At 62.3% G+C, this 57,068-nt stretch carries 53 protein-coding genes, 1 tRNA gene and 2 rRNA genes (2 of these 56 cut by a window edge); 21 read left to right on the plus strand and 35 right to left on the minus strand.

Features of this window, described 5'->3' with window-relative positions; translation table 11 throughout:
- Positions 1-1,498, plus strand: the 3' portion of a protein-coding gene (locus LAC81_RS14120) for a VOC family protein (RefSeq protein WP_223725305.1). The gene continues 59 nt to the left of window position 1, outside the view; 1,498 of the gene's 1,557 nt are visible here — the last part of the coding sequence; its start codon lies off the left edge, out of view; the stop codon is at positions 1,496-1,498.
- A gap of 73 nt (positions 1,499-1,571) precedes the next feature.
- On the opposite strand, the gene LAC81_RS14125 is transcribed toward LAC81_RS14120, so the two are convergent.
- From LAC81_RS14125 to speB, 11 genes are all read right to left on the minus strand, one after another.
- Positions 1,572-2,135: an NADPH-dependent FMN reductase gene (locus tag LAC81_RS14125; protein WP_223725306.1), complete on the minus strand. Its 564-nt coding sequence runs from the start codon at positions 2,133-2,135 to the stop codon at positions 1,572-1,574.
- A 191-nt stretch (positions 2,136-2,326) separates the two neighbouring features.
- A complete protein-coding gene (locus LAC81_RS14130) occupies positions 2,327-3,280 on the minus strand; it encodes a ring-cleaving dioxygenase (RefSeq protein WP_223725307.1) in 954 nt (317 codons plus the stop codon).
- Between the two features lie 182 nt (positions 3,281-3,462).
- Positions 3,463-4,242, minus strand: coding sequence for a carbon-nitrogen hydrolase family protein (locus LAC81_RS14135; protein ID WP_223725308.1), 780 nt, complete (start codon positions 4,240-4,242; stop codon positions 3,463-3,465).
- Positions 4,239-5,039: an ABC transporter permease gene (locus tag LAC81_RS14140; RefSeq protein WP_223725309.1), complete on the minus strand. Its 801-nt coding sequence runs from the start codon at positions 5,037-5,039 to the stop codon at positions 4,239-4,241. Before LAC81_RS14140 ends, LAC81_RS14135 begins: the two co-directional genes overlap by 4 nt.
- A complete protein-coding gene (locus LAC81_RS14145) occupies positions 5,036-5,890 on the minus strand; it encodes an ABC transporter permease (RefSeq protein WP_113539210.1) in 855 nt (284 codons plus the stop codon). Before LAC81_RS14145 ends, LAC81_RS14140 begins: the two co-directional genes overlap by 4 nt.
- Positions 5,887-6,924 (minus strand): ABC transporter ATP-binding protein, encoded by a 1,038-nt coding sequence (locus tag LAC81_RS14150; RefSeq protein WP_223725310.1) that lies wholly within the window; start codon positions 6,922-6,924, stop codon positions 5,887-5,889. Before LAC81_RS14150 ends, LAC81_RS14145 begins: the two co-directional genes overlap by 4 nt.
- Positions 6,925-7,047: 123 nt before the next feature.
- Positions 7,048-8,127, minus strand: a complete 1,080-nt coding sequence (locus LAC81_RS14155) for an ABC transporter substrate-binding protein (RefSeq protein WP_113539234.1) — start codon at positions 8,125-8,127, stop codon at positions 7,048-7,050.
- A gap of 72 nt (positions 8,128-8,199) precedes the next feature.
- Complete coding sequence (locus tag LAC81_RS14160) at positions 8,200-8,847, minus strand: amino acid ABC transporter permease (RefSeq protein ID WP_113539208.1); 648 nt, start codon at positions 8,845-8,847, stop codon at positions 8,200-8,202.
- On the minus strand, positions 8,844-9,512 hold the full coding sequence (locus tag LAC81_RS14165; protein WP_223725311.1) for an amino acid ABC transporter permease: 669 nt from the start codon (positions 9,510-9,512) through the stop codon (positions 8,844-8,846). Before LAC81_RS14165 ends, LAC81_RS14160 begins: the two co-directional genes overlap by 4 nt.
- A gap of 60 nt (positions 9,513-9,572) precedes the next feature.
- Complete coding sequence (locus tag LAC81_RS14170) at positions 9,573-10,367, minus strand: transporter substrate-binding domain-containing protein (RefSeq protein ID WP_223725312.1); 795 nt, start codon at positions 10,365-10,367, stop codon at positions 9,573-9,575.
- A gap of 92 nt (positions 10,368-10,459) precedes the next feature.
- On the minus strand, positions 10,460-11,521 hold the full coding sequence (gene speB, locus LAC81_RS14175; RefSeq protein ID WP_223725313.1) for an agmatinase: 1,062 nt from the start codon (positions 11,519-11,521) through the stop codon (positions 10,460-10,462).
- Positions 11,522-11,744: 223 nt separating this feature from the next.
- Between speB and LAC81_RS14180 the strand changes: the two genes are divergently transcribed.
- The gene (locus tag LAC81_RS14180; protein WP_223725314.1) at positions 11,745-12,791 is read left to right on the plus strand and encodes a LysR substrate-binding domain-containing protein; all 1,047 of its coding nucleotides are present in this window, start codon (positions 11,745-11,747) and stop codon (positions 12,789-12,791) included.
- A gap of 74 nt (positions 12,792-12,865) precedes the next feature.
- The gene (locus LAC81_RS14185; protein WP_223725315.1) at positions 12,866-14,044 is read left to right on the plus strand and encodes an aminotransferase; all 1,179 of its coding nucleotides are present in this window, start codon (positions 12,866-12,868) and stop codon (positions 14,042-14,044) included.
- A gap of 95 nt (positions 14,045-14,139) precedes the next feature.
- Here the strand turns inward: LAC81_RS14185 and LAC81_RS14190 are convergent, their stop codons facing one another.
- The 6 genes from LAC81_RS14190 to LAC81_RS14215 form a co-directional block, all read right to left on the minus strand.
- Positions 14,140-14,985 carry a DMT family transporter gene (locus tag LAC81_RS14190; protein ID WP_223727826.1) on the minus strand — a complete coding sequence of 282 codons (846 nt, stop codon included), beginning with the start codon at positions 14,983-14,985 and terminating at the stop codon, positions 14,140-14,142.
- Positions 14,986-15,182: 197 nt separating this feature from the next.
- The gene (locus tag LAC81_RS14195; RefSeq protein WP_223725316.1) at positions 15,183-16,616 is read right to left on the minus strand and encodes an aldehyde dehydrogenase family protein; all 1,434 of its coding nucleotides are present in this window, start codon (positions 16,614-16,616) and stop codon (positions 15,183-15,185) included.
- Between the two features lie 16 nt (positions 16,617-16,632).
- Positions 16,633-17,367, minus strand: coding sequence for an MBL fold metallo-hydrolase (locus tag LAC81_RS14200; RefSeq protein WP_223725317.1), 735 nt, complete (start codon positions 17,365-17,367; stop codon positions 16,633-16,635).
- Positions 17,368-17,371: 4 nt separating this feature from the next.
- On the minus strand, positions 17,372-17,956 hold the full coding sequence (locus LAC81_RS14205) for an ABC transporter ATP-binding protein (RefSeq protein ID WP_273700178.1): 585 nt from the start codon (positions 17,954-17,956) through the stop codon (positions 17,372-17,374).
- 115 nt (positions 17,957-18,071) lie between these two features.
- Positions 18,072-18,953: an ABC transporter permease gene (locus LAC81_RS14210; protein ID WP_223725318.1), complete on the minus strand. Its 882-nt coding sequence runs from the start codon at positions 18,951-18,953 to the stop codon at positions 18,072-18,074.
- A 76-nt stretch (positions 18,954-19,029) separates the two neighbouring features.
- Positions 19,030-20,124, minus strand: a complete 1,095-nt coding sequence (locus LAC81_RS14215; protein WP_419195828.1) for an ABC transporter substrate-binding protein — start codon at positions 20,122-20,124, stop codon at positions 19,030-19,032.
- Positions 20,125-20,243: 119 nt separating this feature from the next.
- On the opposite strand from LAC81_RS14215, the gene LAC81_RS14220 reads away from it, so the two are divergent.
- Both LAC81_RS14220 and LAC81_RS14225 read left to right on the plus strand, forming a co-directional pair.
- A complete protein-coding gene (locus LAC81_RS14220) occupies positions 20,244-20,861 on the plus strand; it encodes a TetR/AcrR family transcriptional regulator (protein ID WP_223725320.1) in 618 nt (205 codons plus the stop codon).
- 44 nt (positions 20,862-20,905) lie between these two features.
- Entirely contained in the window at positions 20,906-21,298 is a 393-nt protein-coding gene (locus LAC81_RS14225; RefSeq protein ID WP_223725321.1) for a YybH family protein, read from the plus strand.
- Positions 21,299-21,306: 8 nt separating this feature from the next.
- Here the strand turns inward: LAC81_RS14225 and LAC81_RS14230 are convergent, their stop codons facing one another.
- The 4 genes from LAC81_RS14230 to LAC81_RS14245 form a co-directional block, all read right to left on the minus strand.
- Complete coding sequence (locus LAC81_RS14230) at positions 21,307-21,456, minus strand: hypothetical protein (protein ID WP_223725322.1); 150 nt, start codon at positions 21,454-21,456, stop codon at positions 21,307-21,309.
- Between the two features lie 135 nt (positions 21,457-21,591).
- Positions 21,592-22,506 (minus strand): transglutaminase-like domain-containing protein, encoded by a 915-nt coding sequence (locus tag LAC81_RS14235; RefSeq protein WP_223725323.1) that lies wholly within the window; start codon positions 22,504-22,506, stop codon positions 21,592-21,594.
- A gap of 278 nt (positions 22,507-22,784) precedes the next feature.
- On the minus strand, positions 22,785-24,098 hold the full coding sequence (locus LAC81_RS14240; RefSeq protein ID WP_223727827.1) for an NAD(P)/FAD-dependent oxidoreductase: 1,314 nt from the start codon (positions 24,096-24,098) through the stop codon (positions 22,785-22,787).
- Positions 24,095-25,462: a glutamine synthetase family protein gene (locus tag LAC81_RS14245; RefSeq protein ID WP_223725324.1), complete on the minus strand. Its 1,368-nt coding sequence runs from the start codon at positions 25,460-25,462 to the stop codon at positions 24,095-24,097. Before LAC81_RS14245 ends, LAC81_RS14240 begins: the two co-directional genes overlap by 4 nt.
- A gap of 221 nt (positions 25,463-25,683) precedes the next feature.
- Between LAC81_RS14245 and LAC81_RS14250 the strand changes: the two genes are divergently transcribed.
- Both LAC81_RS14250 and LAC81_RS14255 read left to right on the plus strand, forming a co-directional pair.
- Positions 25,684-26,376 carry a GntR family transcriptional regulator gene (locus LAC81_RS14250; protein ID WP_223725325.1) on the plus strand — a complete coding sequence of 231 codons (693 nt, stop codon included), beginning with the start codon at positions 25,684-25,686 and terminating at the stop codon, positions 26,374-26,376.
- A gap of 336 nt (positions 26,377-26,712) precedes the next feature.
- Entirely contained in the window at positions 26,713-27,816 is a 1,104-nt protein-coding gene (locus LAC81_RS14255; RefSeq protein WP_223725326.1) for a M24 family metallopeptidase, read from the plus strand.
- Between the two features lie 62 nt (positions 27,817-27,878).
- On the opposite strand, the gene LAC81_RS14260 is transcribed toward LAC81_RS14255, so the two are convergent.
- Entirely contained in the window at positions 27,879-28,136 is a 258-nt protein-coding gene (locus tag LAC81_RS14260) for a hypothetical protein (protein ID WP_223725327.1), read from the minus strand.
- A 145-nt stretch (positions 28,137-28,281) separates the two neighbouring features.
- On the opposite strand from LAC81_RS14260, the gene LAC81_RS14265 reads away from it, so the two are divergent.
- The 12 genes from LAC81_RS14265 (at position 28,282) to LAC81_RS14320 (ending at position 39,909) form a co-directional block, all read left to right on the plus strand.
- Positions 28,282-28,998, plus strand: coding sequence for a FadR/GntR family transcriptional regulator (locus LAC81_RS14265; RefSeq protein WP_113539189.1), 717 nt, complete (start codon positions 28,282-28,284; stop codon positions 28,996-28,998).
- Entirely contained in the window at positions 28,995-30,167 is a 1,173-nt protein-coding gene (locus LAC81_RS14270) for a PLP-dependent transferase (RefSeq protein ID WP_223725328.1), read from the plus strand. Before LAC81_RS14265 ends, LAC81_RS14270 begins: the two co-directional genes overlap by 4 nt.
- Positions 30,168-30,235: 68 nt before the next feature.
- Positions 30,236-31,498 carry an ABC transporter substrate-binding protein gene (locus LAC81_RS14275; RefSeq protein ID WP_223725329.1) on the plus strand — a complete coding sequence of 421 codons (1,263 nt, stop codon included), beginning with the start codon at positions 30,236-30,238 and terminating at the stop codon, positions 31,496-31,498.
- A 96-nt stretch (positions 31,499-31,594) separates the two neighbouring features.
- Positions 31,595-32,530, plus strand: coding sequence for a carbohydrate ABC transporter permease (locus tag LAC81_RS14280; RefSeq protein WP_223725330.1), 936 nt, complete (start codon positions 31,595-31,597; stop codon positions 32,528-32,530).
- A gap of 4 nt (positions 32,531-32,534) precedes the next feature.
- Positions 32,535-33,368: a carbohydrate ABC transporter permease gene (locus LAC81_RS14285; RefSeq protein ID WP_223725331.1), complete on the plus strand. Its 834-nt coding sequence runs from the start codon at positions 32,535-32,537 to the stop codon at positions 33,366-33,368.
- A gap of 10 nt (positions 33,369-33,378) precedes the next feature.
- Positions 33,379-34,446 carry an ABC transporter ATP-binding protein gene (locus LAC81_RS14290; RefSeq protein ID WP_223725332.1) on the plus strand — a complete coding sequence of 356 codons (1,068 nt, stop codon included), beginning with the start codon at positions 33,379-33,381 and terminating at the stop codon, positions 34,444-34,446.
- Positions 34,447-34,687: 241 nt separating this feature from the next.
- Positions 34,688-35,074, plus strand: a complete 387-nt coding sequence (locus LAC81_RS14295; RefSeq protein ID WP_223725333.1) for a c-type cytochrome — start codon at positions 34,688-34,690, stop codon at positions 35,072-35,074.
- 243 nt (positions 35,075-35,317) lie between these two features.
- Positions 35,318-36,160, plus strand: coding sequence for a cytochrome c oxidase subunit II (locus LAC81_RS14300; protein ID WP_223725334.1), 843 nt, complete (start codon positions 35,318-35,320; stop codon positions 36,158-36,160).
- A 144-nt stretch (positions 36,161-36,304) separates the two neighbouring features.
- A complete protein-coding gene (gene ctaD / locus LAC81_RS14305) occupies positions 36,305-38,083 on the plus strand; it encodes a cytochrome c oxidase subunit I (RefSeq protein ID WP_223725335.1) in 1,779 nt (592 codons plus the stop codon).
- Positions 38,080-38,784, plus strand: a complete 705-nt coding sequence (locus LAC81_RS14310) for a cytochrome c oxidase subunit 3 (protein ID WP_223725336.1) — start codon at positions 38,080-38,082, stop codon at positions 38,782-38,784. The genes ctaD and LAC81_RS14310 overlap by 4 nt, the downstream gene beginning before the upstream one ends.
- Positions 38,785-38,796: 12 nt before the next feature.
- Positions 38,797-39,519, plus strand: coding sequence for a heme-copper oxidase subunit III family protein (locus LAC81_RS14315; RefSeq protein ID WP_113539179.1), 723 nt, complete (start codon positions 38,797-38,799; stop codon positions 39,517-39,519).
- Positions 39,520-39,528: 9 nt separating this feature from the next.
- Positions 39,529-39,909 carry a cytochrome C oxidase subunit IV family protein gene (locus LAC81_RS14320; RefSeq protein ID WP_113539178.1) on the plus strand — a complete coding sequence of 127 codons (381 nt, stop codon included), beginning with the start codon at positions 39,529-39,531 and terminating at the stop codon, positions 39,907-39,909.
- 90 nt (positions 39,910-39,999) lie between these two features.
- Here the strand turns inward: LAC81_RS14320 and LAC81_RS14325 are convergent, their stop codons facing one another.
- The 7 genes from LAC81_RS14325 to LAC81_RS14355 all read right to left on the minus strand — a co-directional run bounded on the left by LAC81_RS14325 (position 40,000) and on the right by LAC81_RS14355 (position 47,789).
- Positions 40,000-40,758 carry an ATP-binding cassette domain-containing protein gene (locus LAC81_RS14325; RefSeq protein WP_223725337.1) on the minus strand — a complete coding sequence of 253 codons (759 nt, stop codon included), beginning with the start codon at positions 40,756-40,758 and terminating at the stop codon, positions 40,000-40,002.
- A gap of 11 nt (positions 40,759-40,769) precedes the next feature.
- Complete coding sequence (locus LAC81_RS14330) at positions 40,770-41,969, minus strand: alanine racemase (protein WP_223725338.1); 1,200 nt, start codon at positions 41,967-41,969, stop codon at positions 40,770-40,772.
- A gap of 11 nt (positions 41,970-41,980) precedes the next feature.
- Positions 41,981-42,958 (minus strand): ABC transporter permease, encoded by a 978-nt coding sequence (locus tag LAC81_RS14335; RefSeq protein WP_223725339.1) that lies wholly within the window; start codon positions 42,956-42,958, stop codon positions 41,981-41,983.
- 149 nt (positions 42,959-43,107) lie between these two features.
- Positions 43,108-44,172 (minus strand): substrate-binding domain-containing protein, encoded by a 1,065-nt coding sequence (locus LAC81_RS14340; protein WP_223725340.1) that lies wholly within the window; start codon positions 44,170-44,172, stop codon positions 43,108-43,110.
- Positions 44,173-44,230: 58 nt separating this feature from the next.
- Positions 44,231-45,292 (minus strand): substrate-binding domain-containing protein, encoded by a 1,062-nt coding sequence (locus LAC81_RS14345; protein WP_223725341.1) that lies wholly within the window; start codon positions 45,290-45,292, stop codon positions 44,231-44,233.
- A gap of 26 nt (positions 45,293-45,318) precedes the next feature.
- Entirely contained in the window at positions 45,319-46,578 is a 1,260-nt protein-coding gene (locus LAC81_RS14350) for a M20 family metallopeptidase (protein WP_223725342.1), read from the minus strand.
- A complete protein-coding gene (locus LAC81_RS14355; RefSeq protein ID WP_223725343.1) occupies positions 46,578-47,789 on the minus strand; it encodes an ROK family transcriptional regulator in 1,212 nt (403 codons plus the stop codon). Before LAC81_RS14355 ends, LAC81_RS14350 begins: the two co-directional genes overlap by 1 nt.
- Before the next feature lie 358 nt (positions 47,790-48,147).
- Here LAC81_RS14355 and LAC81_RS14360 point away from each other — a divergent pair, with 358 nt between their 5' ends.
- A complete protein-coding gene (locus LAC81_RS14360; RefSeq protein WP_223725344.1) occupies positions 48,148-50,709 on the plus strand; it encodes a GcvT family protein in 2,562 nt (853 codons plus the stop codon).
- Positions 50,710-50,789: 80 nt separating this feature from the next.
- Here LAC81_RS14360 and LAC81_RS14365 read toward each other — a convergent pair whose 3' ends face one another.
- Together LAC81_RS14365 and LAC81_RS14370 are read right to left on the minus strand one after the other, a co-directional pair.
- On the minus strand, positions 50,790-51,719 hold the full coding sequence (locus LAC81_RS14365; RefSeq protein ID WP_223725345.1) for an aldo/keto reductase: 930 nt from the start codon (positions 51,717-51,719) through the stop codon (positions 50,790-50,792).
- A gap of 255 nt (positions 51,720-51,974) precedes the next feature.
- The gene (locus tag LAC81_RS14370; RefSeq protein ID WP_223725346.1) at positions 51,975-52,763 is read right to left on the minus strand and encodes an SDR family NAD(P)-dependent oxidoreductase; all 789 of its coding nucleotides are present in this window, start codon (positions 52,761-52,763) and stop codon (positions 51,975-51,977) included.
- A 96-nt stretch (positions 52,764-52,859) separates the two neighbouring features.
- Here LAC81_RS14370 and LAC81_RS14375 point away from each other — a divergent pair, with 96 nt between their 5' ends.
- On the plus strand, positions 52,860-53,420 hold the full coding sequence (locus LAC81_RS14375) for a TetR/AcrR family transcriptional regulator (RefSeq protein ID WP_223725347.1): 561 nt from the start codon (positions 52,860-52,862) through the stop codon (positions 53,418-53,420).
- 251 nt (positions 53,421-53,671) lie between these two features.
- On the opposite strand, the gene LAC81_RS14380 is transcribed toward LAC81_RS14375, so the two are convergent.
- The 4 genes from LAC81_RS14380 to LAC81_RS14395 form a co-directional block, all read right to left on the minus strand.
- Positions 53,672-54,861 (minus strand): IS3 family transposase gene (locus LAC81_RS14380; RefSeq protein WP_223725348.1). Its coding sequence is split into 2 segments (ribosomal slippage): positions 53,672-54,609 and positions 54,609-54,861, totalling 1,191 coding nucleotides; the frame shifts between segments, so codons are not numbered across the junction.
- Positions 54,862-55,049: 188 nt separating this feature from the next.
- Positions 55,050-55,126 (minus strand) — tRNA-Met (locus tag LAC81_RS14385).
- 298 nt (positions 55,127-55,424) lie between these two features.
- Positions 55,425-55,539, minus strand: a 5S ribosomal RNA gene (rrf, locus tag LAC81_RS14390).
- Between the two features lie 121 nt (positions 55,540-55,660).
- A 23S ribosomal RNA gene (locus tag LAC81_RS14395) occupies positions 55,661-57,068 on the minus strand; it runs 1,389 nt beyond the window's last position.

Raw genomic sequence — 57,068 nt, forward strand, 5'->3', positions numbered from 1 at the left:
CTTCTATGTCGGTTTCCTGGGCTTGCGCCTCGTCAAGCGGACCGGCGGCTACGAGGACGCCAACCAGTTGCACCTCTTCTACGGCGACGCGGAGGGTTCGCCCGGCTCGCTCGTTACCTTCCTGATGTGGGAAGACGGCGGTCGCGGCCGTGTCGGCCACAGCCAGCCGAGCGAGATCGCCTTCGCCATCCGGCCGGAGAGCATCGGCTTCTGGCTGACCCGCGCGCTGCAATTCAATATCGCGACGTCAGGGCCGGCGCAGGAGTTCGGCGAACCGGTGTTGCGGCTCAAGGACCCGGACGGCGTCATCGTCAAGCTCGTCGGCACGGATGCGGTTTCCGCCGCGGCCCCCTGGAGCACGCGCGGCATTCCGGAAGAAGACGCGATCCGGCGCCTGCGCGGCGCCACAATCCTCACCGAAAAACCGGAAGACTCGGTTCGCTTCCTGAAAACGCATTTCGGCTACAACGAAACGGCCTCCGGCGACACGATCCGTCGCCTCACCTCCACCTCGGGCGACATCATCGACGTGCGCGATGCGACCGGCTTTTGGACGTCGGCGCCCGGAACCGGAACCATCGATCATATCGCCTTCCGCGCTCCGGACCGAGTCGCCGTGGAGCGGGTGCACGCGGACCTGCAACGCGATGGCGCAGGTGCGATCAATGCGCATGACCGCAAATATTTCTATTCGCTCTACGTACGCGAACCCGGCGGCTCGCTCTACGAACTGGCCAGCGACGTGCCCGGCTTCACGGCCGACGAACCCAAGGAAACGCTCGGCACGGAGCTCTTCGTCCCCGCCCATTTCAGCGCCGCGAGAGAAGAAATGCTGCTCGCCATGCCGCAGTTTGCGCTGCCGGGCGAGCCTCGGCTGACGGAGCGCGACCTGCCCTTCGTGCACCGCTTCTATCATCCCGAAACGCTGGATGACCGCACCTTCATGCTGCTGCACGGCAGCGGCGCCAACGAGACGCAGCTTCTCCACCTCGCCCACCAGGTCGACAGGCAGGCGACACTGGTCGGCATTCGTGGCCGGTCGAACGAGGAGGGAACGCCGCGCTGGTTCCGCCGCTATTCTCCGACGACCTTCGACCAGAAGGACGTGCGTGCGGAGGCCGAGGCCTTCGCTGCCTTCGTCGAAGGCGCTCGGGAAGGCTACCGTATCGATCTCGATAAGACCGTGTTCATCGGCTACTCCAACGGCGCCAATCTGCTGGTTGCGCTGATGCTGCTGCATCCGAGCCTGATCCGAAATGTCGTGCTGATGCGCTCGATGCTCGTCATCGACGACGTACCGCCACCGGATCTCACCGGTACGAAGGTGCTGCTCCTGACAGGCAAGCACGACAGCTATGGCGATTTCGCTCCTCGCCTCAAGGAAGAGCTTTCCCGCACCGGGGCCGATCTGACGACGGTCGAACTCGACATGGGCCACGAAATCGGTGCGCCGGATATTGCGGCTATCCAGCAATGGCTGGCGGACAAAGAGCTGTGATAAGCTGACGATGTAAAGCGTGGGCCCGGGCTATTCCGCACCGGGCCACGTGGTCAGCTGCTTCACATTTGCCTCAAGCCGACTTCTCAGCCGCTGCAAAATCCGCAAACGCCTTGACGAAGGCCGCCAGCCGGTCGCGGGCATCGGCATCCGTCAACGTCCCCTCGGCATCGAACAGTGTATCCGCCTTGGGCAACATCAGCCGTTTGCCCGACCAGAGTTCAGCACCGAGCGTGCGCATGACGGACAGCCAGGCGTTCTGGCTGAGGATGGTGCCGAAATTGCCGGGCGAGGCGCCGGCAAGCGCGAACGGCCGGTTGCGAAACACTTTGGCAATGTCGGCGGATGGCCTGCTCAGCCAGTCGATCCCGTTCTTGAACACACCGGGAATGGAGTTGTTGTATTCGGGCGTGAACAGGATGACGCCGTCGGCGGCCATCACCTGTTGCTTGAGAGCCGTCACCGCCGGCGGAATGCCACTCTCCTTTTCGACATCGCCGTCATAGAGCGGTATCCCGTGCAGCGTCGCCGTGTCGAATTCGACGCCATCGGGCAGATTTGCCGCGGCCGCCCGCATCAGCCCGGTGTTGAACGACGCCTTGCGCAGGCTCCCGGATATCCCGAGGATTTTCGTCATGAGATTTGGTCCTTCCTACCCCACAGGGTCGTGCAGACGCGCCCCGAAAAGCGAGGGCGGAATGCAGTTGCCGGTCTATAACGCAGCCGCCATCATGATGGGTCCGCGGCAAGGCGAAGTCCAACAGGATCAGAGGGATAGAGACAAAAAAGCCGGGGACGAATCCCCGGCTTTGCGTTTGGACCAGACTGTTAGACCAGCGGCTTCAGCCGTGCTTCGATCTGGGCGCGCTTCGGCTCCAGGAACGGCGGCAGAGACAGGCTTTCACCAAGCGTCTCCATCGGCTCGTCGACGGCGAAACCGGGACCATCGGTCGCGATCTCGAAGAGAACGCCATTCGGCTCGCGGAAATAGAGCGAACGGAAGTAATAGCGTTCGACTTCGCCGCTCGACGGCAGGCGGAAGCCGTTGAGGCGTTCCGTCCACTCCGTCAGCGCCGCATTATCCGGCGCCCGGAAGGCGACGTGATGCACGGCACCGGCGCCCTGCCGGGCAATCGGCAGACCCGGCTGAACCGCGACATGCAGTTCGGCCGCAGGACCACCCTCACCCATGGTGAAGACGTTGACTTCCCCCTCGCCGTCCGGCGACGGATAGGTGCGGGCCTTGCTCATGTTCATCACATGCGTGAGGACGAGCTCGGTGTTGGTGATATCCGGAACGCTGATGGTGATCGGTCCGAGACCCTTGATCTGATGCTCGGCCGGAACCGGGCTCTTTTCCCAGGGGTGCGAGGGCTGAAGCCCGCCATCGTCGACCAGTCGGAAGCGCTGGCCTTCACCGTCCTCGAAGTCAAGCGAGACACGGCCATCGATCTCGGTGACGTCTCCGCTTAAGACCTTGAGTTCGTCGAAGCGGCGCTTCCACCACTGAACGCTCTCGGCGCCGCCGACCCGGAGGCCCGTGCGCGAAATGCTGTGCGTGCCGCGCCCTTCGGGCCCGACCGGCCAGTCGAAGAAGGTCAGGTCGGTCCCGGGCGTTGCGCGCCCGTCGGCATAGAAGAGGTGGTAGGCGGTGGTGTCATCCTGGTTGACGGTCTTCTTGACCAGCCGCAGACCGAGCACCTGCGTGTAGAAGCGCAGGTTCTCCGGCGCGTTTGCGGTGATCGCCGTCAGGTGATGGATCCCAGTCAGTTGCAAGCTCATGATTGCCTCCAATGCGTGGCATTACTGTTGAGCACAATATGGGATGACGTATCGTTTCCGACAGTAGATCAATAAAGAACGGAACGTTCCTGTCGAGTGAACAATCGCCGGACGGTTTTGTTCCTCGGCTTGTCTTTCTCTTGCGGTTGCCGCGACCGATCACAGGCGGTAACCGGCACGGGTCAGCGCCGGTAGAGGTCGCCAAGATAGGTGTTTTCGAGACGGGAGATCGCATAGGTCTGCGGATCGATATCCGCGACCAGCAGGGTCTCCCGCGCGGCATCGGCCTTGGCAAGAAGCTGGCCGTCGGGTGCCGCGATGCGCGACAGCCCGGCGAAGGAGAACAGCGGATCCGAGCCGTGATGATTGATATAGGCGACGAACACCTGGTTCTCGAAGGCCCGCGTCTGGATCATGTGCTCTGCGATGAAGGAGCCGGACCAGCCCGCCGGCAACGCCGTCGGCACCAGCACAGCCTCGGCGCCCGCCAGCGCCAGCCGCCGGACGTTCTCCGGGAACTCGACGTCGTAGCAGATCAGCATGCCGCAGGTAACGCCGCGATGCACGAACAGCTTTGTCTCGGGACCGGGCGCCTTGAAAATCGAGCGCTCATAATCGCCGTAGAGATGAGACTTGCGGTAGACGACCGGCGCCGCATCGCCATCGACATAGACGGCGCTGTTGTAGACATCGTTGCCGTCGCGCTCGGCAAAGCCGGCGATGAGCGCAATGCCGGTCTCAGACGAGATCGCCTTCAGACGCTGAACGATCGTCCCATCCGGCGCTTCAGCGAGTGTGGCCAACGCCTCGCCGGCGCCGTAACCGGTGATGCCGAGTTCGGGCGTCAGGAGCAGTGTCGCCCCTTGGGCGGCAGCTTCCGCCGCGGCACGCGTGATCCGGTCGAGATTGGCGGCAACGTCGCCCGCCGCCGATTGCATCTGGAGGGCTGCGAGCTTCATCATTTACCATCCGACGACATGGCGCCAAGCAGCTTCGGCAGGTCACCGAAGCGGGCGACGAGACCGAAGATCACCGCAGCGGTCGTGACGAAGAGGATCGTCACCGAAGCCATGGTCGGCGTGTAGCCGTAACGCAGCGCGTTGAAGATCTTGATCGGCAGCGTTTCCACCGTGAAGCCAACGGTCATGTAGGCAACGATATATTCGTTGAGCGACAGCACGAACGCGAAGGCATAGCCGGAAACGATATAGGGCAGGATCAGCGGCAGCACGACGGTGCGGAAGATCGTGCGCTCGTCGGCGCCCATGGTCGAGGCCGCTTCGACAAGAGATCGGTCGATCGAGGTAAAGCCGAGCGAAAGCGTCACCAGCGGTAGCGTCACGAAGAAGATCGCGTGGCTGACCACTGCCGTCCAGGGTTGCCCATAAAAGCCGACCGTCGCCCAGAAGGTGAGCATGCCGAGCGCGGTGATGACAGGCGGCAGCGTGAAGGGTGCGACACCGAGAAGCTGGAAGATGTTCGCCCAGGGCGCGATGCGCCGCCACAGGAACCAGGAGAGCGGCAACGCGATCGCAACCGCAAGCGCTGCCGAAAGCACGGCCAGTGTCACCGAGGCAAAGAGGGCGTTGCGCCATTCCGGATTGAGGAAGATTTCGCCGTACCAGGAAAGCGAAAAGCCCTGTGGCGGAAAGGCAAGCGTCTGCTTCTCGTTGACGGAAACGCCGGCAACGACGATCAGCGGCAGCGCCAGGAACAGGCCGATCAGGAAGAAATAGGCCCTGCGGAACATCGAGATCATGCCGCTTCTCCCTTGCGTCCGGCAATCACGGTGAGCGCGACGAGGCCGAGCGTCACCAGCACGAGGAAGACGGCCATGGCGGCGGCGAACGGCATGTTCGACTGGTAGATCGCCTGATCGGTGATCAGCACCGAGAGCGTCCAATGCTGCGGCCGGCCGAGAAGCTGCGGCAACAGATAGGAGCCGAGCGCGAAGATGAAGACCATGATCAGCGTGGCGGTGATGGTGTTGCGAAGCGCTGGCACGACCACGGTGAAGAAGGCCTTCAGCGGCGATGCGCCGAGTGTGCGCGCCGCCTCCGTCAGCGTTGGATCGAGACGGACGAGTGCCGGGAAAAGCACCAGGACCGTATAGGGAAAGGCCTGGTAGACCATGCCGGTCAAAACCGCGCCGAAGCTCGGCGTCAACGCCTTCGCCTCCGCCATGATATCGAGAGCGACGAGAATGTTGGTGATGCCAGCGGTGCGCGAAAACAGCGTCGACCAGGCAAAGCCGATGATGACTTCCGAGAGCGACAGGATCGACAGAAGCGCCACCAGCCAGACCACCTGCACCTTCCGCGCCATGCGTGTCAGCATGTAGGTGAAGGGCAAGGCGAGCACGACGCAGCAGATCGCCACCGTGATCGCCAGCAGCAGCGAAAAGCCGAGCACACCGCCGAAGAAGACCGAAAGGAAGCGGGCGTAATTGTCGAAGACGAAGGCCGGCGTATAGAAGCCGCCCTGCTGGCGTTGGAAAAAGCTGACGGCGATCATCGTGCCAAAGGGCACGACGAAGAAGATGGTGAGCATCGCCGCGGGAAAGAGGAGCGGCGCGTAGTCGCCAAGGGTCTGAGGTGGTTCGCGTCTCATTTCTTCAGCACCACGCAGACATCCGGGGTGAGCGCGATGCCGACCTCCTGGCCGACAGTGACGTCGGGTCGGGCCCGCGGTGTGGAGACGGCGACGATCTGGTGTCCGGCGATATCGACGAAAGTTTCGATCGTGCCGCCGAGGTCACGCACGAAGGTGACCTTGCCGGCGAGTGCGCCAGCGCCGGGCGCCGTCAGATGCACGTCTTCCGGGCGGACCGACAGCGTGCCCTTGGCGGCACCGGCCGGCAGCGCGAGGCCGGGGATCGCCTGGCCGAGCACCACGGCACGGCCGGAACTGTCGCCCTGAACGTCGAGCAGGTTCGTCTGGCCGATGAAGTCGGCAACGAAGCTGTCGGCCGGGCGGCGATAGATTTCGATCGGCGACGCGGCCTGGCGAATCTCGCCGCCGCTCATGACGACGACGGTATCGGCCATGGTCATCGCTTCGCGCTGGTCATGGGTGACGACGATGGTGGTGATGCCGAGCTGCTGCTGAAGCTGGCGCAATTCCACCTGCATCGCTTCGCGCAGCTTGGCGTCAAGCGCCGACAGCGGCTCGTCGAGCAGGAACAGTTTTGGTGAGATCGACAGTGCACGTGCGATCGCCACCCGCTGGCGCTGGCCGCCGGAAAGCTTGGCAACGGGACGGTCGGCGTAGCCGGAGAGATGGATCATCGCCAGCAGCTCGTCGACGCGCTTCTTCTGGTCTTCCTTTGCCGCACCGCGAATGCGCAAGGGGTAGGCGATGTTCTCGCCGACGGTCAGATGCGGAAACAGCGCCAGCGACTGGAACACCATGCCGAGATTGCGCTTATGCGTCGGCACGCGGGTGATGTCCTCGCCGTCGAGCCGGATCGCCCCGCCGGTCGGCAGATCGAGGCCGGCGATCATCCGCAGCAATGTGGTCTTGCCGCAACCGGAGGGGCCGAGCATGCAGACGAAGGTGCCGTGCGGCACGGTCAGGTCGACATTGTTGACGGCCCTGAAGGCTCCGAATTCCTTGACGACGTTTTGAAGGGCAAGTCCGGACATTGTTTCTCCGCGGAATGGTCCCCTCCTCCTCATGGGAAGGGTTCAGGCGGGGAGCGCCGAAAGGCCCTCCCCGTCGTTAAGTCCAGTTCTTCCTCGAAGGTCGAGGAAGGTCGTCGATCAGGCTCAGCCGACGATCAGCTCGGTCCACTTCTGGTTCAGCCAATCCGACTTCGTCTGGTAGAGGTCGTAGCGCGGAATGATCGGCTCGATGTCGGACGAGACGGCTGCGAACTCCTTGTCGGTGAGATCCGTGACTTCGCGCTTGACGGTCGGCGACGTCCCGACCTTACGCGACAGCGTCGCCTGGATCGAGGGCTGGCACATGTAGTCGATGAAGATATGGGCCTCTTCCGACTTCTGCGAGGCGCGCGACAGCGCCCAGCAACCGGAATCCTGGATGCCGCCTTCCTTCGGGAAGGTGGAGCGGACAGGATGACCGTCGGCCGCCGCAAGGCCGGTCACGTCGTGATAGTACTGGCCCATCGGGATTTCGCCCGACTTCAGCGACTGCTCGAACTGCGCTTCGTCGCGGTACCAGAGGCGGACGTTCGGCTTGACCTCGGCCAGCTTGTCGAAGGCCTTCAACAAGCCCTCTTCCGTGTCGAGCGCATTGGTGCCGCCCATGAAGGTCTTGGCCGTCACTTCGAGCAGGAACGAGTTGGAAACGAGCGCCAGCAGGCCGAGCTTGTCAGCGTTCGCCGGATCCCAGAAGGCAGACCAGGAGGTCGGTGCTTCCTTGTAGACGTCGGTGTTGGTCACCAGCGTGATGTACCAGGAGACGGCGCCGATGCCGGCGATGCGGCCATCCGGATACTTGTTGACGAAGCGGTCGAGCAGGTTCGACGCGTTCTTGATCTTCGCCGTATCGAGCGGCGTCCAAAGATCGGTCGACTGACCTTTCAGCATCGCCACCTGCGACATCATCGAAACGTCGGCCGGGGCCTGGCCGGCGCGGGCGGCCTGCTCGAGCTGGACGAGCCAGGCTTCACCGGTCGGCTCTGCGATCGATTCGACGGCAATGCCCGTCGCCTTGGTGAATTCCGGGAAGATGTTCTTGTCGAACGAGGTTTTGAAATAGCCGCCGTAGACGCCGACCTTCAGCGATTTGTCCTGCGCTCTCAGGATCGACGGCATCGCCAGCATGGAAGCGCCGGCGAGGCCGGCACCGAGCAGCGTCCGTCGCTTGATGGAAGTGGTGATCATCATCTGTCTCCTTTGTTCCGGCGGTGATCCGCCTGTTCCCTGTTCTGTTTGATTTCTTGCATATTTTCAGTCTCAGTGCGCGGGTGATTTGCGCTCCAACATCCGTGCATATTGTGTCAGCGGATAACACAGCACGAAGAAGATGACTGCCACCAGCCCATAGACTGTGAAAGGTTCGAAGGTGGCATTATTGATCGCATTCGCGGTTCTGAGAAGCTCTTCGAAACCGATGATCGAGGTGAGCGCCGTGCTCTTGATGAGCTGCACGAGAAAGCCGACGGCCGCCGGCCGGGTGATAGCGAAGGCCTGCGGCAGGATGACGAGCCGCAGTTCCTGCAGGCGATGAAGCCCCAGGCTCGCCCCGGCATCCCATTGGCCGCGCGGCAATGCCTCAACGCCGCTGCGCCAGATCTCGGCAAGATAGGCGCTGGCATAGAAGGTGAGCCCGAGGGCCGCCGCCGTCCACGGCTCGATCCGGAAGCCTAGCATCGGCAGACCGAAGAACATCAAGAACAGCTGCATCAAAAGCGGCGTGCCCTGGAAGAGCGCGATGTAACCGGAACCGAGGCGGCGTGGCCAGCGGCGCTCGGAGATGCGCGCAGCCAGGATCATCAGTCCTACTGCAGCCCCACCGGCAAAAGCGACAACCGACAGGAGGATCGTCCACCGCGTGGCGAAGATCAGGTTGCGCAGGATGTCCCAAAAGGTGAATTCGATCATGACACGTCTGCTCCAAGCGCCCGCCTGCCACCGGCAACGAAGAGCCGCCGGATCGCCATCGACAGGGCGAGATAGATCAGCGTGACGACGAAGTAAGTCTCGAATGAGCGGAAGGTCCGGGCCTGAAGCAAGTCCGCCTCGTGCGCCAGCTCCCGCACCGCGATCTGCGAGACAACGGCTGATTCCAGCATCATGATGATCACCTGGCTGGTGAGCGCCGGAAAGATCACCTTCAGCGCCTGCGGCAGGATGATCTTGACGAAGACCTGACGGGGCTTGAGCCCAAGCGCAAAGGCCGCCTCGCTCTGCCCCTTCGGTACGGCGTCAAGACCTGCGCCGACGATCTCGGTCGTATAGGCGGCCATGTTGAGCGTCATCGCCAGAATGGCCGCGACGATCGGGTCTAGCCGGATGCCGAGGCTCGGCAGTCCGAAATAGATGAAGAACAGCTGCACCAGAAACGGCGTGTTCCTGGCGACTTCGACATAGACGGCCACGGCCTTGCGCAGCACCGAGTAGCGGCTGCGACGGGCGGCGGCAAAGAGAATGCTGATCAGGATGCCTAGCACGGTCGTGCAGGCGATCAGGAACACGGTCATGGCCGCGCCATGGGCGATCGCGCCCGCGGCGTCCTTGAGCCAACCGAAGCTGAGGCCGTAGCCCATCGTCGCGCCTCCCCAGAGGTCCGCGAGAAGCTCAGGCTCCTCGCGGCCGTCAGGCTCTTGTTAGTCCTTGAGGTTCTCGGGGTTGAGCGGCGTCTTCAGCCAGGCTTCGGAGCTCGCGTTCAACTTGCCGTCCGAGAGCATTTTGGCGACGGAGTCATTGACCGCCTTTTTCAGGCCTTCCTCGCTCTTGTTGAGACCGATATGCGACGGTGAGGTCAGAAGCTGGAATTTCTGTTCCGGCTTCAGCGCCTCCTGGCGAGCCAGCACCTGTGCGCCGACGTCGTTGCCGACGACCATCAGTTGCGTCTGGCCGGAAATGAAGGCCTGGATCACCGCATTGTAGTTGTCGAAGCGCTGGATGTCGGCATTGGCCGGCGCTGCCTCGGTGAGCGAGGTGTCTTCCAAGGTGCCACGGTTGACGGCGATGGTCTTTTCCGCAAGGTCTTCCTTGCCGGCGACCTTCAGTTCCGCCGGGCCGATGACGGCAATGTAGTAAGGCGCATAGGCAGCAGCGAAATCGATCACCTCGGCGCGCTCCTTGGAGAAGCCGACGCTCATCAGGATATCGACGCGCTTGTCGTTGAGATAGGGAATGCGGTTCTGGCCGGTGACGCTGACGAGGTTCAGCTTGACGCCGAGGTCATCGGCGATCTGCTGGGCCACGTCGACATCGTAGCCCTTGATGCTCATGTCGGCGCTGGCAGACGAGAAGGGCGGGAAGTCGGAGAAAATGCCGACATTGATCTGGCCGGCGGACTTGATATCGGCGAGCGCATCGGCCTTGGCGATGCCGGCGGCTGCACCGAGCATCAGGGCAGCGGCGAATGCTGTCTTCAGTTTGGTATGGATCGTCATGGTAATTCCCCTACCCGGAAGCTTTGTGATTGTGCAGTCTCGTGGTCGGCCACCGGTTCCGGTCCGGCAGCCGACAAACATTTTTCCGGGCGTCAGGCAGACTTGCCTGTGATCGCCGGGCTGAAGACCATGAGGCTCAGGATTTCGAAGAGCACCTGTGCGCCGGCATGGGCCGTATTGGTTGTCGAGTCGTATTGCGGCGCCACTTCCACGACGTCGCCGCCGACCAGATTGACTCCCTTGAAGCCGCGGATCAATTCCAGCACTTCGCGGGTCGTTAGGCCACCCACTTCCGGCGTCCCGGTGCCGGGTGCGAAGGACGGATCGAGGCTGTCGATATCGAAGGAGAGATAGGTCGGGCCATCGCCGACGATCTTCTTCGCCTTCTCGATAATCGCGGGAATGCCGAGACCGGTCACTTCTTCGGCGTGGATGACGGTCATGCCGGACTCATAGGAGAACTCCCAGAGATATTCGGCCGAGCCGCGAATGCCGATCTGCACCACACGGGTCGGGTCGAGCACGCCGTCGAGCACCGCGTTGCGGAACGGACCGCCGTGGTGGAACTTGGTGAGGTCGTAGGCGCCGCCGGTGTCGCAGTGGGCGTCGATGTGGATCATGCCGACGGGGCGCTTCTTGCCGACTGCCTTGAGGATCGGATGGGTGATCGAGTGATCACCGCCGACCGACAGCGGCAGCACGCCGGCTTCGACGATCTGGTTGATGCGCTTCTCGATATCCTCATGGCTGAGTTCCAGCCGGTAGCGGCTCTGGAACGGCACGTCGCCGATATCGGCGACCCGCAGTTCCTGCACCGGCGTGCAGCCGAGCACGTGGTTGTAGGGGCCGATACGCTCGATCGAACGCAGCGCCCGCGGTCCGAAGCGCGAGCCCGGACGGTTGGTAACGCCGAGATCCATCGGAATTCCGACGATCGCCACCTGCAGATTGCCGAAATCCGGGTTCTCCGCATCGACCGGCATATGCGGCGCGGTCAGGAAGGTCGGGATGCCCGAATAGGGCGCAAGCCGCGTGCCGCTCTTGTTGAAGATCTTGTCGGCGACCTTGCGGAAGGTCGGATCGAACAGTTCGCCGCCGTGGCTTTCGCCGTACTTCGCCTTCAATTCGGCAAGCTTGTTGTTGTCCCAGGCCATCCGTTCAATCCTCCGTCATGAATAGCCCGGGGCATGCGCGTGAAGCGCCACAGATATCTGTCTGCGGATGGGGCCGGCTCGTCCGGCGCGATCATGTTCCCCAGGCGTTTTCGCCTTTGTTGATGAACATTAGGCGGTAATTCCACTAGAAAATCAATTGACATTGTTATAGCGTTTCGTGTGAGAAAAATTCACATAACAACTACCACCGGAACGCCCAGATTTGTCCAGCCGCCTGCCCCCGCTCAACCCCTTGCGTGCCTTCGAAGCGACGGCGCGGCGGGGCTCCGTATCGGCTGCGGCACGCGAGCTCAACGTCACCCACGGTGCGATCAGTCACCAGATCCGGGCACTCGAACTCTCGGTCAAGGCGGCGCTGTTCGAGCGCGGCGGCAAGCGGCTGAAACTGACGCCGCAGGGCGCATTGCTCTTGCCGGCGGTCACCCACGCCTTTGCCGAGATCGCCGCGGCCACTGCGGCGATGACGCGTCCGACGACGAGCGGCGAACTCCGCATCACCTGCGTCCCGGCGCTGCTTTCCTTCTGGCTGATTCCGCGGCTGCACCTCTTCACCGAGCAATATCCGGACGTGCGCCTGACGCTGATCGCCTCCAACGACGAAGCCTACCTGCATTCGCCCGATGTCGACGTCTGCCTGATCTACGGCGACGGCAACTGGTCCGGTGCCTGGGCCAAGCTCTGGAGCCGTCTCGAACTCTTCCCGGTCGTAAGTCCGACGCTCGTCAACATGCGGCCCTTACGGTCCGTCCGGGATCTGCGCGACCATGTGATGCTGCATGGCGACGATGGCCGCGAGTGGAACACCTGGCTCGCAGCGGCTGATGCTAGCGACCTGCAGCGCGGCCAGCAGCATTTCATGAGCGACGCGCGGCTCTCGACCGAAGCGGCGCTGCACAACCAAGGCGTCGCGCTCGGCGACACCATCACTGCCGGCAGTCTCATCGCGCGCGGCGAACTGATCGCCCCCTTCGACCTGACGGTGCCCGCCAACGACGCCTTCTTCGTCGCGTGCCGCAACGAAGTGCTGGCAGCACCGATCGTGCGCATCTTCATCGACTGGATGTTCGCAACGCTCGAAAGCGATCCGATGCCGGAGCTCCAGACCTCGGCGCGCACGATTATTCGCAGCCGGACCTCGAAATCCGAGCCAACTGATCGTAAATCGAAGCCGGACGGCTTTCAGCCGGTCTCGGCGCCAAGCCGTGATCGCCGCTCAGATCGCCCGCAGAAACGTAAAGCCAAGGCCTGAAGCGCGATGAGGAAAAGTGTATACGGCTTTCGCCCGCATCTCGCTTGAAACTATCTAACGCAGGAACTCCCGCCATGCCGCATTTCAACCCGCTCGTCGAAAAGCTCTCGCCGCCGCCCGTGCCTTCGGTGCTGGCCTGGGCGAAATCCTACGACGGCTCCCGTGGCCCGCTGATCGATCTGTCGCAGGCGGTGCCCGGCTATCCCGCCCATCCGGACATGCTGGCCTGGCTCGGCGAAGCTGCTGCCTCCACCGCCTATACCGGCTATGGCGCGATCGAGGGCGAAGCGGTGCTGCGTGACGCCTATGCGGCCCATGTCGCCGGGCTATACGGTGCCGTGATCACGGCCGACAACATCCATATCACCTCGGGCTGCAACCAGGCCTTCATCTGCACGGCGATGGCCATTGCCGGCGCGGGCGACACGATCCTGATGACCAACCCCTACTACTTCAACCAGGAAACGACGCTTTCGATGCTCGGCATCCATGTCGAGCTCGTGCCCTGCGACGCCGGCGCCGGCTTCCTGCCGGAGGTCGACGCGATCGCTGCTGCCCTTCGCCCCGGCATCCGTGCACTCGCGCTCGTCTCGCCCAACAACCCGACCGGCGCCGTCTATCCGCCGGAGTTGCTTGGCCGCATTTACGAGGCTTGCCGCGCCAAGGGCGTCTGGCTGATCCTCGACGAGACCTACCGCGACTTCCTGCCCGACGCGTCTGCCGCCCCGCATGGCCTGCTCGCAACCGAAGGCTGGCAGGAGAGCTTCATCGGCCTATACAGCTTCTCGAAATCCTTCTGCATTCCCGGTCATCGCCTGGGCGCGATCACCGCCGGCCCTGCCGTCATCGAGCAGGTGACGAAGATCATGGACAACCTGCAGATCTGCGCGCCGCGCTCGGCCCAGGCCGCGGTCGCGAAGGCAATCCCGGCTCTTGCCGACTGGCGTCAGACGAACCGCGCCGAAATCGCGGCACGAGCCGATGCGCTGCGCGACGTCATGAGCCGCCTGCCGAAGTGGAAGCTGCAGGCGGTCGGCGCCTATTTCGCCTATGTCCGCCACCCCTTCCCGGATATCGACTCGCAGTTCATCGCAGAGAAGCTGGCCAAGCTCGCCGGCGTCGTCTGCCTGCCCGGCGACTATTTCGGCGAAGGCCAGGAGAACTATCTGCGCTTTGCCTTCGCCAATGCGGATGCCGCAACGATCCGCAAGCTTGAAGAGCGGCTGGCGAACTTCACGCCGCCCGGCCTTTGAGACTTGAAGTGACGCAGTTCCGGACGGGAAACCGTTTCACACTATTCGTGGAATTGGTCTGAGGCCCGGAACTGCTCTGAGGAAAGCGCGCAGCGTTACCCGCGCCGCGCGATCAGGATGCCGACAAGCACGATGACGCCGCCGATCGCCTGCATCATGCCCACCGGCTCGGCAAGCAGGATCCAGGCGAGAATTGCCGCCACGACCGGCTGCAACAGCAAAGTCAGCGAGGAAAAGGCGGGCGGCAGATAGGCAAGCGCATAGGTGATCGCCACCTGCCCGCCGGCATGGCTGACAAAGGCGAGACCGAAAAGCATCGCCCACCCGAACGTCGTCGCCGGAAAGAGCGTCGGCTCGAACAGGACTGCCATCGGCAGCATGCAGATTGCTGCAGACGCCGTACTCCAGATCATGATGCGCACGGTGCTGAACAAGCTGCGCAGCCGCCCGATCGCCAGGATGTAGCCGGCATAGAACATGGCGGCGATGACAGCGATGCCGTCCCCCAGCAGATTGCCCTCACCGAGCGCCATCGGTCCACCCTTGAGGATCACCACGCCCGCAACCGCCGTGATGAGGCCTATGGCGAAGATGACGCTGACGCGCGAGCGAAACAAAAGCCAGCTCGTGAGCGTCACGAAAACGGGCGCCAGATTGGCAAGCAGCGTGGCGTTGGCGACCGAGGTCTTGGTGAGCGCGTAGTGCCAGGCGCCGAGATCGATGGCGAGAAACACGCCGGGCAGGATGAGCAACGCATATTCCGAGAGCTTTTCCGGTCGCCGCCCGCCGGCGCCCTCGGGGCGGAACCAGGTCCAGGCAAGAAGCGGAATCAATGCCAGAGCCACGCGCCAGAAGGCGGTCGCCATCGGCCCGACTTCCGACAGTCGCACGAAGATCGGCGAGCCGCCGATCGCAGCGCCGCCGATGAGAAGTGCTGCCATGGCAACGCGATTGTGGGCCGAGGAATGATGTGGGTGGGTCACGGGAGGCATCCGGAAGGGAGCAGTGGTCTGCTGCAGATCGTTGACGAGCTATCAGATGCCGGCTGCCGGTGACAGTCCTTGCGCGCCCAAGCCTGAAAGAAAAACGGCCGCCACAAGATTGCGGCGGCCGTCCTTCAGAGGATGTTGCGCTTTGCTCAGGCGGCGTCGGGAACGTGGACAGTCTTCACTTCCAGGAAGTCCTCAAGGCCGAACATGCCACCTTCGCGACCGTTGCCGGACTGCTTGTAGCCGCCGAATGGGCTGCCGTAGCGATGTGGCCCACCATTGATGTGCACCATGCCGGCGCGCAGGCGACCGGCAACACGCTCGGCCCGCTTGGGGTCACCCGTCTGCACGTAAGCCGCGAGACCGTAGTTAGTGTCGTTGGCGATCGCGATCGCTTCCTCCTCGGTATCGAAGGGAATGATGGCGAGTACCGGGCCGAAGACCTCCTCGCGGGCGATGCGCATCTCATTGTTGACATCGGCAAAGATCGTCGGCTTGACGAAGTAGCCGGTTTCGAAGCCCTCCGGCTTGCCGGCGCCGCCGACGAGCAGACGCGCGCCTTCGGCAATGCCTGCCTCGATCAGCGCCTGCACCCGGCCGAACTGGATGTGGCTGACGAGCGGACCGATGTGGCCGCCTTCCTGGGTGGGGTCGCCGACCTTGGCCTCGCGGCCGACATGCTTGGCGATCTCGACCACCTGGTCGTAAACGCTGCGCTCCACCAGCATTCGGGTCGGCGCGTCGCAGGACTGGCCGGAATTGTTGAAGCATTCCAGCACGCTGCCGGTGACGCGGTCTTCGAGATCGGCATCGGCAAAGACGATGTTCGGCGACTTGCCACCGAGTTCCAGCGTCACGCGCTTGACGGTCTCGGCCGCATCCTTGCTGACGGCGATGCCGGCGCGGGTCGAGCCGGTGAACGACATCATGTCGATGTCGCGATGCTTGGAAAGGGCAGCACCGGCATTGATGCCGTCGCCGTTGACAAGGTTGAAGACGCCGGCCGGGAAGCCCGCCTCGTCGATCATCTCGGCGTAGAGCATGGCGTTCAGTGGCGTGAACTCGCTCGGCTTCAGGATGCAGGTCGAGCCGGTTGCCAGCGCCGGCACCACCTTCAGCGCGATCTGGTTGATCGGCCAGTTCCACGGCGTGATCAGACCGCACACACCGATCGGCTCGCGCAGGATGACGTCGCCGTTCGGCAGCCGGTCGCGGCTCTTCAGCCGCTTCAGCGCGTCGATGAAGCCCTGGAGGTGGCCGACGCCGACATCGGCCTGCTGCTCGCGGGTCATGGTCTTCGGTGCACCAAGCTCCATGGTGATGGTATCGACCATCTCGTCATAGCGGCGCTTGTAGACGGCAAGCAGCTTTTCGAGCAGCGCCAGCCGTTCCTCGACGCTGGTCTGGCTGTAGGTGGCAAAGGCCTTCTTGGCGGCGGCAACCGCCCGGTCGATGTCTGCGGCGGTGCCCATGGAGATCACCGCAATCGGCTTTTCCGTCGCCGGGTTCAGCACCTCGAGATCGTTTGCGACGATGGGATCCACCCAGGCGCCATTGATGTAAAACTTGCGTTTGTCGAGCATTCGCTCCTCCTTCCCGTCAGTTTGTCTTTTGCTTCTCCGCGAGCCAGTTCCGGATCAGCATGCGATAGCGCTCGCCGGAAAAGCTCGGAAAATGTCCGCCATGAACGATACGCGCGGGGATCGCGAGCAACCGTTCCATCGACGCCAGGTAGTCGTCGGCATTGGAATGATAGGTGTCCTCGATCAGCGGCCCGTCATAGAGAATGTCGCCCGAGAAGAGCACGCCGGTTTTCGCCTCCCAAAGCGCAATCCCGCCGGGCGAATGGCCGGGCGTATGGATCACCTCGAAGACCCGGTCGCCGAGATCGATATGGTCGCCGTCTTCCAAGAGCCGCGTCGCCGGCGCCGCCCTCACCGCATAGGTGGTGGAGGCGTAGGGTTCGGGCGGCAATGCGTCGAAGATCTCGTCGGCGACATAGGGATCGGCAAGCGTGTTCTTGCGGGTCGGATGCGCCAGCAGCTCGGCCTCGGCGGAATGCACGCAGCGGCACTCGAACTCGTGATGGCAGCCGATATGGTCGAAATGGGTGTGGCTGGCGACGGCATCCAAAGCGCGTTCGGTGACGAGCGGCACCCATTGCCTGAGCGACACGACGCCCATGCCGCTATCGACGAGCATGTCGCGGTCGCGGCCGCGCACATGCCAGATGTTGCAGCGGTAGAATTCCTGGATATAGGGCTCGTCGATGATCGTGACGCCATCGTCGAGCCGTCTCACCCGGTACCAGTCCTTGGGGGCAATTCTCTGCATCGTGTTACGCGTGTCCACCTGTGGCGGGCAAAGCTACGACGTCGGCTGCGCGCACGGCAAGCGGCACAATCTCGCCCTCGCGCACGGTTGCCGATTGCGGCAGATGTGCCACCAGCGCCCTCGTATCCGCAGCACAGGGCTGCAGGTGGCAGCGATAGTGCGTGCCGAAGAAAGCGCTGCCGGCAACCCGCGCCTCTCCGAGCGCCACGGTCGGTCCCTCTGCCTTGTCGTCGGCGCGGAAATGTTCCGGCCGGATGGTCAGCGTGATCCGGTCGCCGGCCTTCGGCGACGATGCGGTGAAATTGCCCGCCGGCAACGCCAGGCTGCCAAGTGACGTTTCGACATGGGCGGAGCTTGCATCCGCCGCCGCGACACGACCGGAAACAAAATTGACCTCGCCCATGAACCCCGCCGAAAACAGCGAGCGCGGGCGCATATATATCTCCGACGGCGGGCCGAAATCCTCGATCCGCCCCTGGTTCATCACCACGATTCGGTCGGCGATCGCCATCGCCTCCTCCTGGTCGTGGGTGACGTGCACGAAGGTGGTGCCGACCCGTTTCTGGATCGCCTTCAGCTCGTCCTGCATCTGGCGGCGAAGTTTCAGAAGAGCACCAGCACGGCGACCGGCAGGAAGATGAAGGCATAGACGAGGACGAGATAGGTCCAGGAGAGCACGCTTGCGGAGATCTGGCGCAGCATCGTCAGGCCCTCTCGATCTTCAGCCAGCGAGCGCAGGCGAGATAGGCGACGGTGACGGCGAGCATCAGCACGATCGACAGCGCCGCTGCCATCGGGAAATCCGCCCGGCGCCCGAGCTGCAGCATGATGATCTGCGGCAGCACCAGCTCGTTGTTGCCGCCGAGGATCTGCGGCGTGACATAGTCGCCGATACAGAGCACGAAGGTAAGGAAGGCGCCGGTCATGATACCGGGCAGCGTCAAGGGCAGCACCACATGCCAGAAGGTCTGGAAGGCATTGGCGCCGAGGTCTGATGCCGCGCGGCGGTAGTTTGGCGAAAGCTGGATCAGGTTGGAATAGATCGTCAGCGTCAAAAGCATGACGAAGAAGTGCACGAAACCGATGACCGTCGCCGTGCGCGTGCTCGCCAGCTCCAGCGGCTCGGAGATAAGGCCGATGCTCATGAATGTCTGGTTGATCACGCCGTTCTTCGACAGCACCAACAGCCAGGAATAGGAGCGCACCACATAGGAGGTCCAGAACGGCAGGATCGCCAGGATGAGCGCCATGCGCTGCAGCCGCTTCGGCACGCGCTCGGCGATGATCCAGGCGAGCGGATAGGCGAGCAGCACCGAGATCACCGTGACGATGACGGTGATTTCGAGCGAGTTGACGAGCCCCCGGAACAGCGCGTTTTCGGAGAAGAAGCGGACGTAGTTGTCGAAGTTCCAGGCATGGACGATGTCCCGCCCTTCTCGCTTCCAGAGGCTCATCGCCGCCATGAAGGCGAAGGGCACGACGAAGAAGGCGATGGTCCATAGAAGCGCCGGAGCAACGAAGCCCCAGGCCTTGCGCCGGTCGGCGTCTTCGAGCGCTGTCGCTGATGTCAAAGCGGTGTCGGCCATTACCGTTCCAGATCAAAGGATTTCGGCGAGCGAAGAAGAAGGGCGAGCGCGACACGCATCGCGCCCGCTGCTTTCATTACTGCTGCAGCATTTCCGTCCAGGCGTCCTGGAACTGCTGGTCGAGTTCGGACGACGGGATCGGGTAAAGCTGGGTCTTCTTCAGGTATTCCGCCTGCTGGTCGAAGCGCAGCGCCGCCTTCTGCTGGTCGGTCAGATGCTCGCCCGCCTTGGCATTGGCCGGCATCGCCCAGTAGCAGGACGACGTCGCAAGCCGCGCCTGCCCCTCCGGGCTGACGATGTACTGCACGAACTTCAGCGCCAGGTCCTGCTTGGTCGAATCCTTCATGACGCCGATCGATTGTGCCCAGCGCACGGCGCCCTGCTCGGGGATGGTCCAGTCGAGGTTCGGCTTGTCGGCCGAGAGAACCGCGGTGATCCATTCACCGCCGCCGACGAGAATGTCGACTTCGCCGGTGGCAAGTGCGGTCTGCGAGGAGACGACGTCGCTCACCTGCTTGGAGACCGCGCGCATCGCCGCAAGCTTTTCCTTGATCGCCGGCATGTCGGTTTCGCTGAGCTCGGCAGTCTTCTTGCCGAGGCCAAGCCCGACGAGGCCGATCATCGGCAGGTAATAGTCATAGAGCGCGATGCGGCCCTTGTACTTGTCCGACCAGATGATCGACAGGTCCTGCATGTCCTTCGGGTCGACCTTGGTCTTGTCGTAGGAGATCGTGTTGTAACCAAACTTCTCGGTGACGGCGTAGATCTTGCCGTCCTTGGTGTTGTTCGCCTCCATGCGCACTTCCGGGAAGATGTCGGCGGTCGGCAATGCGTCGGCCGGCATTTCGGCGAGGAGATCGAGATCGATCGCCCGGTGCACGTCGACACCGTCGATGACGAGTACGTCCCAGTCTCCCGGCTGCGACTGGTCGAGGATCGAGAGCCCGGCCCCGGTGCCCTCATAGACCTTGACGTTCACCTTCACGTCGTTGGCCTTCTCGAACGGTTCGAGAAGCGCCGGATCGGTGTGGTCGCACCAGACGAGCGCATTGAGCTCCTCCTGCGCAAAGACGGGCGCCGGTGCGGCAACCGTCGACAGCGCAGCAATCGCGATTGCGGCCGTGGAAGAGAAAAAACGGCGCAGGCGCGCACCGTCACGAACTGACTGCATCATGCTGTTGCCCTCTTGTTTTGACGCTCGTTTCGGCGTCTTCAAAAAAAGATTGAATGAATTCATTTTTTAAGTCAATCTCAATTTTGAACCAATTCATAATTCGGGGAAACACTGGAATGACGGGACTGCGCGCACGGCAAAAGGCCGATCGCAACAGGCGAATTCTCGACGCCGCCGCCGCGCTCTTTCGCGAAGTCGGCTATGACAGCGCGCGCATCGAGGACATCGCCGAGCGCGCCGAGATTTCGGTCGGAACCTTCTACAATTACTATGAAAACAAGGGCGACATCCTGCTCGCGACCGTCTCGATGGAAGTCGAAGAGGTGCTCGCGGGCGGCGGATCGATCGTCGACAACCCACCGGCATCCGTGATGGGCGCCCTGGATGCCCTGATCGGCGAATATTACGACCACTCGCTCTACTATCTCAGCAAGGAAATGTGGCGGACAGCGATGGCGATCGCCATCCAGCAGCCGGAGAGCCCTTTCAGCAAGCGCTACACGGACCTTGATCGCCGGCTCTGCGCGCAGGTTTCAACGCTGATCCGCAAGCTGCAGGCCAAGAGAGTCGTCGCGCTTGATGTCGATGCAGAGGCGGTCGGCGAGATGTTCTTCAACAATCTCAACATGATGTTCACCGAGTTCGCCAAGCGCGAAACCATGACGCTCGACGATCTCAAGGCCCGGGTCTCACGCCAGAACCGCCCGCTTGCGACGTTGATCGCAGCACGCTGACCATCACCAAAAATAAGCCGCGTTCGGCAAAAAGAGGGAACCCGATGTCAGATCTCGAACAGGCGGTGCTTGTAGCCGCCGACCGGCTTGTCGCCGCCTTTGCCCGGCACGATCGCGCCGCCTACTTCTCGGCCTTTGCGCCCAATGCCACCTTCATCTTCCATACGCTCGACCGGCCGCTGAAGAGCCGGGCCGAGTACGAGGCGGAGTGGTCGCTTTGGGAAGAACGGGACGGTTTTCGCGTGCACGCCTGCCGTTCGAGCGAGCGGAATGTTCAAAGGATGGGTGATATCGCCGTCTTCACCCACCGCGTCGAAACCGAACTGGAGTTCAACGGAGAGCCGACGATCGCGGACGAGCGGGAAACGATCGTGTTCGAGCGGACATCGTCGGGAGAGTGGCTCGCCGTGCACGAGCATCTGTCACGGCAGAGCTGAGGCTGGCCTCAGAAGGCGCCGACAACGACGGCGCTGACGAAGGAAAAGGCGGCAACGATGGCGATTGCGTGCGGGACCAGATGAACGTGTGAGCGGCGTTGCGGTGCCGTCCCGTAGATTGAATAGCGGGACTGGATCATCGGTTTCGCAGCGTTCATCGCGTCTCTCCGTTCCTGCGAGGGGCATCAGCCCATCGACTATCCTGTTCTCCTATATTCTCCATTGAGTTTGTAGATATTATTTTCCGCAAATTGCACAGATCGTAAAAAAATCAGTTCAGCGGGCGGACGCCATCAATGCCGGTTGCGGTTGCGCTCCTTCAGATGCTTCGACCAGCTCTCGCTGAACCACGGCGTCAGCAGCGAAACGTCGGATGCGCGGTGCGAGCGCGTCAACGCGCTGTCCGCTTCGACGCAGGTCCAGACCGTAAACGCGGTCAGCTCATGCTTGCCGAACGTCTGAATCAGCGGAATGTCTGCCGCATCGCGACCCCGGGCAACGGCGATGCGGCCAGCCCGCCGTTGGTTGTTCTTGGCGTCGAAGGTGTGCCACCGGTCGCCGAGGAAGACTTCGAACCAGGCGTTGAAATCCATCGGCGCCGGATTTTCGCTTTTCGGAACGTCGGCCATGTAGCCGTTCACATAGCGCGCCGGCATGTTCATGCAGCGGCAGAAGGTTATGGCGAGATGGGCATAGTCGCGGCTGACGCCGACGCGATCCTCATGAGCCTCGAGCGCCGTGCGCATCGCCTGGGCATAGCCATAGCTGAAGACCAGTCGCTCGTGCACATAGTCCGAGATTGCCTGAACGCGATCCCATCCGGCCGGCACATCGCCGAAGAGCCGCCAGGCGAGCGCGCCCAGCCGGTCCGTTTCGCAGTAACGGCTGGCGGCAAGGTAGGGTAGCCACGCTGCCGGCAGATTTTCGACAGGGACCGCTCCCGCCAGGGGATCGGAGGCATCGAGCTTGCCGTCGTCCTCGATAACGGCATCGTAGGAGAGCTTGAAGTCGCCTTCCGGCGCCGTCATCCGCAGGCAGGTGTTGCCGTGCGGATCGGTGATCTGTTCCATCCTCACCAGCGGCATGGACAGCGGGCCATGCTCGCGACAAAGCGCACCCCGTCGCTCCGGCACGACGGAAAGGTAGGTCATCATCGGAGTCGGCTGCGGACAACGAATGCCGATTTCATAGCCAAAACGCACGAACATCTCAGACCTCCAAGATCGATGGGGAACGGTCGGCTCCCCCTCTGCCCTGCCCGCCCAGAAAACGCAGGCCTTCCTTGGTATCCGTATGCGAAGGGAACCGCGCAGGCGGCCCTCAGATGCAAGCAAATGCATGCAGGCTGCGCCCTTCGGCGGGCGCGCCGATGTTGATGGGCCGATACTAGCGCATCAGGCAACTGGACGGTATCGCGTCAGGCGCGAAAACGACGCTCTGCCCACGCGCGACACGGTCCTTGCGGCAGACGATAGTGGCCGACCGCCTATAGCCCGACGGCATCCTTGAACTGGTACCACCAGGAGCCGATCGTCGAATATTGCGCACGGAACATGCGCCCGCCCGGGAACGGATACCAGGGCAGTTTCTCGAAGACGTCGTAACGCGTGGTGTCACCATCGATCGCCTCGGCGAGCGTGCGGCCGAAGAGATGCGAGCCGGTGACGCCGTGGCCGCTGTAGCCGTGGGCAAAATAGGTATTGGAGCCGATGCGGCCCATCTGCGGCACGCGGGTGAAGGAGAGCGCAAAATTGCCGCTCCAGGCATAGTCTATCTTCACGCCCTTGAGTTCTGGGAACACCTTTTCGAGATTGGGCTTGAGCTTGGCGACCACATCGGCCGGGTCGGTACCGCCATAAACGGTGCCGCCGCCGAAGATCATGCGCTTGTCGGCGGACAGGCGGAAATAATCGAGGATGTAGCGCACGTCCTCAACGCACATGTCGCTGGGGATCAGCGATTGGGCAAGTTCTTCGCCAAGCGGCGCCGTGGTGATCATCTGAGTCGAGACCGGCATGACGCGCGAAACGAGCTTCGGCACCGCGTCGCCGAGATAGGCATTGCCGCAGAGCACGACGATGCGCGCCGAGACTTCGCCACCTTCGGTGTAGACCGTCGGCCGCGCCGCTTCGTGGTCGACCCGTGTCACCGGCGACTGTTCGTAGATCGTGCCGCCGATGCTTTCGAAAGCGCGCGCCTCGCCCAGCACCAGATTGAGCGGATGCATGTGGCCGCCGGTCGTATCGAGCATGCCACCGCAATAGGCGTCCGACTTGACGAGCTTGCCGAGCGCGTCGCGGTCGAGAAGCTGGTGATCGTCCATGCCATATTTGCGCCAGAGCGCCTGCTTGGCTTCGAGCTCCTTCATATGCGCCGGGGTATAGGCGGCGTAGATATTGCCCGGCTTCAGGTCGCACTCGATCTGGTACTGGCTGACGAGGCGACGAATGATCTTGCCGCCTTCCTGCACCAGCCCGCCGACGAAACGCGCCGCGTCCTCGCCGTAGCGGCGCTGGATCGTCGCGAGACTGGCGTTGAGGCCGTTGACGACCTGGCCGCCATTGCGGCCCGAAGCGCCCCAGCCGACCTGAGCCCCTTCGATGACGACGACCTTGTAGCCTTTTTCCGCAAGGTGGATCGCCGTCGACAGGCCGGAATAGCCGGCACCGACGACGCAGATATCGGTCTCGACCCGGCCCTGAAGCCGGACCGGCGTGCGGACGATGTTGCGGGACGCGGCATAGTAGCTGGTCGGGTAGCTGCCGTCGCCGGCATAGGATTTCTGTTTCGTAAGCATCAGACGATTTCCAGATAGGCGCTGAATTCGTAGTCCGTGACCTGCTCGGCAAAGCCTGCGATTTCCTGGCGTTTGCAGGCGATCAGCATCGAGCGCAGTACGGGATCGAAAATCTCGGCGGCAATCGGTCCGGCCTCGAAGGTATCGACCGCTTGCCCCCAATCCGAGGGAATTTTGGGCAATTTCTCCGCTGCATAGGCCCGCCCAGAAACCGGCGCCGGCGGCTTCCACTTGTTGCGGATGCCGACGAGTGCTGCGCCAAGGATCGCGGCGACGACGAGATAGGGATTGGCATCTGCGCCTGCGACACGATGCTCGATGCGGCGCGCATTGGGGTTGCCGCCGGGGATACGGATTGCCGAGGTGCGGTTCTCATAACCCCAGCAGACGGCGGTCGGCGCGTGCGTATCGGGACGCAGCCGCCGGTAGGAATTGAAATGCGGGGCAAAGAGCAGCGTCGTCTCGGCCATGCCGCGGAGCAGTCCGGCGACAGCGTTCTTCAGGATAGGCGATCCTTCGTCACTGCCATCGTTGAAGACGTTGTTGCCCTCTTCGTCGAGCAGGCTGAAATGGATGTGCAGGCCATTGCCAGAGCGGGTGCCATAGGGCTTCGCCATGAAGGTCGCGGCAAGGCCATGCTTGCGCGCCACGCCCTTGACGATGCGCTTGAAGAAGATCGCGTCATCGGCCGCTTTCAGCGGATCGTCGGTGTGCAAGAGGTTTATCTCGAACTGGCCGATGCCGTTTTCGGCAATTGCCGCATCCGCCGGCACGTTCTGCCGGGCGCATTCCTTGTAGACGTCGGAGAAGAACTCACCGAAATCGTCGAGCTCGTCGATGGACAGGATCGCATCGGAATCGAGCCGCTTGCCGGTATAGGGTGAGATCGGCGGCACCGCGCTGTCAGGCTCCGGATCGATCAGGTAGAACTCCAGCTCCGTCGCGACGACGGGGCGAAGGCCGAGCTCCTTGTACTCACGCACGATGGCTGCCAGCGCCTGGCGCGGATCGGCGAGGAACGGCTTACCGTCTTCGAGCTGCAGCCAGAGCGGCACCAGCGCGCTCGGCCGCGAGGTCCAGTTGACCGGCAATGCGCCGCGGCCGGTGACGCCGCAGATGCCGTCACGGTCGCCGCTCGCAAATACCTGCTCGCTGTTGATGATATCCTCGCCCCACACGTCGACGCCGACGATGGACAACGGCATGCGGATGCCACCGCCGAGCACCTTTGCGGCCTGTTCCACCGGCACGCGTTTCCCCCGCATGATGCCATTGAGGTCGCAGACCACGGCCTGAATGCTTTCGATCGGCCCGTTCTGCTCGAGCCATGCCTTGAATGCGCTGGGATCTTCCGCGTCGAGCGACATATCGCAAATCTCTTTTTGTGATCACATTTTCAGATTGTTGACATAATTCAGGAATTGGAGTCAAGCATGAGCGATGCTATCAGGCGTTTGACGTAGAGCGGCATGCAGGAAAGTGAATGCGGGTCTCCGCCCGCATCGCACTCGTAACGATAAGTAAGGATCGCAATGACCAGGGCCGAACAGACCCAGGATCATCGCAACGGGCAGAAGGACAGGCGCTCTTGAAACCCCTTGTTTTGCCGCCACTTGCGCGACCCGACGGCATGACCACCCATGACTATGCATTCCACCGTCTGCGACAGGCGATCATGGTCGGCGCGTTCCGCCCCGGCACCTCGGTCACTATCCGCGGCCTGGCCGAAGCGCTCGAAAGCAGCCCGACACCGGTGCGCGAGGCCCTGCGCCAACTGACCTCCATCGGCGCGCTGCAATTTCTGGAAAACCGCCGCATCGTCGTGCCGCACATCACGCCTGCCCGTTTCGAGGAACTGATCTCGCTGCGCATCGCACTCGAAAGCCATGCCGCGCGCCGCGCCGTCGCCCATCTTTCCGAGCGCCAGATTGAAAAGATCACGGCGATCGATGACAGCATCGAGACGGAGATCCGTGGAGGTGACAAGGTGGCGGCGTTGATCGCCAACCAGGCGTTCCACCGCATGATCTATACGGCCAACCCCGATCCGGTCGCCATGCCGCTGATCGAGAGCGTCTGGTTGCAACTCGGGCCTATTCTCGGCATCGCCATGGAACATGTCACCGAGCTCTATGTGGTGGATCGCCACCGCGAGGCGATCGAGGCACTGAGACGGCGCGATGAGCAGGCCGCCGCCGATGCGATCGCCGCCGACATCCGGGAAGGCATCGGCGGCTTCGACCAGCAGGCGGTGGCGCGGCTGCTACGATTGGCCGCCTGAGCCACCCACATCATGCCGCATAGGCACAAATTTTAGTGTGACTAAAATTCCATATTGACAACGCCAGAGTCCGACACCAAAGTCGTGCAAATACAAACGCATAGTGACGGGAAGCGCGCAGCCTTCCGGACTATGCTCGTGCATTCGAGGGGGAGGAGTCCGCTTGAAGAGCCAAAGAGCCACATCCCGGGGCAGCACCTGCACCGATCCCAGGCATTCCCCGTAACCGCCCCTTCGCGCTGAAACGTCCAGCGCCTCTGTTTCGTCCGTCGATGAGCGCACTGTTGCGTCAACGGCGTGCGCATCTCATTTCCTCAAACCAGAATTGGACCCCCCATGAACGAACTCACCAAGACCCGTTTTGCCGCGCTCCGCCGCAAGATGGCCGAAGGCAATGTCGGCCTGATCGCGCTCGCGCCGGGATCGCATATGGATTGGCTGATCGGCTACCATCCGCATCCGGACGAGCGGCCCTGCCTGCTTTTGATCGGTCCGGAAAAGGAAGCCTTCCTGATGCCGGCGCTCAACGCCGAGGGCACGCGTGAGCACACCGACATCGCCTTCCACAACTGGGCAGATGACCTTGGCCCGGCCGCTGCCCTTTCCGCCGCGCTCGCCGATGTCGGCGCCGAAAAGCCCGGCCGGGTCGTGCTCGACGAAACCATGCGCGCCGATTTCGCGCTACTGCTCATCGATGCGCTGCCTGCGGATACCGCCCGCGAATTCACGCCGGCAACGCTCGGCAGCCTGCGCATGCGCAAGGATAAAAGTGAATACGCCCTGCTGAAGATGAATGCCGGCATCGCCGATCGCGCCATGCAGGCGGCGTTTTCCAAGATCCGCCCGGGCATGACCGAGAAGGAGCTGGCTGCCGAAATCCGCGGACACTTCGCCTCGGAAGGCGCGGCACCGGCCTTCTGGATCGTCGGCGCCGGCGGCAATGGCGCTTTCCCGCATCACTCGGCCAGCGAGCGGGTGATCGAGGAAGGCGATGCCGTGGTCATCGACATCGGCGGCCGCAAGCAGGGTTTCCCGAGCGACATCACCCGCATGGCGATCGTCGGCCGCGCGCCCGAGGGATACGGGCAGATCCACACCATCGTTGAAAAGGCCGTACAAGCGGCGATGAAGGCAGCACGCCCGGGCGTCCTCGCCAAGGAAGTCGACGCCGCCGCCCGCAAGGTGATCAGCGATGCCGGCTACGGCGAATACTTCGTGCACCGCACCGGCCACGGCATGGGCATCGACGGCCACGAGCCGCCTTACATCACCGCGACTTCGGAAACCGTTCTTGAAGAAGGCATGGTCTTCTCGATCGAGCCCGGCATCTACCTACCCGGCCGCTTCGGCATCCGGCTTGAGGATATCGTGATCCTGCGCGAGGACGGGCCGGAGGTTCTTTCCTCCCTGCCTCGCGACGTTCACGTCGCCCGGGTCTGATCAAAGTTGCGGCGCCTTCGGGCGCCGCTTCTCTTTGCCGGTTCACTTGACAGTACGGAAATCTATTGAGCCGGCCGCCCGCGCGGCGTCGGCATTTCGCTCTCGGCCCGCTTCTTGGCGGATTGCTTCTTGTAGACCGGTTCCTGGTAATCAACTGGTGGCCAGATCCAGTAGTGACCGTAGGGCTTGCGCTGGACACCTTCGTAATACTCCCCCTTCCGCGTCCGCATCTGCGCCTCGGCATCGCCGACGACCATAGTGACTGCGAAGAACGCGCCCAGCACGGCTGCGACCACGAACAGACATTCCGATTTCATCATCACCAAAACTCCTTGCCTCCCTGTCTACGCCTGGAGCGCTCGCGGTCAACATCTCCACGTTTATCAGTTCTTGCTTGACGATCTCCCTTGCCTTGATCATATTGGTGAGATGTCAGACCAATTTGGCCTCTGGGGAGGGAGCCGAATGAATGAACCGGCAAGAGCGGCGCTGATGCCCCTGCCCCCGGCCGACCGGGCCCAGCAGGTGATTGCCGCGTTGGCTGACTACATCGAACAATCGGGCCTGAAGCCAGGCGAACGCCTGCCAGCCGAGCGCGAGCTGATGACGGCGCTGGCCGTTGGCCGCTCCACGATCCGCGAAGTCATCCGCCATTTTCAGGCACTCGGCGTCGTCGAAGCGCGCAAGGGCAGCGGCACCTATCTGCTGCGCACGATCTCGGGTGCGACCGTCCATATGCCGCTCACCCTCGACGCTGCGCATCTGCGTGACGTGCTCTTGATGACGCTCGAGGTTCGCCGTGGCATCGAGGTCGAGGCCAACATGGTCGCCGCCCGCCGTCGGACCGAAGACGACCTCAAGATCATCGAAATCAAGCTCAACGAAATGGAGCGCGTGCATATCGCCAAGGGCACGTCGGGCCCGGAAGACCTCGCCTTCCATCTTGCGATCTACGACGCCACCCACAACCCGCTCTTCCGCCAGCTTCTCGAACAGATGCGCGAAGCCTTCGAGCGCTTCTGGGAAGAGCCCTTCGACCGGTCGGACTTCGCCCGCCGCTCCTTCCCGTTCCATCGCACCCTCTTCAACGCGATCGCGGCTCAGGATCCTGACACCGCGCGCGAAGAAACGCTGAAAATCCTCGCGATCGTCGAGGAAGACATCAAGGAAATGTCCAAATGACCAACGGCCTCGATCCGTTCGACCACGCCTCGCTGATCGTCGCGCATGACGAAGGCAACGCCTTCGATGCTGTCGTGCCGCCGATCGTGCAGACCTCGCTCTTTACCTTCAAAGACTATGACGACATGGTCGCCTCCTACCGGGGCGAGCGCGTACGGCCGATCTATACCCGCGGCCTGAATCCGACGGTTCGCATGTTCGAGGAGATGCTGGCCAAGCTCGAAGGCGGCGAGGACGCAATCGGTTTTGCAAGCGGCATGTCGGCGATCTCCTCCACCGTGCTCTCCTTCGTCGAGCCGGGTGACCGCATCGTCGCCGTCAACCATGTCTATCCTGATGCCTTCCGCCTGTTCGGCACGCATCTGAAGCGCATGAAGATCGAAGTGACCTATGTCGACGGCCGCGACGAGGAAGCGGTCGCCAAGGCCCTACCCGGCGCCAAGCTCTTCTACATGGAAAGCCCGACGAGCTGGGTGATGGACACCCACGACGTCGCGTCGCTTGCCCGGCTTGCCAAGGACCAGGGCATCATCACCGCGATCGACAACAGCTGGGCAAGCCCGATCTTCCAGCAGCCGATTTCGCTCGGCGTCGATCTCGTCATCCATTCGGCGTCCAAGTATCTCGGCGGTCACTCGGACGTCGTCGCCGGCGTCGTCACCGGGTCGAAGGAACTGATCGGCCGCATCCGCTCCGAAGCCTACCCCTATCTCGGCGGCAAGCTTTCGCCCTTCGACGCCTGGCTCTTGATCCGCGGCCTGCGCACCCTGCCGATCCGGATGAAGTCGCACGAGCGTTCGGCGCTTGAAGTCGCGCGGCGGCTGCAGGCCCATCCGCTGGTCGAGACCGTCTGTCATCCCGGGCTCGGCAACACGCTGCCCCCAGGGCTTTCCGGCACCTCGGGCCTGTTTTCCTTCATCTTCCGCGACGGCGTCGATGTCAGACGTTTCGCGGATCATCTCGAACTCTTCAAGCTCGGCGTTTCCTGGGGCGGACATGAAAGCCTCATCGTGCCGGGCGAAGTCGTGCTGTCACAAAAAGCCCAACCCAATTCCGCGGCCGCCTTCGGCATCTCGCCGCGGTCTGTACGGCTCCATGTCGGCCTGGAGGGAACGGAGGCCCTCTGGAGCGATCTCGAAGCGGCACTCGCCGTCGCTTCGACTGACTGACAGGGGCGGGATGCAGATCCCGCTCTCCCCCACTTTGAACCAAACCAACGAAGAAAAGAGGGAACAAAATGAAGAAACTGATCACTGCAACGCTTCTCGCCAGCCTGATGGCCGGAAGCGCACTCGCCGACACCAAGCTCAAGCTCGTCGAGGTCATCACCAGCCCCGAGCGCACCGAGACACTGAAGTCGATCGTCGCCAAGTTCGAGGCGGCCAACCCGGGCACCACGGTCGAGATCATCTCGCTGCCCTGGGGCGAGGCCTTCCAGAAGTTCGCGACCATGGTCTCCGCCGGCGAGCTGCCTGACGTGATGGAAATGCCCGACACCTGGCTGTCGCTCTATGCCAACAACGGCATGCTCGAAAGCCTGGAACCCTACCTGACCAAGTGGGAACACACGGCCGGCCTCACCGAACGCGCGCTCGAACTCGGCCGTGATGTCAACGACACCGCCTACATGCTGCCCTACGGCTTCTATCTGCGCGCCATGTTCTACAACAAGAAACTCCTATCGGAAGCCGGCGTCAGCGAGCCGCCGAAGACGATGGACGATTTCGTCAAGGCATCGGAAGCCGTCTCCAAGCTTCCGGGCAAATCCGGCTACTGCCTGCGCGGCGGTCCGGGCGGCCTCAACGGCTGGGTGATGTTCGGAGCCACCATGGCCGGCAGCAACACCTTCTTCAACGAGGACGGCACCTCGACCATGAACGGCGAAGGCTGGGTCAAGGGCCTCACCTGGGTGATCGACCTGTACAAGAAGGGCCTGGCACCGAAGGACAGCGTCAACTGGGGCTTCAACGAAATCGTCGCCGGTTTCTACAGCGGCACCTGCGCCTTCCTCGACCAGGATCCGGACGCGCTGATCGCCATTGCCGAGCGCATGAAGTCGGAAGACTTCGGCGTCACCACCATGCCGAAAGGCCCCAGCGGCAAGGCGTTTACCACCATCGGCTTTGCCGGCTGGTCGATGCTGTCGGCAAGCCAGAACAAGGACCTCTCCTGGAAGCTGATCGAGACCCTCGAAGGGCCGGAAGGCAACATCGAGTGGAACAAGCGTACGGGCGCACTGCCGGTGCACAAGTCGGCCGAGAAGGACCCCTTCTACGCGAGCGCTCAGTTCAAGGGCTGGTTCGACGAACTCGCCGACAAGGACGTCGTGCTGACGGTCATGCCGACCTACCTCGAGGAATTCGCGTTCTTCAAGGATTCGCTCGCCATCAAGACGACCCAGGAAGCGCTCCTCGGCGACATCACGCCGGAACAACTCGCCAACCAGTGGGCCGACTACCTGACCAAGGCGCAGCAGAAGTTCCTGGCCAGCAAGAAGTAAGCCTTCGGCCGGCGGCGGCTCGCCGCCGCCGGCTTTCCATTCGCGAAAATAGGCACGCCTGAACAACCGGCGGCCACACAGGGGAAATTTCGATCGATGGACTATGTCGCCCGCCAAAGCGGCCTGCCAGCAAGCAGGACGCCGCTGATGAAGCGCATCGCCGATGGCGCCGCACCCTATCTCTATAGCGCGCCGGCTCTGATCCTGATCGTCACGGTCATGCTTGTGCCGCTGGCTCTCGGCGTCTCCTACGCCTTCCGTGACATTCAGCTCCTAAACCCGTTCTCCGGCGCCTATATCGGCCTCGATCATTTCCGGGCACTCTCCGAAGACCAGGCTTTCTATCGGGCGCTGCGCAACACGCTGTGGTGGACCGGCGCCTCCGTCTTCCTGCAATTCGTCTTCGGCCTCATTCTTGCGCTGCTGCTCGACAAACCCTTCTATGGTCGCGGCCTGGCCCAGGCGCTTGTCTTTCTTCCCTGGGCAGTGCCGAGCTTCCTTGCCGGCCTCAATTGGGCCTGGCTCTTCAATCCGGTCGTCGGGCCCCTGCCGCACTGGCTCTTCAGCCTCGGCATCATGAGCGAACCGAACAATATCCTTTCCGACCCGCAGCTTGCCATGTGGGGGCCGATCATCGCCAATGTCTGGTGGGGCATTCCCTTCTTCGCGATCACGCTACTGGCCGCGCTGCAGGCGATCCCGCGCGACCTCTATGAAGCCGCAAGTATCGACGGCGCCGGCCCGGTCCAGCGCTTCCTGTCGATCACGCTTCCCTTCCTCGCCCCGACGATCGCCATCACCATCCTCTTGCGCACGGTCTGGATCTCGAACTTCGCCGATCTCATCATCGTCATGACCAATGGCGGACCGGCCGACCGCACCCAGATCGTCGCCAGCTACATCTTCACCCAGGCCTTCAAACGGCTGGATTTCGGTTACGCCTCGGCGATCGCGCTGGTGCTCCTGGCACTGCTGCTCGCCTATTCGATGCTGATCGTCATCCTGCGGCAATGGCTCCTGAGCAAGGATTGAAACGATGCGCGCCAAACCTCTTTTCCTCATGATCGCGCACCGGCTGGCCATCCTTGCCTATATCGCCTTCGCGCTCTTCCCGCTCTATTGGCTGCTGAAGGTTGCGGTCACCCCGAACGACCTGCTCTATTCTGAAGGCATCCGCCTCTGGCCGTCGCGCGCCAGCCTCGAACATTTCGACTTCGTGTTGCGCCACAGTGCCTTTCCGGTGTTCTTCCGCAACAGCCTGATCGTCTCCGGCTCCACCGCCGTCATCGTCACCATCCTCGCCTCGCTGTCCGGCTATGCCCTGTCGCGCTTCAATTTCCGCGGCAAGTACTGGCTGGTGGCACTGATGCTTCTGACGCAGATGTTTCCGCTGGTCATGCTGGTGGCGCCGATCTTCAAGATCCTCTCGCCGATGGGCCTCACCAACAGCCTGACCGGCCTCGTCATCGTCTACACCGCCTTCAACGTACCCTTTGCCACCTTCCTGATGCAGTCGTTCTTTGACGGCATTCCGAAGGACCTGGAGGAAGCGGCGATGATCGACGGCGCGACGCAGTTCGTCGCCTTCCGCCAGATCATCCTGCCGCTGACGCTGCCCGGTATCGCCGCGACGCTCGGCTTCGTCTTCACCGCTGCCTGGAGTGAACTGCTGTTCTCGCTGATGCTGATCTCCGGCAACGACCAGGCGACCTTCCCGGTTGGACTGTTGTCCTTCGTGTCGAAGTTCTCCGTCGACTTCGGGCAGATGATGGCCGCCGGCGTGCTCGCGCTCATCCCCGCCTGCCTCTTCTTCCTGCTCATTCAACGCTATCTCGTCCAGGGCCTTACGGCCGGCGCGGTCAAAGGCTGAGGATTACCCCATGGCTTCCATCGATATTGCCAACATCCAGAAATCCTACGGCATCCACCCGGTCCTGCATGATGTCGACCTGAAGATCGGCGACGGCGAATTCGTCGTGCTCGTCGGCCCCTCCGGCTGCGGCAAGTCCACGCTGCTGCGCATGATCGCCGGGCTCGAAAGCGTGACTTCGGGCGAAATCCGCATCGCCGGAAAACGTGTCAACGAGCTCGCCCCGAAGGACCGCGACATCGCCATGGTGTTCCAGTCCTATGCGCTCTATCCGCATATGTCCGTCGCCAAGAACATGAGCTACAGCCTGAGGCTCCGGAAAACCGCGAAGGAAAAGATCGCAAGCGTCGTCTCGGGTGCAGCCGCCAAGCTCGGGCTCGATCCGCTGCTCGAACGCCGGCCCCGCGCGCTCTCGGGCGGCCAGCGCCAGCGCGTCGCCATGGGCCGCGCCATCGTGCGCGAGCCGAAGGCCTTTCTCTTCGACGAGCCGCTCTCCAACCTCGACGCGCGCCTGCGTGAGCAGATGCGCGCCGAAATCAAGAAGCTGCACAAGGATCTCGGCGCCACCTCGATCTACGTCACCCACGACCAGATCGAGGCAATGACGCTCGCAGACCGGATCGTCGCCATGAACGGCGGCTTCGTGCAGCAGGTCGGTAGCCCGCTCGACCTCTATGACCGGCCGGCCAATCTCTTCGTCGCCGGCTTCATCGGCTCGCCCGGCATGAACTTCTTCGAGGGTACCTACCGCAACGGCACCGCCCCACGTTTCGAAACGGAAAGCGGCATTGTCGTCCCGGCACAGCCGCATCCCGCCTTGGCGGACGGAGCCAAGGCCACACTCGGCATCCGCCCGGAACATGTGGAAATCGGCGTCGAAGGGCCGGATGCGCTTAGGGCCAGCGTCGACCTCGTCGAGCCGACCGGCTTCGGCATCATCCTGCACCTCTCCTTCGGCCGCTCCGGCTTCAAGGCGTTCACCAACGACCGCAAGTTCCTCAACGCCTCCGGCACGCTTGCCGTGCGCCTGCCGGTCGAGCGGCTGCATTTCTTCGACGCCACCGGCAATCGCGTCTGATCGTGGTTGATGCAACGGATCGGCGCGCCAGATGGCGCGCCCACTGCATGTTCGCTTTCCAGCGCATCCGATGAGACAGTGCATGAGCGACTGCGGTTGACTTCCTGAAGGCGAAGCGTACCGTTTCTCGTGTCGCAAGTATCAACCGCCCGTGGCGCCACCTGAGAGAAGCAAGCACCGCCAAAACCGAAGATTGACGATAGCCTTCCTTGCCTGCGCCCGGCGATTTTGAGGAAGTGTCATGCGAATTCTTGTTGTTGCCCTCGCCCTTTCGACAACCCTGCTCTGTCCGCTCGCTACCCGCGCCCAAGAAGGTGATGCCGCAGCCGGCGCCACCGTTTTCAAGAAATGCGCCGTCTGTCACATCGCTGACAGCGATACCAACAAGGTCGGCCCATCGCTCAACCACGTGTTGGGGCGGACCGCCGGCACCCATCCCAACTTCAGCTACTCCTCGGCAATGGTCGATGCCGGCAAGGGTGGCCTGGTCTGGGATGAGACGACGCTGCGCGACTACCTGCACAATCCCAAGGCCAAGGTTAAGGGCACGAAGATGGCCTTTGCCGGCCTGAAGGACGACACCGACATCTCCAACCTCCTCGCCTACCTCAAGCAGTATTCGCAGTAGCCGAGAAAGATTAGAGATAGACTCGATCTAAGACCGGACGGCGAATTGCGACTGTTTGACGTTCGTGCAATAATTGCACCTACAGCGCCCGCGCGCCTTATCAGACGCGCAAAGGTCGCTGTAGAATTTTGAAAATCCTGCATGTTCTGTCCTCAATCGGCTACGAATAAAGGAAACATGCAGCAGAGCTCTACGGATTGCGTATTCATGCCCACAGCCGCCCGCGGCGAGGAGGGACAAGAAATGGCCGTGGTAGTTATTCTGATTTTTCTGGCTATCGGATCGGTATTGTTCCATCTGTTTAGCCCGTGGTGGTGGACGCCCATCGCGTCCAACTGGAATTACATCGACAATACGCTCATCATTACCTTCTGGATCACCGGCTTCGTCTTCGTCGCCGTGGTGCTTTTCATGGCCTATTGCGTCCTCCGTTTTCGGCATCGCCCGGGAAACCGGGCGGCCTATGAACCGGAAAACCGCAAGCTCGAAGGATGGCTCGCCGGCGGCACGACGCTCGGTGTCGCCGCGATGCTGACACCCGGCCTCTTCGTCTGGCATCAATTCGTCACCGTGCCGAACGGTGCCGCAGAGGTCGAGGTCGTCGGCCAGCAATGGTTGTGGAGCTTCCGCCTGCCCGGTGCCGACGGCAAGCTCGGAACCTCCGAAACCCGCGACGTGACGCCGGAGAACGCGCTCGGCCTCAATCGCAACGATCCGGCAGCGCTTGACGATTACGTCATCGAGGGCGGCGAACTGCATCTCGAGGTCGGCAAGCCGATCAAGATCCTCCTGCGTTCGGTCGACGTGCTGCACGATTTCTACGTGCCGGAGTTCCGCGCCAAGATGGACATGGTGCCGGGCATGGTCACCTATTTCTGGCTGACACCGACGCGCACCGGCACGTTTGAAGTCCTGTGCGCAGAGCTCTGCGGCGTCGGACATCCGCAGATGCGCGGTACCGTCGTCGTCGACAGCGCCGCCGACTATCAGGCCTGGCTGTCGCAGCAGCAGACCTTTTCACAGATGATGGCAGCGACAGAGACGAAACAGACGGCGCAGGCAGTGACTGCCGCCCCGGCGCAATAGGAGGCGCCCCGACGGCCAAAGCGGAATGCGGGTTTTCCGCCCGCATCCCGCTCGTGAGCGAAAGCAACTCCCCAGTTATCGTTCCGGAGTTGCGTGTTTCAAAGCGTTGGATCGCGATGATCCGGTGTTGGGAGGTTCTCGCAGATGGTCGACATCCGGTCAGGTACGGGCGAACCGATAGGTCCCGCGGAAGTGGAGGATGTCGAACTCTATCATCCTCATAGCTGGTGGACGCGCTACGTCTTCAGCCAGGATGCCAAGATCATCGCCGTGCAATATGCCTCGACCGCGATCGCCATCGGCATGGTCGCGCTGGTGCTGTCCTGGCTGATGCGCCTGCAACTCGGCTTTCCCGGCGCCTTCGCCTTCATCGATGCGGAGCGCTACTACCAGTTCATCACCATGCACGGCATGATCATGGTGATCTATCTCTTGACCGCGCTCTTCCTCGGCGGCTTCGGCAACTACCTGATCCCGCTGATGCTCGGTGCGCGCGACATGGTCTTTCCCTATGCCAACATGCTGAGTTACTGGCTCTATTTGCTGGCCGTGCTCGTGCTGGTTGCAAGTTTCTTCGCGCCCGGCGGGCCGACCGGCGCCGGCTGGACGCTCTACCCGCCGCAGGCCCTGCTCTCCGGCACGCCGGGAGGCAAGGACTGGGGCATCATCCTGATGCTCTCCTCCCTCATCCTCTTCATCATCGGCTTCACCATGGGTGGGCTCAACTATGTGGTCACCGTGCTCCAGGGCCGCGCCCGCGGCATGACGCTGATGCGCATGCCCCTCACCGTCTGGGGTATCTTCACGGCGACGGTCATGGCGCTGCTCGCCTTTCCCGCCCTCTTCGTCGCCTGCGTCATGATGCTCTTCGATCGCGTGCTTGGCACCAGCTTCTTCATGCCCGCGATCGTCGAGATGGGCGAGCAGCTGCAGCACGGCGGCGGCAGCCCGATCCTGTTCCAACACCTCTTCTGGTTCTTCGGCCACCCGGAAGTCTACATCGTGGCGCTACCGGCCTTCGGCATCGTCTCCGATCTGATCAGCACCCACGCCCGCAAGAACATCTTCGGGTACCGCATGATGGTCTGGGCGATCGTCATCATCGGCGCGCTTTCCTTCGTCGTCTGGGCGCACCACATGTATGTGAGCGGCATGAACCCCTATTTCGGCTTCTTCTTCGCGACGACCACGCTGATCATCGCCGTGCCGACGGCGATCAAGGTCTATAACTGGGTGCTGACGCTCTGGCGCGGCGACATCCACCTGACGCTGCCGATGCTCTTTGCGCTCGCCTTCATCGTCACCTTCGTCAATGGCGGACTGACGGGCCTGTTCCTCGGCAACGTCGTCGTCGACGTGCCGCTCTCCGACACGATGTTCGTCGTCGCCCATTTCCACATGGTCATGGGCGTGGCGCCTATCATGGTGATTTTCGGGGCGATCTATCACTGGTACCCGAAGATCACCGGCCGCATGCTCAACGAGACGCTCGGGCAGATCCATTTCTGGGTCACCTTCGTCGGCGCCTATCTGATCTTCTTCCCCATGCACTATCTCGGGCTGATCGGCGTTCCCCGCCGCTACTATGAAATGGGAGAAACCGCCTTCGTGCCGGCCTCCGCCCATACGCTCAACGAATTCATCACCATCATGGCGCTGATCGTCGGCGCCGCGCAGATCGTCTTCCTCTTCAACCTCGTCTGGAGCATTCGCCATGGCCGCGAGGCCGGCGGCAATCCGTGGCGGGCGACGACGCTCGAATGGCAGACGCCGGAAACGCCGCCACGCCACGGCAACTGGGGCAAGGAGCTGCCGGTCGTCTACCGTTGGGCCTATGATTACAGCGTGCCCGGGGCGCCCGAGGACTTCATTCCGCAGAACCAGCCGGGTTCGATCGGCCTTGCGCCGGAGGGGGCCTCATGAACGTCGCCCTCATCTTCCTGGCGGTGATCCTTGCGATCGCCGGCTGGTGGCTCAGCCGGCAAAGGCTCTTTTCCAAACCCTGGCTGGAGGTCGGCCACGCGCACGATCCCCGACCACACGGCCGGCCTTCGATCCCGGCCGCAAAGATCGGCCTTGGCGTTTTCCTTGCCGTGGTCGGCGCGCTCTTCTCGCTGTTCATGAGCGCCTATTTCATGCGCATGGCATCCGCCGACTGGTGGTCGACGCCGATGCCGAAGGTCCTCTGGCTGAACACCGCCATCCTCGGGCTCGGCAGCCTCTTGCTTCACGCCGCGCGCGTGACGGCGGAGCATCACCGTGACGAGGCAAGTCGCACGGCGCTGATCGCCGCCCTTGCCGCGGGCCTCGCCTTTCTCGCTGGACAGGTCTTCGCCTGGCGCGAACTGACCGACGCCGGCTATCTGCTTGCCGACAACCCGGCCAACAGCTTCTTCTACATGATATCCGGCATGCATGGCCTTCACATTCTCGGCGGCCTCTTTGCGCTCGCCCGGGTCATCGTGAAAACGCGCAGCGGCCCGATGGGCGAAAAGGCCGTTCTGTCGATCACGCTCTGCGCCACCTACTGGCATTTCATGCTGGCCGTTTGGCTGGTGCTTTTCGCGCTCTTTTCCGGTTGGGCAAACGATTTCGTCGAGCTCTGCCGGCAACTCTTGACCTGAGGGAGCCGTCGCATGTCCGCCGAGACACATTCGCCTGTCAGAGAACCGCTCCATCGCCCGGCGGGCCTTGCCGGCTTTACCGCCGACTGGGCCTCCGATCAGCGGGCGTTCAAGAACGTCTCCTGGGGCAAGGCGATGATGTGGATCTTCCTCCTCAGCGACACCTTCATCTTCGGCTGCTTCCTCGTCGCCTACATGTCGGCGCGCATGTCGACCGCCGTTCCCTGGCCGAACCCGAGCGAGGTGTTCGCGCTGCATATTGGCGGCACCGACGTGCCACTGATCCTCATCGCGATCATGACGTTCGTGCTGATCTCCTCAAGCGGTACCATGGCCATGGCCGTCAACTTCGGCTATCGCCGCGACCGCAAGAAGACAGCGCTCCTCATGCTGCTGACCGCCCTTTTCGGCGCCACCTTCGTCGGCATGCAGGCTTTCGAGTGGACAAAGCTGATCACCGAGGGCGTACGTCCCTGGGGCAACCCCTGGGGTGCTGCCCAATTCGGCTCCACCTTCTTCATGATCACCGGCTTCCACGGCACGCACGTCACGATCGGCGTCATTTTCCTGCTGATCATTGCCCGCAAGGTCTGGCGCGGCGACTTCGATACCGGCAAGCGTGGCTTCTTCACGAGCCGCAAGGGACAATACGAAATCGTCGAGATCACCGGCCTTTACTGGCACTTCGTCGATCTCGTCTGGGTCTTCATCTTCGCATTCTTCTATCTGTGGTGAGGCATGGCCATGGCAGAGACGACGGCACACACCGGCACGGTACCGCAAGGGCAAGCACAAACGCAGGCACCGGCGCATGAACACCAGCAGCACCCGATCGGGCTCTACCTGGTCGTCTGGTTGCTGCTCTTCGTGCTCAGCACCTTCTCCTACCTCGTCGACTACATCGGGCTGCAGGGCTATCTCAGATGGTCGCTGATCCTGCTTTTCATGGTGCTGAAGGCTGGGCTCATCGTCTCGATCTTCATGCACATGGCCTGGGAACGGCTGGCACTGATCTATGCGATCCTCCTGCCCCCCCTCCTGGTGCTTGTCTTCGTCGCGCTGATGGTTTCGGAATCGCACTACGTGCTCTTCACCCGCCTGACGTTCTTCGGCGCCGCACCGTAAAGTGGCGCGGCAACGTCGGCGCCACGCTTGAGATCCGGTACGTCCTGGAGTTACCCCCTCTGCAGAGGGGGGTAAGCGACGTCCCTAGCTTCAGTGCTGCTGAAGCCCTGTGATCATCGCAATGATCTCGTTCTTGTCGGTCTTCGCCGTCTCCCGGATGCCGATCTGCTTGCCGCGGCGCAGGACACAGATGCGGTCGGCAAGCTTGAACACCTGATCCAGACTGTGGCTGATGATCAGCACGCCGATATTGCGGCGCTTGAGCGATTCCACGATTTCCTCGACCTTGGCGGTTTCGGCAACGCCGAGGGCCGCCGTCGGCTCGTCGAGAAGGATCAGCTTGCTCGCCCAATGGGTGGCGCGCGCGATGGCGACGCCCTGCCGCTGCCCGCCCGAAAGATCGCGGATCGTCGCATGGGCCGAGGGGATGCGGACATCGAGGTCCTTCACAAGCGTCTCGGTCTCGGCAATCATCCGGCGACGGTCGAGCAGGCCGAAGCGGTTGGTGGGCTCACGACCGAGGAACATGTTCATGTAGACCGTCTGCTGGTCGGCAAGCGCCAGATCCTGGTACACGACCTCTATGCCGTGGGCTCGCGCCATGGTGGCGCTCGACATCGCCACCGTCTCGTTCTCGATGGTGATCGTGCCCGAGGTCGGCGTGTAGACGCCTGAGATGATCTTGATCAGCGTCGACTTGCCGGCACCATTGTCGCCGACGAGCGCGACGATCTCGCCCGGACGGACCTCGAGCGAGAAGTTCTCGATCGCGGTGACGCCGCCGAAGGTCTTGCGGATGTCCTTCAGCTTCAGGACCGGCTCGCGCGCAGAATTGGTGTTCACGTTCATCACGTCGCCCCTCAAACCGGCCAGGCCGCGGTTTCGCCGAAACCGTTTTCGATCGTTTCAACCTTCGGCATGCCCTTCGAGATGCCCGAAACGCCGACGACATAGGCGCGTGTGACGAAGGCCTGGCCACGGAAGCCGAACACGGCCGTATCGCCGGGCTTTGGCGCCGCCGGTCCACTGGCGTCGATCATCGCGTAGTAGTCGATCGCCGAGGGTGGCGGCACTTCGACGCTTCGGAGTGCCGTTTCGGCCGTCGTCGGTTCGGGCGATACAATCGCCTTGACGTCATAGTCGGGGAAGATCGGATCGATGTAGAAGCCGCCGCCGAAGCAATAGGCCTTGCCGCCCGAAAGATGCGAGACCTCGGTGAGATAGAGCACGGCCGGCAACTCCGGCAGATCCTCCATCACATGCAGCGCCGTCGTGCCATGCAGGCCGTTGCCCGGCTCGCACTGGGTCGCGCCGGCTTCGGCGAGTGCGGGAAGCATGACGCTGGAGGTTGTGCCCGGCGCATTGACCTCGATGCCCTTGCGGCCGGCCCTGGCGAGCGCCTCGGCGGCCTTCGACAGCGTTGCCAGATTGTGCGTCGGCTTCACCTTGCGGCTTTCATGATCATAGAGCAGCGCCGGAAAGGTGGTGATGCCGGCAAACCGGCCGCCGTCGAGCGCATCGAGCCGGTCGGCAACCGCAGCAATATCAGCGGCATCAAACCCGCCTTCATGGCCGCGGTAGAAGGTATCGCCTTCCGCACGGATGCGGGCAAGCAGGTCCTGGCGGTAGCCGGCAGCTTTGGCGCCGGACGCAGCCTCGCCGGCCTTCTCATCGTTGAACACCGTCCAATAGTCTGGCCGGAACGTTTTCGCTGCAGCGGCTGCCTCATGGTGCGCCACCTGCTGCAGGTGGCCGAGATGACCGACCTTCAGACCGGCCCTGTGAGTCGCGCGGGCGCAGGCCATGTCGACAGCGACCGAGCGATCGATACCGCCACGTTGCACCGCGTCGCAGAAGGAACTGGAACGGCCGACCTGCTTGGTCATGGCAAAGATCTTCAGGCCGAGGCGACGAGCCTCGTCGCTCAAGACCTTGGCATTGGCCTCAACCGCATCGAGGTCGAGAACATAGGCGTTTGCAGGAATCTTGCCCTGTTGATGCAGAGCCATTGCCGCTTCGATGAAGGCCGGGTTGCGGCGGCGAAGAACGTCGAGAAACATGAAATCCTCCTTCAGCGGGATTTTTCGCGCAGCGACACGGCGACCGCAGCGAGGATGATGAGACCGCGAACGATCATCTGGTCGGAAACGGAAAGGCCCATCAGGATCAGGCCATTGTTGAGCATGCCCATCATCAGCGAGCCGACAAGCGCGCCGATGATCGTGCCCTTGCCGCCGTTGAGCAGCGTGCCGCCGACGATGACGGCGGCGATCACGGTCATCAGGTCGGTCTCGCCGAGCGTGTACTTGGCGGCCTGCAGGCGGCCGGCGTAGAGCAGGCCCGCAAGCCCCGCTAGGCCGCCGCTGATCACCAGAACCGTCAGTCGGATGCGCGGGACGCTGATGCCCGAGACGCTCGCCGCGCGGCTGTTGTCGCCCGTCGCCAGCACATGGGCCCCGAAGCGGGTCTCGCGGTAGATGACGTGGCCGCAGACAACAGCGACCACCGTCCACCAGATCAGCGAGGGCACGCCGAGGAACGAACCCGAACCGAAGAAGCCGGTGAAGGTGCTGTCGGTGACCGGAATGGAGCGCAGGTTCGTCATCGACCGGGAGACGCCGGCAAAGAGCCCGAGGGTGGCGAGCGTCACCAGGAATGATGGCAGCTTGACATAGGCGACAAGCACGCCGTTCAAGAGCCCGATCATCAGGCCCGCACCAATGCCGACGACGACGCCGGCGACGAGGCCGTAATCATTGACCGTCACCGCCGCTGCCAGCGCCGAGACGGCGACCGTCGAGCCGATCGAAAGGTCGATTTCGCCCGCGGACATGACGAAGACGAGGCCGATCGCCATGATCGTCACCGGCGCTGTCTGCAGCATGATGTTCGACAGGTTGCGAACGGTCAGGAAGCCGCTGTCCTTCAGGACGATGGCGAAGAACAGAAAGATCGCCAGGAAGCCGAGATAGACGACGTATTGCTGCAGGTTGAGACGATTGACGAGGCTTGCCGGCTGGCCGCTCGCGCTGGAATGGGCACTGGACATCATTCTTCCTCCGAAGACAGGGAGATACTCCCCCTGCACTACGGCGCCGCGCGCCTGAGTGGACGCGCAACGGTCGCCGTAGCACTATGAAAAAGCTGCACGTTTGTCCCAAGTCCACTACGGTTTAGGGACGCATGCAGCAGGCATCGTCACTTCATCGCATCCGCGATCGTCGCGGGTACGTCCTTGTTGAGGGACTTCTTCCAGCCGTCGGCGACCGTCGCCTTGGTCACGGCGAGCGAGTCGACCACCAGGAACGGTTCCGCCTTCTTGCCGACCAGGGACCCCGCCGCGGCGCGCGCCGCGGTGACGCCGATATTGTAGGCTTCGTCGGCGACAAGTGCCGCAATGTTGCCGCCCTTGACCATGTCCAGCGCGGCCGGCTCGTTGAGGTCGAGCGTCACGATCTTGGTGTGGGTGTTGCCTGCTCCGCGCAGTGTCGAAAGCACACTCAACGCCGGCTCCGCCCAGGTCACATAAATGCCGTCGAGGTCCGGGTTCTGGGTGATCATCCCTTGCGCGATTTCTTCGCTGCGGGCGGGATCTGCCATGCCGGCCTCGGCAACGATCTTCATATCAGGATAGTCCTGTTCGATCGTCGACTTGAAGGCGCCGTCGCGCTGGTTGGTGACGTAGAAATCGGCGTCATGATAGATGTAGCCGAGCTTGCCCTTGCCGCCGAGCGCATCGGCCATGGCAACGGCGGCCTTGTTGCCCATCTGGAAGAGGTCGTCCGAGACGATTGTCACATAGTCCTTGCCGTGTTCGTAGCCGGCTGGCGAATTGTCGACGAAGGCGAGCTTCACACCGGCAGTACGGGCCGGATCGTAGACAACGGCAGCGGTTGCCGGATCGACCGGCAGCGACAGGATGATCGAGGGCTTCTTGGCAAGAACAGTCTCGACATCGGATTTCTGCCGGGCGGCATCGAAGCCCGCATCGGTCTGGGCGACCACCTCGATGCCCAGCCGCTTGAACTCGTCATAGGCGCCGCTGTTCACCGCGTTGGTGTATTCGCTCATCTCGTGCCAGACGAGGGCTGCGGTAAACTTGCCGTCCTTGATCTGCTGCTCTTCCGCTGCCGTCAGCGCAAATGTGCTGGCAGGCGTTGGCGCCTCTCCGTGCGGACCCGTGGTCTTGCCGTCAGCCGCATGGCCCGACGTTGCGGCCAAAACCGCTGCGAGCAACGCGAAGTGTCTCACTGCCTCGTGCATTTCTGCCTCCCGATATGGTGATGCCGCCGGAACAGCCTCCCTTCCGGCGGCTCGTTTGTTACTTGGCCGCGTCGAGCACGGATTGCGGCGCATCGCGGTTGAGAGACTGCTTCCAGCCTTCGGCTACGTTTTCCTTGGTGACGGTCAGCGCCGGAGCAACGACGAAGGCCGGGGTCTGTTGACCGAGCAGCGACTTCAGGCCGGCAGCAGCCATAGCGCGTCCAAGCTCATAGGCCTTGTCGGCGACCAGTGCCGTGACATTGCCGCCCTTGACCATGTCGAGCGCAACCGGTTCGGCGAGATCGAGCGTGACGATCTTGGTCTTGGTATTGCCGCTGGAGCGAAGCGCGGAAAGCACGCCGTCGGCAGGCTCGGCCCAGGTTACATAGATGCCATCGAGATCGGGGTTCTGAAGCAGCATGGCGCTCGCCAGTTCCTCCGCACGTGCCGGGTCGGAGATGCCCTGTTCGGCAACGATCTTGATATCCGGATAGTCCTTTTCGATCGTCGACTTGAAGGCCTTGTCGCGCTGGTTGGTCACATAGTAGCTGGCATCGTGGAAGATGTAGCCGACCTTGCCCTTGTTGCCGATCGCCTTGGCCAGCGCGTCGGCCGCCTGCTTGCCCATCTGGTAGAGATCGTCGGTGACGATCGAAGCATAATCGGCGCCCTGCTTGTAGCCGCTCGGCAGGTTGGAGAGGAACACCAGCTTGCTGCCATCGGTCACCGCCTGGCGGAATGCCTCGGCCGAGGTCACCGGATCGAGCGGCAGTGCCAGGATGACATTGGGCTTGGCGGCAAGTGCTGTTTCGATGTCGCTGCGTTGGCGCGCCGCATCGAAACCGGCATCCGTCGTTACTGCGATCTCCACGCCGGCACGGGCGAATTCATCCTTGGCGCCGGCCGAAACGGCATTGGTGAAGTCCGACGAGGTGTGCCACAGCAGCGCCGCCTTGTAACCTTTGCCCTTGAGCGCGCCGATATCGGCGTCGGTCAGGGCGACATCGGCACTCGGCGTTGCGCTCTCACCGGACGGACCGACCGTCTGGGCGGAAGCGGCGCCTGCGGCAAGTACGAAACCGCTGACAAGTGCAGCAGCCATCAATTTCTTCAAAAGCATTGTCTCTCTCCCTCTTGTTCAACAGTTCAGTCCACGACGCCGCAATAGCGCGCCATGAAGGCAGCAAAGCCGACGACACCGGCGAGGTATTCCTCCACCTCGACCCGTTCTTCGTAGGTATGGCAGTTGCGGATATCGCCAGGCGCGCAGTAGACGGCAGGTATGCCTAGGCGATTGACGAAAAACGGCGTCTCCGACCAGAAGGGCGCACCTTCGATCACGCCGCGCCCGACCATGGCTTCGGCCATGGCAGTGGACAAAGCGCCGACTTCCGCCGCGGTCTCGTCGATCTCGGCCGCCGTGCCACCGAGCTGATGGTCACGGCCGGCCGGATAGGAAAACTCGACGGCAATCTCAGGGTCGGTGATCGCTGAGCGAACGGCCGCTTCGATCTCGGCCGCCGCCTTGTCCAGAGATTCACCCGGCAAGAGTTTGCGGATCAGCGACAGGGTGCAGCGCTCGGGCACAGCAATATAGCCGCCGCCGGCGAGGCCCGTGATCAACAGGAAACTGCGGCCGATCAGCTTGTGTTCGGCACGGGCGGCAATCTCGTCGGAATGTGCCCAGAGCGCAGACATCGCCGCATGGCTGGCGCGCAGGGCATCCTTGCCGAGTTCGGGAACGCCGAAATAGGCGGATTTGCCCGTTATGGTGATGTCGGTGATGAAAAAGCCGATCTGCGCCGGATAGACCGAAAGCCGGGTCGGCTCGACATAGACGACGAAATCCGGCCGCGCGATCTCGCCCGTTTCGATGCGGGTGACGAGGTCCTTGATGCCTGCCGAAACACCGGTGCCCGGCTGGCCGCTTTCCTCATCGCCGACAAAGGCGAAGGCGATGTCGCCGGCAAGCTTGACGCCTGCCCGATCGAGCAGCGACAGGGCGGAAAGCGAAGAGCATATGCCGGCCTTGAGATCGCCCGAGCCGCGCCCCCAGACCGCGCCGTCGATGATCGGCGCCGCGAAGGGATCCTCCCGCTCGGTGCCCGCCCAATGTTCGCGCCAGCCGTCGACGTGCACGGTATCCGTATGACCGATGAACAGCAGCCGCGGTCCGCTGCCGGTGCCCTTCCGCTCGGCCCAGACATTCGGGCGGCCAGGCCGAAACTCCGCGGTCGTCAACCCATCGAGGCCAAGGCTCTGCATCGCCTCGGCAAGGTACGAGACGACATTGGCTTCATTGCCGGTAATGCTCTCGCGCCCGATCGCGCCGCGGAAAAGCGCAATTGCGGCCTCTTTGTCGAGTGCTTCGCGCAGCCGTTCGACCAGGCCATCCGTCGTCGTCATCACATCGCCTCCCGAAGTGCGTTGACATTGGCCCGCGGCAGGGAGATCCGGCCATCGGGCGCATCGACCCCGAAGAGGGTATTGTGCAATTGGCTCAGTCCGATCGCCGCAGCACCGATGATCGCCGCGCGCGAACCGAGCTCGCCTGTCTCGACGGTGACGGGATAGGGAAAGCACTGCGGCAGGAAGGTCTTCACCCGCTCCAGCATTTCCGGCCGCAAGCCGATCGACCCACCGAGAATGACCTTCTGCGGGTTGGCGATTGCTGCAATCGCAGCAACACCGCGGGCAAGGAATCGCCCGGTCTCATCGAGCACCGACACGGCCGCGGCGTCGCCGGCCTCCGCATTGGCAAAGATCGTGGGCACGGTGACGCTCTTGCCCGAAAGGGCGGCATATCGTTCCGCCATGCCATGTGAGGCAACGGCCCGCTCGAAGGCGCCGGTGCGCAGCGATTCCGCTTCGAACGGATCGGCGCCGAGCGGCAGAAAGCCCATTTCACCCGCCGCGTTGCTGGCGCCGCGCACCAGATGACCGCCGACCATCAGGCCGCTGCCGACACCGGTACCAAGCGCCACATAGGCAAGATTGTCGATCCCCTGCCCCTGCCCCAGCCAGTTCTCACCGAGCACCGCAAGATTGACGTCGTTTTCAAGCATGGCACCGAAGCCGAGCACCTCTTCGAAGGCACCGACGACATCCATCGTATCGAAGCCGGCGATGTTCGGCGCAAGCAGCACGCGGCCGGTTTCGCTGCAGGGCGCGCCGGGTACGCCGACGACGGCGAGACGGATTTTTTCGCGGGCGATCTTCTGGTGCGACGCCGCAGCAAAAGCCATGTCGGCGATCTGCTCGACTACGAAGCGGCCGCCGCGCGGATCGGTCGGCGCCGTGTCTTCGGCAAAGATCTGGCAGGCAAGATCGGTGATCGCCACCCGCACTTTCGTGCCGCCGAGGTCGACGGCGATGATGTAGGCCGCATCGCAGACCAACTCATAGGTGACGGCGGTTCGCCCGACATGGCCGCTGGTGCGTCCCGTCTCCTGAACCCACCCCTCTTCTTCGAGCCCGCGAACGATCTCGGAGATGGTCTGCTTGGAGAGGCCGGTCTGCTTGGAAATCGATGCACGCGATATCGGCCCACCCTGGACGATCGCTTCCATGACGGAACGCTGCGAGAATTTCCGGGAGATGCGCAGGCTGTCGTTCACGGTGGCCCCTTTTAATTCGTTCTGTTACCGAACTTATTAATATCAGCGACCGCTGTCAATCTTACCCGATGGGATTATCTTTCGTGACGGGCCGCCCGCGCGCCCGAGAAACAGAGCGCCGGCAATGGCGCATTCGGATGCATCCGGATTTGCGATATGCTAGAGAAATCCACATTCGCGCCGAATGGCGCTTTCTCTCACGAAATCAGTGGCATGACCGTCCTTACCGCTCTCCCGTCACGATCCGCAGATTGCTCGGCTGCCGTCGTGCAGTTTGATGAGAATGTCGTAGACAGGCTGTAGTCGGAACGTATCACGCCCTAAAATCCGGCATCCAATCCAACTAGGGTCGCAATCAATGGCAGAGTTTCCGCAAAAGGCGAAAGTCGTAATCATCGGGCTGGGTGGCATCGTCGGTGCTTCGATCGCGCATCACCTGATCGAGCGCGGCTGGGATGACATCGTCGGCATCGACAAGTCCGGCGTCCCGACCGATATCGGCTCTACGGCGCACGCCTCGGACTTCTGCTACACCACCAGCCACGACTACCTCTCGGTCTGGACGACGCAATACTCGATCGATTTCTTCGAGAAGATGGGTCACTACGCCCGCATCGGGGGTCTCGAAGTCGCGCGCACCGGCGACGACGTCTGGATGGAAGAGATCAAGCGCAAACTCTCCTCCGCCAAGGCCTTCGGTACCCGCGCCCACTATGTTTCGCCCGCCGAAATCAAGAAGATGTTCCCCTTGATCGAGGAAGATCAGGTCATGGGCGGCATGTTCGATCCGGATGCCGGCCTCGTCATCCCGCGCTCCCAGACGGTAGCCGGAAAGTTGGTCGATGCGGCGGAAAAGTCCGGCAAGCTGCAGGTCTTCGGCAACACGCCGGCACAGTCGCTGATCGTCGAGAATGGCCGCATCAAGGGCGTCGTCACCCATCGCGGCACGATCATGGCCGACCATGTCGTCGTCTGCGCCGGCATCTGGGGCCGCCTGATCGCCGAAATGGTCGGCGAGGACCTCCCGGTCATGCCGGTCGACCATCCACTCACCTTCTTCGGTCCGTACAACGAGTTCGAAGGCACCGGCAAGGAGATCGGCTTCCCGCTGCTGCGCGACCAGGGCAACTCAGCCTACATGCGCGACACGGGCGACCCGAAGACCACCGAAGGCGGCCAGATCGAGTGGGGCTACTACGAGACCACCAATCCGCGCCTCTGCCATCCGCGTAACATCCTCGAAAAGCACGAGGCGCGCCTGTCGCCCTCGCAGCGCGACCTCGATATGGAACAGATCATCGAGCCGCTCGAGCGCGCCATGGAGCTGACGCCGATCCTCGGCGAACTCGGCTACAACGAGGGCCATTCCTTCAACGGCCTTCTGCAGGTTTCGGCCGCCGGCGGTCCCTCCTGTGGCGAGAGCCAGAAGGTGCGCGGCCTCTGGTACTGCGTCGCCATCTGGGTGAAGGACGGCCCCGGCTACGGCAAGCTGATCGCCGACTGGATGACGGACGGCCGCACCGAGATCGACCACGCCTCGATCGACTATTCGCGCTTCTACCCGCACCAGCTTGAGGAAAAGTTCATCGAGGGTCGCTGCTTCGAGGCGGCGCAGAAGATCTACTATCCGGCGGTGCACACCCGCGAGCCCTATGCCAGCGGCCGAAATGTCAAGCGCTCGCCCTTCTACGAGCGCGAGAAGGAGCTCGGCGGCTACTTCATGGAGCTTGGCGGCTGGGAGCGCGCCCATGGCTACGCCGCCAACGAGCATCTGCTCGAAAAATACGGCGACCGCGTACCCGTGCGTGAGAACGAGTGGGACAGCCGCCATTTCTGGCGCGTCTCCAACGCCGAACATCTGGCGATGAGCGAGGATTGCGGCATCGTCAACCTCTCGCACTTCCACATGGTCGACATAGAGGGTCCGGACCATGTCGAACTGCTCGAATGGCTTTGCGCCGCCAAGATCGGCGGTGACGGCAACATCGGCAAGGGCATCTACACCCACTTCCTCGATGACGAAGGCATGGTTCGCGCCGATTTCACCGTCTTCCGCATGGCCGATCGCTGCCGTCTCGTGAACGGCGCCGATGCCGGCCCGCGCGACTTCCAGTACATGCGCCGCGTCGCCGAGGACCGTGGCCTCGACGTCACCATCACCGACGTCTCGGAGAAGTTCATCACCATCGGCATCTGGGGTCCCAACGCTCGCCAGACGCTGAAGAAGGTCGTTGCCGATCCCACCGGTCTCGATATCGAGAACTTCGCCTTCGCCGCGATCAAGCCGATCGAGATCGCCGGAAAGAAGGTCACCGCTTTCCGCATCTCCTATGTCGGCGAGCAGGGCTGGGAACTGCACATGAAGTATGAAGATGGTCTGGCCGTCTGGGACGCGCTGCGCGCCACCGGCGTCATGGCCTTCGGCGTCGAAACCTATGCAAACTCGCGCCGCGTGGAAAAGAGCCTGCGCCTGCAGAACGCCGACCTCCTCACCCAGTACAACCTCATCGAGGCCGACCTCGCTCGCCCGAAGGTCAAGGACGTGGATTTCCGCGGCAAGGCAAAGCATCTCGAATACAAGGCGCGCGAACATCAGCCGGCCATGCTCTGCACGCTCGTCATGACGGAGAACACCGACCGAAGCGGCGTGAAGCGCTACCCTGTCGGCAGCCTGCCGGTCATGGATCCGGAGACCGGCGCCGTGTTGGTCGACGAACTCGGCCGCCGCTCCTACACCACCTCCATCGCCTTTGGGCCCACGATCGGCAAGAACATCGCGCTTGCCTATCTGCCCTGGTCCCATTGCCAGGTTGGCCGCAAACTGAATGTCGAGTATTTCGCCGAGACCTATCCGGTCGAGGTCGTCGGCGTCGGCTACAAGCCGATCTACGACCCCGAAAACCTGAAGCCGCGTACCTGATCGCGCCGGCATCGGAGACCAAAAACAAAAGGCCCGCTCGTCCGAGCGGGCCTTCTTCTTTCTGAACATCGATTTGTCCGTTAGGGCAGCACATGCCCGGCAGCCGTGAAGAGGCGATACCAGTCCTCGCGTGACAGTGTGATATCAGCGCCGGGGGCGATATCGGCCAGTCGTTCCGGGCTGGTGGTCCCCAACACCACCTGAATGTTTGCGGGATGACGGGCAATCCATGCATAGGCAATCGCTGACGGCGATACGGCATACTTCCCGCCGAGCTCGTCCAGCACGCGGTTGAGCTCGGGGAAATTCTTCTCGTCGCCAACGAAGACGCCGCCGAAGAAGCCCTGCTGGAACGGCGACCAGGCCTGCAGCGTCATGCGGTTGATGCGCGAGTAGACGACCACCTCGCCGTCGCGGTCGATCGACTGCTCGAGGCCGGCCATGTTCGCGGCGATGCCGAAGGCGACCGAGGGCGCATGCGCTATGCTAAGCTGGATCTGGTTGGCTACGAGCGGCTGGCGCACTGCCGTTTTCAGCAGATCGATCTGGCGCGGCGTATGGTTCGAGACGCCGAAATGCCGGACCTTGCCGGCCGCCTGCAATTTGTCGAAGGCCGCCGCCACCTCCTCCGGCTCCACCAGCGCATCCGGACGATGCAGCAAGAGAAGATCGAGATAGTCGGTCTTCAGCGCCGCCAGCGATCGATCGACCGATTGCAGGATGTGGTCTTTGGAGAAATCGAAATAGCCGCGGCGGATGCCGCACTTGCTCTGGATAATGATCAGGTCGCGCTCGGCAGGCTTCAGTAGAAGTGCGTCGCCGAAGCGGCGTTCGCAGGCGTGCAACTCCCCGCCGTAGATATCGGCATGATCGAAAACATTGATACCGACATCCCTCGCCTTGCCGTAAAGCCGGCGAATGGCATCGTCGCTGAGATCAGCGATCCGCATCAGGCCGAGAACGGCAGATGAAACGGAGAGGTCGGTTGTTCCCAGGCTGAATTTTTTCATCGGTTTACGCTCGCATCATCGACGTCGTTTTGAAGGAGGAATTCCCGCCCGCAGCCGCAAAAGGCTTGCGATAGCGATTCTGTAATCCTCAATCTCTACCAGCCCGGAGGCACTTGGCAAACGTCCGGGCCCTGTCGACGACCATACGACGCGGGCCACATAGGCGATCGATGAGATGTGCAGCCATGCTAAGCTTCGCTGTTCTATCGTCATGGGAGCCGACTGAACCGCCCGCTCCCATGTCTCACGATCTGGTCAAGCGGCCGACCGGTAACGTTCGGCGGGCTCGGACTGCCCGAAATTGGGCAGCATCGCCTGGCGCGCAGCATCAAGGGTGTTCCACTGCTCGGCATCCGGCAGCGGCGGGATTGTGACCAGCTCGCGGCGATCGAAACCGACGAGGGCCGCATCGACGAGATCGCCAACCTCCATCACGCCGGCAAGCGTTGCAACGTCGACGCCCGCATGATCCCAGATTTCGGTGCGCGTCGCCGCCGGCAGCACGGCCTGCACATAGACGCCCTTGGACGCCAGTTCGACGTTCAACCCCTGGGAGAGAAACAGCACGAAGGCCTTCGTCGCGCCATAGACGGTGGCGCCCATCTCCGGCGCAAGGCCGACGACAGAAGCGATGTTGACGATCGCGCCCCCACCTCTTTCGGCAAAGCGCGGTGCTACAGCATGAGCCAGCCGCGTGACGGCAGTGATGTTGAGCGAGATCAGCTTTGAAATGTCCTCACCCTTTTGCTGCAGGAACCCGCGCGGGATCGATGTGCCGGCATTGTTGACCAGAATACCGATACGCTGATCTTCACGCAGGCGCTGCTCGACCTTGGCCAGATCCTGCTCGTCCGTCAGGTCGGCGGGCACAACGTCTACATCGACACCGGTCTCACTTCGCAGCCGCTCGGCAAGCGCTGCCAAGCGCACGGCATTGCGCGCGACCAGAATGAGATCGTGTCCGCGGCGGGCAAATCGCTCCGCATAGGTGGCGCCGATACCGGTGGAGGCACCGGTTACGAGGACTGCAGGCTTCTTGCTCATCAGGTGTGCTCCTTTGATTTATTCATGATTGTCATCATGTATTTGTATATATGATACTCATCATGTATAATGTCAAACGAAATTTGGGAGACGATGATGCGCGTGAGCCGAAAGCAGGTTGAAGAGAACAAGCGGACGATTCTGGAGGCAGCCGGCCGGCTGTTCCGGGAGCGCGGCTTCGAGTCCGTTACCGTGACGGACGTCATGAAAGCAGCCGGGCTGACGCATGGCGGCTTCTACGGTTACTTCAAGTCCAAGGATGATCTGATTGCCCAGACGCTGGCCGAACTGCAACCGGAAACCTCGCCTGGTCCCGTCAGTCTTGCGACGATTGTCGAACGCTATCTATCGCCGGAACATCGCGACGACTTTGGCAATGGCTGCGCGATCGCGGCGTTGGCGCCGGAGGTGATCCGCCAGCCGGGAGGCGCGCGCTCTGAGATGACCGCAGCACTCAAGCACCGCCTCTCCCGTTTCGTCCGGGTGGCGCCGGGAGATAATGACGCTGACAGGCGCCGTGCAGCGATCGGCAGTTGGTCGGCCATGGTCGGCGCCCTGATCCTGGCCCGAATGTCTGACGACCCGGCTCTTTCGAACGAGATCCTTGTCGAGACGCGCGCGTGGTTGACCGAGCAGCAGAGCGTTTCCGACACCTAAAGCCTGTCGCACAGAAATGCGCAGCGGTTTTGCGACAGCGACATGCGAAATAGCAGGAACTTAAAGCGCAAGGAGCGAATCTCAACGATCGCGCTGCGCTTTGGGGTCACAGCGAGCATGGCATCCGGTAGATGCGCGGAACGGAGGCCGCCCCCCTCCCCACCCAAGAAGTGAGCGTTTGACCCGCAAGCAGCAACGCCCCTCACCCGTGCCGTGATGGAGGTGATTGCTGCTGACCTGCCACTGAACTTTCATCCAGCGGCGATTAGAGCCCCGGCGGTTTTCGATACGCCATTTGGCGCGGTGGGAGCAACCGGCGGAAACGCGTAGCCTTCATCTTGCGCAGCGTTGGAGCCGGTTGCGGCGATGGTCCCGGCATAGTTGGCCGGGGTCTGATATCCGAGCGATGAGTGTGGCCGGAAATTGTTGTAATCCTCCGCCCATTCGGAAATGGCGCTGCGAGCGTGGCCGAGACCGAAGAACAGGCTCTCGTTCAGCAGTTCGTCGCGCATGCGGCCGTTGAAGGATTCGACGTAGCCGTTCTGCATCGGCTTTCCCGGCGCGATGTAGTGCCATTCGACCTTGTGCTCCTTTGACCAGGCGAGGATCGCGTTCGACGTGAACTCCGTGCCATGGTCGGAGACGATCATGCCGGGCTTGCCGCGCCGTTCGATAAGCGCCGTCAGTTCGCGGGCGACCCGACGCCCGGAGATCGATGTGTCGGGGATTGCCGCCAGGCATTCGCGCGTCACGTCATCGACGATGTTGAGCACGCGAAACCTCCTTCCGCAGGCAAACTGGTCGTGGACGAAATCCAGCGACCAGCGGGCATTGGCCTTCGCTTCGACCAGGATCGGCGCACGCGTGCCGACGGCACGCCGTCTGGCTTTCCGCTTGCGGACCGACAGCCCTTCCTCGCGGTAGAGCCGGTAGATGCGATTGACGCCGGACGGCTCTCCGTCTCGCTTGAGCAGGACGAACAGCCGCCGATAGCCGAAACGCCGTCGCTCGTTGGCGAGGTCGCGCAGTCTTGCCCGCAGTTCGACCTCCGGCGGCCGGCAGGACCGATAGCGCACCATCTTCCGATCAGCGGATATGATCTGGCAGGCCCGCCGTTCCGAAAGACCCATCACGGTCTTCAGATGCGCGACGGCTTCGCGCTTGGCGGCAGGCCCTACCATTTTTTTGCCAGAAGCTCGCGGAGCGCGGCAGCGTCCAGCATCTGCTCGGCCAACAGCTTCTTCAGCTTAGCATTCTCCTCCTCGAGCGCCTTGAGACGCTTCGCCTCGGAGACCTCCATACCGCCGTATTTGGCTTTCCAGTTATAAAAGGTCGCTTCCGAAATCCCGTGCTTGCGGCAGAGCTCAGCCACCTTCGCGCCAGCCTCCTGCTCCTTCAGCACCGCAATAATCTGCTCTTCCGTAAATCTCTGCTTCTTCATGCGTCCGTCCTTAATCAGGCCGGACTCTAATCCAATCTGGAGGAAATTACCCGTGGCAGGTCACTGCAAGAATTGGGGAAATCCGCCGCTCACGAGCGGTAGTCGGCAATTCACGGAACGGTTGGAGCTTTTGAACGCAAAAATGGCTCCGAGTTTCCTCGGAGCCCTTTGATAAGTCTCGTAAATTTTGGTTGCGGGGGCAGGATTTGAACCTGCGGCCTTCAGGTTATGAGCCTGACGAGCTACCGGGCTGCTCCACCCCGCGCCATCGCGGTAAACCGCTTTGCGGTTTATCCGCTTATTCCGGGTTTTGCCGGAGGCAAAATCCCGTTTATCCGGTCAGCGCAAATCCCTATGGGATTTGTCGCGGTAACGTAAATCCCGAAGGGATTTATGGTCTGTTCCGAGCAAATCCGTGAGGATTTGTCTCGTGTAAGGGACGCACTGCTTGTTTCCGGTCTAGCAAAACAAAAGGGCCGCTTGAGGGCGGCCCGTGTTCGGCTGGGCCGAGGCGGAAGAGAAGATGATCGTTTGATTTCCGGGTTTTATCTTGCGTTTTGCAGACCTGGCAGCGACCTACTCTCCCGCGTCTTAAGACGAAGTACCATCGGCGCTGGGGCGTTTCACGGCCGTGTTCGGAATGGGAACGGGTGCAGCCACCCCGCCAGAACCACCAGGTCGGCAAAGCGCAAGATTTGCGCCTAGCTTGGCGCAAACCGGATGAGAAGCTGGTGAAGCGAGATGCTTCGTTTTGTTTTGAACACGTCATTTCATCTATCGATGAACACAAGCAATGGGAACGATCAAGCCAATCGAACGATTAGTACTGGTAAGCTTCATGCGTTGCCGCACTTCCACACCCAGCCTATCAACGTGGTCGTCTTCCACGGTTCTCAAGGGAATACTCGTTTTCAGGTTGGTTTCCCGCTTAGATGCCTTCAGCGGTTATCCATTCCATATATAGCTACCCTGCTATGCCCTTGGCAGGACAACAGGTCCACCAGAGATATGTCCATCCCGGTCCTCTCGTACTAGGGACAGATCCTGTCAATATTCCTACACCCACGGCAGATAGGGACCGAACTGTCTCACGACGTTCTGAACCCAGCTCACGTACCGCTTTAATTGGCGAACAGCCAAACCCTTGGGACCTGCTCCAGCCCCAGGATGCGATGAGCCGACATCGAGGTGCCAAACAACCCCGTCGATATGGACTCTTGGGGGTCATCAGCCTGTTATCCCCGGCGTACCTTTTATCCGTTGAGCGATGGCCCTTCCACGCGGGACCACCGGATCACTATGACCGACTTTCGTCTCTGCTCGACTTGTCAGTCTCGCAGTCAGGCGGGCTTATGCCATTGCACTCGACGACCGATTTCCGACCGGTCTGAGCCCACCATCGCGCGCCTCCGTTACTCTTTCGGAGGCGACCGCCCCAGTCAAACTACCCACCATACACTGTCCCGGATCCGGATGACGGACCGCGGTTAGACATCCATGACGATAAGGGTGGTATTTCAAGGATGGCTCCACAAGAACTGGCGTCCCTGCTTCAAAGCCTACCACCTATCCTACACATGCCGACACGAATGCCAGTGTAAAGCTATAGTAAAGGTGCACGGGGTCTTTCCGTCTGACCGCAGGAACCCCGCATCTTCACGGGGAATTCAATTTCACTGAGTCTATGCTGGAGACAGCGGGGAAGTCGTTACGCCATTCGTGCAGGTCGGAACTTACCCGACAAGGAATTTCGCTACCTTAGGACCGTTATAGTTACGGCCGCCGTTTACTGGGGCTTCGATTCAGAGCTTGCACCCCTCCTCTTAACCTTCCAGCACCGGGCAGGCGTCAGACCCTATACGTCGTCTTGCGACTTCGCAGAGCCCTGTGTTTTTGATAAACAGTCGCTACCCCCTGGTCTGTGCCACCCTTCCATACTTGCGTACAAAAGGGTCACGCTTCTTCCGAAGTTACGCGTGCAATTTGCCGAGTTCCTTCAGCATAGTTCTCTCAAGCGCCTTGGTATACTCTACCTGACCACCTGTGTCGGTTTCGGGTACGGTCTATAATGGTGGAGCTATTTCCTGGAACCGCGTCCCCGCCCGGACAATCCAATAAGTCCGAACAAGTTAAGCGATCCGTCACTACCACCAGGCCCACGAATATTAACGTGGTTCCCATCGACTACGCGTGTCCGCCTCGTCTTA

The sequence above is a fragment of the Ensifer adhaerens genome, from assembly GCF_020035535.1.
Lineage (GTDB): Bacteria > Pseudomonadota > Alphaproteobacteria > Rhizobiales > Rhizobiaceae > Ensifer.

Coding starts and splice junctions, on each gene's coding strand:
- LAC81_RS14125 (WP_223725306.1), bottom strand. CDS start 2,135: ATGACGAAAATCCTCGGGATATCCGGGAGCCTGCGCAAGGCGTCGTTC.
- LAC81_RS14130 (WP_223725307.1), bottom strand. CDS start 3,280: ATGAGCTTGCAACTGACTGGGATCCATCACCTGACGGCGATCACCGCA.
- LAC81_RS14135 (WP_223725308.1), bottom strand. CDS start 4,242: ATGATGAAGCTCGCAGCCCTCCAGATGCAATCGGCGGCGGGCGACGTT.
- LAC81_RS14140 (WP_223725309.1), bottom strand. CDS start 5,039: ATGATCTCGATGTTCCGCAGGGCCTATTTCTTCCTGATCGGCCTGTTC.
- LAC81_RS14145 (WP_113539210.1), bottom strand. CDS start 5,890: ATGAGACGCGAACCACCTCAGACCCTTGGCGACTACGCGCCGCTCCTC.
- LAC81_RS14150 (WP_223725310.1), bottom strand. CDS start 6,924: ATGTCCGGACTTGCCCTTCAAAACGTCGTCAAGGAATTCGGAGCCTTC.
- LAC81_RS14155 (WP_113539234.1), bottom strand. CDS start 8,127: ATGATCACCACTTCCATCAAGCGACGGACGCTGCTCGGTGCCGGCCTC.
- LAC81_RS14160 (WP_113539208.1), bottom strand. CDS start 8,847: ATGATCGAATTCACCTTTTGGGACATCCTGCGCAACCTGATCTTCGCC.
- LAC81_RS14165 (WP_223725311.1), bottom strand. CDS start 9,512: ATGGGCTACGGCCTCAGCTTCGGTTGGCTCAAGGACGCCGCGGGCGCG.
- LAC81_RS14170 (WP_223725312.1), bottom strand. CDS start 10,367: ATGACGATCCATACCAAACTGAAGACAGCATTCGCCGCTGCCCTGATG.
- speB (WP_223725313.1), bottom strand. CDS start 11,521: ATGGCCTGGGACAACAACAAGCTTGCCGAATTGAAGGCGAAGTACGGC.
- LAC81_RS14185 (WP_223725315.1), top strand. CDS start 12,866: ATGCCGCATTTCAACCCGCTCGTCGAAAAGCTCTCGCCGCCGCCCGTG.
- LAC81_RS14190 (WP_223727826.1), bottom strand. CDS start 14,985: ATGGCAGCACTTCTCATCGGCGGCGCTGCGATCGGCGGCTCGCCGATC.
- LAC81_RS14195 (WP_223725316.1), bottom strand. CDS start 16,616: ATGCTCGACAAACGCAAGTTTTACATCAATGGCGCCTGGGTGGATCCC.
- LAC81_RS14200 (WP_223725317.1), bottom strand. CDS start 17,367: ATGCAGAGAATTGCCCCCAAGGACTGGTACCGGGTGAGACGGCTCGAC.
- LAC81_RS14205 (WP_273700178.1), bottom strand. CDS start 17,956: ATGCAGGACGAGCTGAAGGCGATCCAGAAACGGGTCGGCACCACCTTC.
- LAC81_RS14210 (WP_223725318.1), bottom strand. CDS start 18,953: ATGGCCGACACCGCTTTGACATCAGCGACAGCGCTCGAAGACGCCGAC.
- LAC81_RS14215 (WP_419195828.1), bottom strand. CDS start 20,124: ATGCAGTCAGTTCGTGACGGTGCGCGCCTGCGCCGTTTTTTCTCTTCC.
- LAC81_RS14220 (WP_223725320.1), top strand. CDS start 20,244: ATGACGGGACTGCGCGCACGGCAAAAGGCCGATCGCAACAGGCGAATT.
- LAC81_RS14225 (WP_223725321.1), top strand. CDS start 20,906: ATGTCAGATCTCGAACAGGCGGTGCTTGTAGCCGCCGACCGGCTTGTC.
- LAC81_RS14230 (WP_223725322.1), bottom strand. CDS start 21,456: ATGAACGCTGCGAAACCGATGATCCAGTCCCGCTATTCAATCTACGGG.
- LAC81_RS14235 (WP_223725323.1), bottom strand. CDS start 22,506: ATGTTCGTGCGTTTTGGCTATGAAATCGGCATTCGTTGTCCGCAGCCG.
- LAC81_RS14245 (WP_223725324.1), bottom strand. CDS start 25,462: ATGTCGCTCGACGCGGAAGATCCCAGCGCATTCAAGGCATGGCTCGAG.
- LAC81_RS14255 (WP_223725326.1), top strand. CDS start 26,713: ATGAACGAACTCACCAAGACCCGTTTTGCCGCGCTCCGCCGCAAGATG.
- LAC81_RS14260 (WP_223725327.1), bottom strand. CDS start 28,136: ATGATGAAATCGGAATGTCTGTTCGTGGTCGCAGCCGTGCTGGGCGCG.
- LAC81_RS14265 (WP_113539189.1), top strand. CDS start 28,282: ATGAATGAACCGGCAAGAGCGGCGCTGATGCCCCTGCCCCCGGCCGAC.
- LAC81_RS14270 (WP_223725328.1), top strand. CDS start 28,995: ATGACCAACGGCCTCGATCCGTTCGACCACGCCTCGCTGATCGTCGCG.
- LAC81_RS14275 (WP_223725329.1), top strand. CDS start 30,236: ATGAAGAAACTGATCACTGCAACGCTTCTCGCCAGCCTGATGGCCGGA.
- LAC81_RS14280 (WP_223725330.1), top strand. CDS start 31,595: ATGGACTATGTCGCCCGCCAAAGCGGCCTGCCAGCAAGCAGGACGCCG.
- LAC81_RS14285 (WP_223725331.1), top strand. CDS start 32,535: ATGCGCGCCAAACCTCTTTTCCTCATGATCGCGCACCGGCTGGCCATC.
- LAC81_RS14290 (WP_223725332.1), top strand. CDS start 33,379: ATGGCTTCCATCGATATTGCCAACATCCAGAAATCCTACGGCATCCAC.
- LAC81_RS14295 (WP_223725333.1), top strand. CDS start 34,688: ATGCGAATTCTTGTTGTTGCCCTCGCCCTTTCGACAACCCTGCTCTGT.
- LAC81_RS14300 (WP_223725334.1), top strand. CDS start 35,318: ATGGCCGTGGTAGTTATTCTGATTTTTCTGGCTATCGGATCGGTATTG.
- ctaD (WP_223725335.1), top strand. CDS start 36,305: ATGGTCGACATCCGGTCAGGTACGGGCGAACCGATAGGTCCCGCGGAA.
- LAC81_RS14310 (WP_223725336.1), top strand. CDS start 38,080: ATGAACGTCGCCCTCATCTTCCTGGCGGTGATCCTTGCGATCGCCGGC.
- LAC81_RS14315 (WP_113539179.1), top strand. CDS start 38,797: ATGTCCGCCGAGACACATTCGCCTGTCAGAGAACCGCTCCATCGCCCG.
- LAC81_RS14320 (WP_113539178.1), top strand. CDS start 39,529: ATGGCAGAGACGACGGCACACACCGGCACGGTACCGCAAGGGCAAGCA.
- LAC81_RS14325 (WP_223725337.1), bottom strand. CDS start 40,758: ATGAACGTGAACACCAATTCTGCGCGCGAGCCGGTCCTGAAGCTGAAG.
- LAC81_RS14330 (WP_223725338.1), bottom strand. CDS start 41,969: ATGTTTCTCGACGTTCTTCGCCGCCGCAACCCGGCCTTCATCGAAGCG.
- LAC81_RS14335 (WP_223725339.1), bottom strand. CDS start 42,958: ATGTCCAGTGCCCATTCCAGCGCGAGCGGCCAGCCGGCAAGCCTCGTC.
- LAC81_RS14340 (WP_223725340.1), bottom strand. CDS start 44,172: ATGCACGAGGCAGTGAGACACTTCGCGTTGCTCGCAGCGGTTTTGGCC.
- LAC81_RS14345 (WP_223725341.1), bottom strand. CDS start 45,292: ATGCTTTTGAAGAAATTGATGGCTGCTGCACTTGTCAGCGGTTTCGTA.
- LAC81_RS14350 (WP_223725342.1), bottom strand. CDS start 46,578: ATGACGACGACGGATGGCCTGGTCGAACGGCTGCGCGAAGCACTCGAC.
- LAC81_RS14360 (WP_223725344.1), top strand. CDS start 48,148: ATGGCAGAGTTTCCGCAAAAGGCGAAAGTCGTAATCATCGGGCTGGGT.
- LAC81_RS14365 (WP_223725345.1), bottom strand. CDS start 51,719: ATGAAAAAATTCAGCCTGGGAACAACCGACCTCTCCGTTTCATCTGCC.
- LAC81_RS14370 (WP_223725346.1), bottom strand. CDS start 52,763: ATGAGCAAGAAGCCTGCAGTCCTCGTAACCGGTGCCTCCACCGGTATC.
- LAC81_RS14375 (WP_223725347.1), top strand. CDS start 52,860: ATGCGCGTGAGCCGAAAGCAGGTTGAAGAGAACAAGCGGACGATTCTG.